52 protein-coding genes, 1 tRNA gene, 3 rRNA genes and 1 pseudogene (2 of these 57 cut by a window edge) are annotated in these 57671 nt (G+C 57.2%); 33 read left to right on the forward strand and 24 right to left on the reverse strand.

Translation table 11 applies throughout. The features are described from left to right. Positions 1–1233: the 5' end (the start) of a DNA polymerase I gene (gene polA / locus J0F90_RS24135; RefSeq protein WP_033639118.1), read on the reverse strand. The gene continues 1566 nt to the left of window position 1, outside the view; 1233 of the gene's 2799 nt are visible here — the first part of the coding sequence; the start codon lies at positions 1231–1233; its stop codon lies beyond the left edge, outside the window. 497 nt (positions 1234–1730) lie between these two features. On the opposite strand from polA, the gene J0F90_RS24140 reads away from it, so the two are divergent. Next, positions 1731–2627 (forward strand): acyltransferase, encoded by an 897-nt coding sequence (locus J0F90_RS24140; protein WP_033639117.1) that lies wholly within the window; start codon positions 1731–1733, stop codon positions 2625–2627. Between the two features lie 41 nt (positions 2628–2668). On the opposite strand, the gene dsbA is transcribed toward J0F90_RS24140, so the two are convergent. The 3 genes from dsbA to J0F90_RS24155 form a co-directional block, all read right to left on the reverse strand. Beyond that, entirely contained in the window at positions 2669–3292 is a 624-nt protein-coding gene (gene dsbA, locus J0F90_RS24145) for a thiol:disulfide interchange protein DsbA (protein ID WP_004931264.1), read from the reverse strand. 29 nt (positions 3293–3321) lie between these two features. Then, positions 3322–4308, reverse strand: coding sequence for a serine/threonine protein kinase (locus J0F90_RS24150; protein ID WP_033639116.1), 987 nt, complete (start codon positions 4306–4308; stop codon positions 3322–3324). A gap of 98 nt (positions 4309–4406) precedes the next feature. Beyond that, complete coding sequence (locus J0F90_RS24155) at positions 4407–4676, reverse strand: YihD family protein (protein ID WP_004931268.1); 270 nt, start codon at positions 4674–4676, stop codon at positions 4407–4409. 148 nt (positions 4677–4824) lie between these two features. Here J0F90_RS24155 and mobA point away from each other — a divergent pair, with 148 nt between their 5' ends. Beyond that, positions 4825–5415, forward strand: coding sequence for a molybdenum cofactor guanylyltransferase MobA (mobA, locus tag J0F90_RS24160; RefSeq protein ID WP_033639115.1), 591 nt, complete (start codon positions 4825–4827; stop codon positions 5413–5415). Next, on the forward strand, positions 5412–5930 hold the full coding sequence (gene mobB, locus J0F90_RS24165; RefSeq protein WP_033639114.1) for a molybdopterin-guanine dinucleotide biosynthesis protein MobB: 519 nt from the start codon (positions 5412–5414) through the stop codon (positions 5928–5930). Before mobA ends, mobB begins: the two co-directional genes overlap by 4 nt. Before the next feature lie 72 nt (positions 5931–6002). On the opposite strand, the gene rrf is transcribed toward mobB, so the two are convergent. From rrf to J0F90_RS24185, 4 genes are all read right to left on the reverse strand, one after another. Beyond that, positions 6003–6118, reverse strand: a 5S ribosomal RNA gene (gene rrf / locus J0F90_RS24170). 99 nt (positions 6119–6217) lie between these two features. Further along, a 23S ribosomal RNA gene (locus J0F90_RS24175) occupies positions 6218–9124 on the reverse strand. 239 nt (positions 9125–9363) lie between these two features. Continuing rightward, a tRNA-Glu gene (locus tag J0F90_RS24180) sits at positions 9364–9439 on the reverse strand. Positions 9440–9527: 88 nt separating this feature from the next. Continuing rightward, positions 9528–11069: ribosomal RNA gene (locus J0F90_RS24185) — 16S ribosomal RNA — on the reverse strand. Together the 16S, 23S and 5S rRNA genes with 1 tRNA gene alongside form the textbook arrangement of a ribosomal RNA operon. Positions 11070–11544: 475 nt before the next feature. Here J0F90_RS24185 and J0F90_RS24190 point away from each other — a divergent pair. Together J0F90_RS24190 and mdtD are read left to right on the forward strand one after the other, a co-directional pair. Next, a complete protein-coding gene (locus J0F90_RS24190) occupies positions 11545–12234 on the forward strand; it encodes a FadR/GntR family transcriptional regulator (RefSeq protein ID WP_033639113.1) in 690 nt (229 codons plus the stop codon). Positions 12235–12301: 67 nt separating this feature from the next. Beyond that, entirely contained in the window at positions 12302–13717 is a 1416-nt protein-coding gene (mdtD, locus tag J0F90_RS24195; RefSeq protein WP_025160302.1) for a multidrug transporter subunit MdtD, read from the forward strand. Here the strand turns inward: mdtD and rbsR are convergent. The 7 genes from rbsR to kup all read right to left on the reverse strand — a co-directional run bounded on the left by rbsR (position 13714) and on the right by kup (position 21566). Further along, positions 13714–14715: a ribose operon transcriptional repressor RbsR gene (gene rbsR / locus J0F90_RS24200; RefSeq protein ID WP_025160301.1), complete on the reverse strand. Its 1002-nt coding sequence runs from the start codon at positions 14713–14715 to the stop codon at positions 13714–13716. The genes mdtD and rbsR overlap by 4 nt on opposite strands. Before the next feature lie 4 nt (positions 14716–14719). Continuing rightward, a complete protein-coding gene (rbsK, locus tag J0F90_RS24205; RefSeq protein ID WP_033639112.1) occupies positions 14720–15646 on the reverse strand; it encodes a ribokinase in 927 nt (308 codons plus the stop codon). Positions 15647–15707: 61 nt separating this feature from the next. Then, a complete protein-coding gene (gene rbsB / locus J0F90_RS24210) occupies positions 15708–16595 on the reverse strand; it encodes a ribose ABC transporter substrate-binding protein RbsB (RefSeq protein ID WP_025304729.1) in 888 nt (295 codons plus the stop codon). A gap of 24 nt (positions 16596–16619) precedes the next feature. Further along, positions 16620–17588, reverse strand: coding sequence for a ribose ABC transporter permease (gene rbsC, locus J0F90_RS24215; RefSeq protein ID WP_033639111.1), 969 nt, complete (start codon positions 17586–17588; stop codon positions 16620–16622). A gap of 6 nt (positions 17589–17594) precedes the next feature. Next, positions 17595–19100 carry a ribose ABC transporter ATP-binding protein RbsA gene (gene rbsA / locus J0F90_RS24220; protein ID WP_033639110.1) on the reverse strand — a complete coding sequence of 502 codons (1506 nt, stop codon included), beginning with the start codon at positions 19098–19100 and terminating at the stop codon, positions 17595–17597. A 7-nt stretch (positions 19101–19107) separates the two neighbouring features. Further along, the gene (gene rbsD, locus J0F90_RS24225) at positions 19108–19527 is read right to left on the reverse strand and encodes a D-ribose pyranase (RefSeq protein WP_016929625.1); all 420 of its coding nucleotides are present in this window, start codon (positions 19525–19527) and stop codon (positions 19108–19110) included. A gap of 170 nt (positions 19528–19697) precedes the next feature. Continuing rightward, positions 19698–21566: a low affinity potassium transporter Kup gene (gene kup, locus J0F90_RS24230; protein WP_015379467.1), complete on the reverse strand. Its 1869-nt coding sequence runs from the start codon at positions 21564–21566 to the stop codon at positions 19698–19700. Positions 21567–21849: 283 nt separating this feature from the next. On the opposite strand from kup, the gene ravA reads away from it, so the two are divergent. Further along, on the forward strand, positions 21850–23358 hold the full coding sequence (ravA, locus tag J0F90_RS24235) for an ATPase RavA (RefSeq protein ID WP_103086431.1): 1509 nt from the start codon (positions 21850–21852) through the stop codon (positions 23356–23358). Between the two features lie 2 nt (positions 23359–23360). After that, on the forward strand, positions 23361–24824 hold the full coding sequence (gene viaA, locus J0F90_RS24240; RefSeq protein WP_004933781.1) for an ATPase RavA stimulator ViaA: 1464 nt from the start codon (positions 23361–23363) through the stop codon (positions 24822–24824). Positions 24825–24828: 4 nt separating this feature from the next. Here the strand turns inward: viaA and asnA are convergent, their stop codons facing one another. Further along, a complete protein-coding gene (gene asnA, locus J0F90_RS24245) occupies positions 24829–25821 on the reverse strand; it encodes an aspartate--ammonia ligase (protein ID WP_016929623.1) in 993 nt (330 codons plus the stop codon). Positions 25822–25976: 155 nt separating this feature from the next. On the opposite strand from asnA, the gene asnC reads away from it, so the two are divergent. From asnC to J0F90_RS24360, 23 genes are all read left to right on the forward strand, one after another. After that, positions 25977–26438, forward strand: a complete 462-nt coding sequence (gene asnC / locus J0F90_RS24250) for a transcriptional regulator AsnC (protein ID WP_004933786.1) — start codon at positions 25977–25979, stop codon at positions 26436–26438. A gap of 100 nt (positions 26439–26538) precedes the next feature. Further along, positions 26539–26979: an FMN-binding protein MioC gene (gene mioC, locus J0F90_RS24255; protein WP_016929621.1), complete on the forward strand. Its 441-nt coding sequence runs from the start codon at positions 26539–26541 to the stop codon at positions 26977–26979. Between the two features lie 380 nt (positions 26980–27359). After that, entirely contained in the window at positions 27360–29249 is a 1890-nt protein-coding gene (gene mnmG, locus J0F90_RS24260; protein ID WP_033639108.1) for a tRNA uridine-5-carboxymethylaminomethyl(34) synthesis enzyme MnmG, read from the forward strand. Between the two features lie 138 nt (positions 29250–29387). Continuing rightward, a complete protein-coding gene (gene rsmG, locus J0F90_RS24265) occupies positions 29388–30008 on the forward strand; it encodes a 16S rRNA (guanine(527)-N(7))-methyltransferase RsmG (protein ID WP_015379471.1) in 621 nt (206 codons plus the stop codon). Positions 30009–30647: 639 nt separating this feature from the next. After that, a complete protein-coding gene (atpI, locus tag J0F90_RS24270) occupies positions 30648–31031 on the forward strand; it encodes a F0F1 ATP synthase subunit I (protein WP_004933796.1) in 384 nt (127 codons plus the stop codon). A gap of 22 nt (positions 31032–31053) precedes the next feature. Continuing rightward, entirely contained in the window at positions 31054–31833 is a 780-nt protein-coding gene (atpB, locus tag J0F90_RS24275; protein WP_015376132.1) for a F0F1 ATP synthase subunit A, read from the forward strand. Between the two features lie 49 nt (positions 31834–31882). Further along, positions 31883–32122: a F0F1 ATP synthase subunit C gene (atpE, locus tag J0F90_RS24280; RefSeq protein ID WP_004093904.1), complete on the forward strand. Its 240-nt coding sequence runs from the start codon at positions 31883–31885 to the stop codon at positions 32120–32122. Between the two features lie 57 nt (positions 32123–32179). Then, on the forward strand, positions 32180–32650 hold the full coding sequence (gene atpF, locus J0F90_RS24285; protein ID WP_004933804.1) for a F0F1 ATP synthase subunit B: 471 nt from the start codon (positions 32180–32182) through the stop codon (positions 32648–32650). 14 nt (positions 32651–32664) lie between these two features. Continuing rightward, positions 32665–33198 (forward strand): F0F1 ATP synthase subunit delta, encoded by a 534-nt coding sequence (gene atpH, locus J0F90_RS24290; protein ID WP_015376133.1) that lies wholly within the window; start codon positions 32665–32667, stop codon positions 33196–33198. 12 nt (positions 33199–33210) lie between these two features. Then, entirely contained in the window at positions 33211–34752 is a 1542-nt protein-coding gene (gene atpA, locus J0F90_RS24295) for a F0F1 ATP synthase subunit alpha (protein WP_016929618.1), read from the forward strand. 59 nt (positions 34753–34811) lie between these two features. Continuing rightward, complete coding sequence (gene atpG / locus J0F90_RS24300; RefSeq protein WP_004933811.1) at positions 34812–35675, forward strand: F0F1 ATP synthase subunit gamma; 864 nt, start codon at positions 34812–34814, stop codon at positions 35673–35675. 32 nt (positions 35676–35707) lie between these two features. Continuing rightward, positions 35708–37090: a F0F1 ATP synthase subunit beta gene (gene atpD / locus J0F90_RS24305; protein WP_004933813.1), complete on the forward strand. Its 1383-nt coding sequence runs from the start codon at positions 35708–35710 to the stop codon at positions 37088–37090. A 20-nt stretch (positions 37091–37110) separates the two neighbouring features. Continuing rightward, the gene (locus J0F90_RS24310; RefSeq protein WP_004933814.1) at positions 37111–37530 is read left to right on the forward strand and encodes a F0F1 ATP synthase subunit epsilon; all 420 of its coding nucleotides are present in this window, start codon (positions 37111–37113) and stop codon (positions 37528–37530) included. A gap of 290 nt (positions 37531–37820) precedes the next feature. After that, positions 37821–39194 (forward strand): bifunctional UDP-N-acetylglucosamine diphosphorylase/glucosamine-1-phosphate N-acetyltransferase GlmU, encoded by a 1374-nt coding sequence (glmU, locus tag J0F90_RS24315; RefSeq protein ID WP_033639107.1) that lies wholly within the window; start codon positions 37821–37823, stop codon positions 39192–39194. Between the two features lie 149 nt (positions 39195–39343). Beyond that, entirely contained in the window at positions 39344–41173 is a 1830-nt protein-coding gene (gene glmS, locus J0F90_RS24320; protein ID WP_028128067.1) for a glutamine--fructose-6-phosphate transaminase (isomerizing), read from the forward strand. Positions 41174–41508: 335 nt separating this feature from the next. Beyond that, positions 41509–42549 (forward strand): phosphate ABC transporter substrate-binding protein PstS, encoded by a 1041-nt coding sequence (gene pstS, locus J0F90_RS24325; RefSeq protein ID WP_004933819.1) that lies wholly within the window; start codon positions 41509–41511, stop codon positions 42547–42549. Positions 42550–42640: 91 nt separating this feature from the next. Further along, on the forward strand, positions 42641–43597 hold the full coding sequence (gene pstC, locus J0F90_RS24330; protein ID WP_016929615.1) for a phosphate ABC transporter permease PstC: 957 nt from the start codon (positions 42641–42643) through the stop codon (positions 43595–43597). 1 nt (position 43598) lies between these two features. Next, the gene (pstA, locus tag J0F90_RS24335; protein WP_004933824.1) at positions 43599–44489 is read left to right on the forward strand and encodes a phosphate ABC transporter permease PstA; all 891 of its coding nucleotides are present in this window, start codon (positions 43599–43601) and stop codon (positions 44487–44489) included. A gap of 54 nt (positions 44490–44543) precedes the next feature. Beyond that, complete coding sequence (pstB, locus tag J0F90_RS24340) at positions 44544–45314, forward strand: phosphate ABC transporter ATP-binding protein PstB (protein WP_016929614.1); 771 nt, start codon at positions 44544–44546, stop codon at positions 45312–45314. An 11-nt stretch (positions 45315–45325) separates the two neighbouring features. After that, complete coding sequence (gene phoU / locus J0F90_RS24345) at positions 45326–46060, forward strand: phosphate signaling complex protein PhoU (RefSeq protein WP_016929613.1); 735 nt, start codon at positions 45326–45328, stop codon at positions 46058–46060. Between the two features lie 168 nt (positions 46061–46228). Further along, the gene (locus J0F90_RS24350) at positions 46229–47068 is read left to right on the forward strand and encodes an ABC transporter substrate-binding protein (RefSeq protein ID WP_016929612.1); all 840 of its coding nucleotides are present in this window, start codon (positions 46229–46231) and stop codon (positions 47066–47068) included. A gap of 81 nt (positions 47069–47149) precedes the next feature. Further along, positions 47150–47863 carry an amino acid ABC transporter permease gene (locus tag J0F90_RS24355; RefSeq protein WP_016929611.1) on the forward strand — a complete coding sequence of 238 codons (714 nt, stop codon included), beginning with the start codon at positions 47150–47152 and terminating at the stop codon, positions 47861–47863. A 1-nt stretch (position 47864) separates the two neighbouring features. Continuing rightward, complete coding sequence (locus J0F90_RS24360) at positions 47865–48605, forward strand: amino acid ABC transporter permease (protein ID WP_033639106.1); 741 nt, start codon at positions 47865–47867, stop codon at positions 48603–48605. On the opposite strand, the gene yieH is transcribed toward J0F90_RS24360, so the two are convergent. Beyond that, positions 48602–49270 (reverse strand): 6-phosphogluconate phosphatase, encoded by a 669-nt coding sequence (yieH, locus tag J0F90_RS24365; RefSeq protein ID WP_016929610.1) that lies wholly within the window; start codon positions 49268–49270, stop codon positions 48602–48604. The genes J0F90_RS24360 and yieH overlap by 4 nt on opposite strands. A 46-nt stretch (positions 49271–49316) precedes the next feature. Then, positions 49317–49721: an NUDIX hydrolase gene (locus J0F90_RS24370; RefSeq protein WP_033639105.1), complete on the reverse strand. Its 405-nt coding sequence runs from the start codon at positions 49719–49721 to the stop codon at positions 49317–49319. A 234-nt stretch (positions 49722–49955) separates the two neighbouring features. On the opposite strand from J0F90_RS24370, the gene J0F90_RS24375 reads away from it, so the two are divergent. Beyond that, entirely contained in the window at positions 49956–51293 is a 1338-nt protein-coding gene (locus J0F90_RS24375) for an NCS2 family permease (protein ID WP_004933851.1), read from the forward strand. Between the two features lie 35 nt (positions 51294–51328). On the opposite strand, the gene J0F90_RS24380 is transcribed toward J0F90_RS24375, so the two are convergent. The 4 genes and pseudogenes from J0F90_RS24380 to J0F90_RS24395 form a co-directional block, all read right to left on the reverse strand. Further along, positions 51329–52381, reverse strand: a complete 1053-nt coding sequence (locus tag J0F90_RS24380; RefSeq protein ID WP_033639104.1) for an alpha/beta hydrolase — start codon at positions 52379–52381, stop codon at positions 51329–51331. Positions 52382–52457: 76 nt separating this feature from the next. Further along, complete coding sequence (locus J0F90_RS24385; RefSeq protein WP_004933859.1) at positions 52458–53024, reverse strand: NADPH-dependent FMN reductase; 567 nt, start codon at positions 53022–53024, stop codon at positions 52458–52460. A 161-nt stretch (positions 53025–53185) separates the two neighbouring features. Next, a complete protein-coding gene (locus J0F90_RS24390; protein WP_033639103.1) occupies positions 53186–53911 on the reverse strand; it encodes a 4'-phosphopantetheinyl transferase family protein in 726 nt (241 codons plus the stop codon). A gap of 275 nt (positions 53912–54186) precedes the next feature. Beyond that, positions 54187–54288 (reverse strand): annotated as a pseudogene (locus tag J0F90_RS24395). Between the two features lie 193 nt (positions 54289–54481). On the opposite strand from J0F90_RS24395, the gene J0F90_RS24400 reads away from it, so the two are divergent. Both J0F90_RS24400 and J0F90_RS24405 read left to right on the forward strand, forming a co-directional pair. Next, positions 54482–55375, forward strand: a complete 894-nt coding sequence (locus J0F90_RS24400; protein ID WP_033639102.1) for a hypothetical protein — start codon at positions 54482–54484, stop codon at positions 55373–55375. Positions 55376–55432: 57 nt separating this feature from the next. Next, positions 55433–56554, forward strand: a complete 1122-nt coding sequence (locus tag J0F90_RS24405; protein WP_033639101.1) for an amino acid permease — start codon at positions 55433–55435, stop codon at positions 56552–56554. 10 nt (positions 56555–56564) lie between these two features. Here the strand turns inward: J0F90_RS24405 and J0F90_RS24410 are convergent, their stop codons facing one another. Further along, complete coding sequence (locus J0F90_RS24410) at positions 56565–57365, reverse strand: MBL fold metallo-hydrolase (RefSeq protein WP_033639100.1); 801 nt, start codon at positions 57363–57365, stop codon at positions 56565–56567. Positions 57366–57512: 147 nt separating this feature from the next. Beyond that, a protein-coding gene (mnmE, locus tag J0F90_RS24415) for a tRNA uridine-5-carboxymethylaminomethyl(34) synthesis GTPase MnmE (RefSeq protein WP_033639099.1) crosses the window boundary here: on the reverse strand, positions 57513–57671 show its 3' end. It continues 1206 nt past the right edge of the window; 159 of the gene's 1365 nt are visible here — the last part of the coding sequence; the start codon falls outside the window, past its right edge; the stop codon is at positions 57513–57515.

A 57671-nucleotide genomic window follows, 5' to 3' on the forward strand; every position in this document is an offset into this window, starting at 1 on the left:
CAGCGGCTTGAGCGCCTCCAGCACATAAGCGCGATCCAGCTGCGCCGGCGCATCCAGATAATCGTGCGCCACCGGCAAATAAGCCGCTTCGCCCGGCGCGATCGCGAAGGACAGGCCGATCAGGTTGGCGGTCAGGGTATCCAGACCGTCGGTTTCGGTATCGAAGGCAAACACGTCGGCCTTTTTCAGCCGCGCCAGCCAGTCGGTAAAGGTCGCTTCGTCCAGGATAGTGACATACCCGTCCTGGGACAGCTTGGCTTCCGCCAAGGCTTTCGGCGCTTCCACGGCGGCAGCCGGTTTGGCGGCGCCGGCAGCTTTCGCGCCCGCGCCTTTCTTGTGTTCCAGCCAGACGCCGGCTTCCACGTCCGCCAGCCAGCGTTTGAACTCGTACTGTTTGAACAGCTGTTGCAACGTGTCGACATCCGGCGCGGAGACCGTCAGGTCCGCGCAGGTCAGATCCAGCTCGACGTCGGTTTTGATCGTCGCCAGCTTATAGGAGAGGTACGCGACCTCTTTATTCTGTTCCAGCTTGGCCGCCATGGTTTTGGCGCCGCGGAAGCTCAGCGTAGCGATGTTCTCCAGATTACCGTACAGCGCATCCAGCCCGCCGATACCCTGCAGCAACGCCTGGGCGGTTTTCTCGCCCACGCCCGGTACGCCGGGAATGTTGTCCGATGAATCGCCCATCAGCGCCAGGAAGTCGATGATCAACTCCGGCGGAATGCCGTACTTGTCGCACACTTCCTGCGGACCGAGGATCGTGTTGTTCATGGTGTTGATCAGGGTGACGTTCGGCGTCACCAGCTGCGCCATGTCTTTGTCGCCGGTGCTGATCAGCACCGCATGGCCGGCCTTTTCGGCCTCCAGCGCCAGCGTACCGATAACGTCGTCCGCCTCAACGCCGGGCGTCACCAGCAGCGGCAGGCCCATCGCCTTGACCATGCTGTGCAGCGGCTCGATCTGCGCGCGCAGATCGTCCGGCATCGGCGGCCGATGTGACTTGTATTCAGCGAAGAGATCATCGCGGAAGGTCTTCCCTTTGGCATCAAACACCACGGCAACGTGGCTCGGTTGATACTGCAGCAGCAGGCTGCGCAGCATATTCAGCACGCCGTACATCGCGCCGGTCGGCTCGCCCGCCGAGTTGGTCAGCGGCGGGAAGGCGTGATAAGCGCGGTAGAGGTAGGAGGAACCGTCAACCAGGATTAGTGGGTTTTCTGCAATCTGGGCCATAGCGTTTCTTTATCGTGATCGGACATAGGGGTAAGCATGCCATAGCTGGCCGTCGGAGACGAACCTTAGCGTGCATTGCGGACGAAAATGATGTGATTGTGTGCGAGGATCCGCAAGATCTTACCTGTGGATAACTTTGTGCATAGAAAAGAGACCGAATTATAACGCTGCGATTATCGTTATAACGGCGAATAAAATTCCTATTTAAATCACCGCGTTAAAAGAACGAATTCCGGCGACGCTTTATTATTGGCTTTTATTGGATTTGTGGATATAACTTTCGCCGGATTTTAATCGCACTATTCATCAAATTCGGCGCCTCAATTACCATAGCACAAGCTGGACAAGTTGCACGAAAACTCAGCAAATGGTTATCCGATGAGACGAAAAACAGTGATTTTTAGCGGCGCTTTACCCCGGCGATTTCTGTTAAAATGCGTTTTTGTTCATGCGTTTTGGCATGCAACGATGTTCCCAACAACCGTCAGCCCATAATCATGCCAAGATTGTTAACGCCTGTTATCTTTATCATTTCCGTCATACTTACCATTCTGGTGACGGTGTTGTGCTCCATCCCCATCACGCTGGCCGGCATCGTGAAACTCCTGGTGCCCATTCCCGCCGTCTGGCGATATATCTCGGCTTTCGCCGATTTCATGATGTGGTGTTGGTGCCAAGGGCTGGCGCTGTTATTGCGCATTAACGGGCAATTGCGTTGGGATATTGAAGGGCTGGAAGGGCTGGACCGCAAAAACTGGTATCTGCTGATCAGCAACCACGAAAGTTGGTCGGACATTGTCGTACTGTGCGTGCTGTTCAGAAATCATATTCCAATGAATAAGTATTTTCTCAAGCAACAGCTCGCCTGGGTGCCTTTTGTCGGCCTGGCCTGCTGGGCGCTGGATATGCCATTCATGAAGCGTTACTCCCGCGCCTATTTGCTCAAGCATCCGGAAAAGCGCGGCAAGGATATCGAAACGACGCGCCGTTCCTGCGAAAAATTCCGCCAGCGTCCAACCACCATCGTCAATTTCGTCGAGGGTTCACGCTTCACCGAAGCCAAGAAAATTAAAAGCAATTCGCCGTATCGCAATTTGCTGGCGCCTAAAGCCGCCGGCATCGCGTTTACACTCAGCGCGTTGGGCAATCAGTTCGACAAAATATTGAACGTTACTCTGCTCTATCCGGAAAATAACCAACGGCCTTTTAGGGATATGCTGTGCGGGCGGCTGACGCGTATCGTGGTGAGAATAGAGACGCTGCCGATCGATGAAACCCTGCACGGGGACTACTTCAACGACAAGCAGTTCAAGCGGCGCTTCCAGCTGTGGCTGAATACGCTATGGCAGGAAAAAGATCGGTTGCTGGATAAATTGAAACGGCAATATGGATAAAAAAACGCCGGCGATGCCGGCGTTTTCGCATGGGGTCTGGCTTATTTCTGCTGGCTGAGGAATTTAACCACATCGGCGAACTGCTTCACGTAAGCGTCCATCGAGCTGGTGTCCAGGCCATCGTTCTTAACCATGTATTTGCCGTTGACGAATACCGCCGGCACGCCGCGCAGCTGCAGATCTTCTGCGGCTTTCTCCTGTTGAACCACCAGAGATTTCACCACGAAGCTGTTCCAGGCCGCATCATAATCTGCTGCGGTCACACCCGCTTTCACGAAGACATTGCGGATATCATCCGGCGTTTGCACGGTCTGGGTTTTCTGCACCGCTTCAAACATCAGCGGGCTCACCTTGTCTTCCACGCCCAGCGCCATCGCTACCGCCCATGCCTGAGTCAGCTGTTTGCCCAACGGCCCCAGGAATTCAACGTGGTACTTGGTCATTTTGGTGCCGGCAGGCAGCGCTTTCTTTACGTTCTCAGACACATGATAGACCTGCTCGAACTGGTAGCAGTGCGGGCAGTAGAAGGAGAAGAACTCCAACACCTGCGGCTCGCCGGTCACCGGTTTGTCCAGGGTCACATACTGAGCGCCATCGCTAAACTGTGCTGCCGAGGCACTGAATGCCATCACCATGCCAACGAGCGCCAACCATATTTTTTTCATAAGACTAAACTCTCCATTGTGTTAAAGCTTCAATACATTGGCGTCAGCTGCAGAGGGGGCTCCTGCAACAGCTTAACCTGTTCGGTGAAGGCCGCAGTCTGAGACAACCAGAAATCAGACTCCGCCATCCACGGAAAACTCTTGGGGAAGGCCGGATCCTGCCAACGGCGAGCGACCCAGGCCAGGTAATACACCATGCGCATCGCCCGCAGTGGTTCAATCAACGCCAGCTCGCGCTGATCAAACTCGGCAAATTCGCTATACGCCTCCAGCAAGACATCCAGCTGCATCAGTTGATCGCGACGTTCGCCGTGCAGCAACATCCACAGATCCTGCACTGCCGGGCCGTTGCGCGCGTCATCAAGATCGACGAACAGCGGGCCATCGCGCCACAGAATATTGCCCGGATGGCAATCACCGTGCAAACGGCGCGGCTGCCAGTTCAGATGCCAGTGCGACTTGATCGCCGCAATCAGATTATCCGTCGCCTGCAGGAACGCGTCACGCTGCGTTGCCGGTAGCAGCTCGCAATCGGCCAGCACCTGGCGCGGGGCGGTGAGGTACTCTTCAATCCCCATCGTTGGCCGCTCGGCGAACAAACGCTCACCGCCGACCTGGTGGATACGCCCCAGAAAACGGCCCACCCATTCCAACTGATCCAGATTGTCTATCTCGTATTGCCGGCTCCCCACGCTGGGGAACAGGGCAAAGAAAAAGCCGCCGTGCGTATGCAGCGTAGCGCCTTGCAGCGCCAACGGCGCCACCGCCGGGATCTCCGCGCCGGCCAGATCCAGAGCGAACTGATGTTCCTCACCGATCTGTGCGGCGCTCCAGCGCTCCGGGCGGTAAAACTTCACCACGTAGCGCCGGCGATCTTCGTCCATAAACTGATAGACACGGTTCTCGTAGCTGTTCAGCGCCGTCAGGCCGGAATCGACGCGCAGGCCAACTCCTTCTAGCGCGTCCATAATCAAATCGGGCGACAGGGTGTCGAAATTAAAAGCAGAGTTATTCATAACGTTCGTTTGATCGCTGACAGCACGGTGCCGGGAATGAGAAATAGTAGCATTAATGGCGCATTTCACGCGCTATGCTTTCTCGCACCGCACGAGGATCAGTCCTTGATAACGCCGCGAGCGCGCAGCAGCGCCGTTTTAAAATCTTCTTCGTAATCTTTCTTCAGACCCGGGATCTGATCCGTGCCGGCGCTACCGCGCATTTTCAGGTGATAAATGAGAATATCGTCGCTCAGTTCGGACAACTCGCCCTGGAAGCCCGCTTCCTTCGCCAGCTTTTGCAAAAACTGCATCAAATTGAGATCGGGATCTTCCTGCCAGGCCGGGTGCAACAGCTCGATCAACTCGTTTACGCGATGCGTTTTCATCTCAATATCGTCCAATAGCATGAATAAACTCACAAAGTAACAGGCTTACCCACGCAGTGAAAGAACCGGCTTGTCAATAAAGGTAAATCCTGATGTCACGTCTGCTTTAGCGCTACAATCAGCCCATCGACAAGGCGGGATAAACGAGATGCATAAAGAAATCAGCGGCGTCATTTTGGCCGGCGGACGGGCCACGCGCATGGGCGGTGAAGACAAAGGCCTGGTGTCGATTGGCGGGATCGCACTCTATCAACACGTATTGGCTCGGTTACGGCCACAGGTGACTTCCATCGTCATCAGCGCCAATCGCAATCAGGCATGTTATCAGGCGAGCGGTTTGCCGGTGATTGGCGATCTGACGCCCGATTTCGCCGGGCCGCTGGCCGGCATGCTGGCCGGGCTCAAGCAATCTTCCAGCGAATGGGTGGCCTTCGTCCCTTGTGATGTCCCCGACTTTCCCGCCGACTTAGTCGCTCAGCTATGGCAGCAAAAAGGCGCGGCGCAGGCGGCCTTTGCCAGCGATGGTGAACGAGATCACCCCACCCTGGCGTTACTGCATAGCCAAATAGCGCCGCAGCTGGCCGACTATCTGGCGCGCGGTGAACGCAAGCTGATGCTGTTCTTGCATCAAATTGGCGCACAACGCGTAGTGTTCAGCGGGCAACAAGCGGCATTTCATAACCTGAATACGCCAGCTGACTGCCTGAATTGGCAACAAACGCGAGAGCTCAAAAAATGAATCGTTCATTGCCTCCCTTGCTGGCCATCGGCGCCTACAGCGGAACGGGGAAAACAACCCTGCTCAAACAGCTGATCCCGTTGCTGAAACAACGCCAGGTAAGGATTGGACTGATCAAACATACGCATCACGACATGGATGTGGATACGCCGGGTAAAGACAGCTATGAGCTGCGTAAAGCAGGCGCCGAACAAACGCTGGTCGCCAGCGATCGCCGCTGGGCATTGATGACCGAAACGCCGGAGCAACAATCTTTGGATCTACGCTACCTGGCAGAGCGTTTTGACGCCGATAAAGTCGACTTGATTCTGGTGGAAGGGTTCAAACATGAGCCGGTCAGCAAAATCCTGCTTTATCGGGCCGAGATCGGCAGACCGTTGGAAGACATGCTGGATCGGTTTGTGGTGGCGGTAGCCAGCGACCGACCGCTATCCATTTCGGCTAAACAGCTGGATCTCAACCGACCGGAAAGCATCGCCGACTTTATTGTCGAGTGGTTGAAAGGCGCAGCGTAGCTGCGCTTTTTTACGTTTTACGCATAGCAAAAAGCCCTGAACGTCAGTTCAGGGCTTTCGGCTTTGTTTGATGCCTGGCAGTGTCCTACTCTCGCATGGGGAGACCCCACACTACCATCGGCGCTACGGCGTTTCACTTCTGAGTTCGGCATGGGGTCAGGTGGGACCACCGCGCTATTGCCGCCAGGCAAATTCGTTTCATTCCAACCGCTTCACTTCCGTCAAGCCATCAGAACCAATCTCGGAACTTCGCTGAAAATCTCTCTAAAAAACACCTTCGGTGTTGTAAGGTTAAGCCTCACGGATCATTAGTACTGGTTAGCTCAATGCATCGCTGCACTTACACACCCAGCCTATCAACGTCTTAGTCTTAAACGTTCCTTCAGGGGCCTTAAAGGCCCAGGGAAGACTCATCTTGAGGCAAGTTTCGCGCTTAGATGCTTTCAGCGCTTATCTTTTCCGCACTTAGCTACCGGGCAATGCCATTGGCATGACAACCCGAACACCAGTGGTGCGTTCACTCCGGTCCTCTCGTACTAGGAGCAACCCCTCTCAATCTTCCAACGCCCACGGCAGATAGGGACCGAACTGTCTCACGACGTTCTAAACCCAGCTCGCGTACCACTTTAAATGGCGAACAGCCATACCCTTGGGACCTACTTCAGCCCCAGGATGTGATGAGCCGACATCGAGGTGCCAAACACCGCCGTCGATATGAACTCTTGGGCGGTATCAGCCTGTTATCCCCGGAGTACCTTTTATCCGTTGAGCGATGGCCCTTCCATTCAGAACCACCGGATCACTAAGACCTACTTTCGTACCTGCTCGAGCCGTCACTCTCGCAGTCAAGCTAGCTTATGCCTTTGCACTAACCTCACGATGTCCGACCGTGATTAGCTAACCTTCGTGCTCCTCCGTTACTCTTTGGGAGGAGACCGCCCCAGTCAAACTACCCACCAGACACTGTCCTCACCCCAGATTATGGGGCCGAGTTAGAACATCAAACATTAAAGGGTGGTATTTCAAGGATGGCTCCACGCAGACTGGCGTCCACGCTTCAAAGCCTCCCACCTATCCTACACATCAAGGCTCAATGTTCAGTGTCAAGCTATAGTAAAGGTTCACGGGGTCTTTCCGTCTTGCCGCGGGTACACTGCATCTTCACAGCGAGTTCAATTTCACTGAGTCTCGGGTGGAGACAGCCTGGCCATCATTACGCCATTCGTGCAGGTCGGAACTTACCCGACAAGGAATTTCGCTACCTTAGGACCGTTATAGTTACGGCCGCCGTTTACTGGGGCTTCGATCAAGAGCTTCGCCTTGCGGCTGACCCCATCAATTAACCTTCCAGCACCGGGCAGGCGTCACACCGTATACGTCCACTTTCGTGTTTGCACAGTGCTGTGTTTTTATTAAACAGTTGCAGCCAGCTGGTATCTTCGACTGGCTTCAGCTCCATCCGCGAGGGACTTCACCTACATGCCAGCGTGCCTTCTCCCGAAGTTACGGCACCATTTTGCCTAGTTCCTTCACCCGAGTTCTCTCAAGCGCCTTGGTATTCTCTACCTGACCACCTGTGTCGGTTTGGGGTACGATTTAATGTTACCTGGAGCTTAGAGGATTTTCCTGGAAGCAGGGCATCAACTACTTCTGCACCGTAGTGCATCGTCATCACGCCTCAGGGTTGATATGCAACCGGATTTACCAGGTCACACCCCCTACACGCTTAAACCGGGACAACCGTCGCCCGGCTAGCCTAGCCTTCTCCGTCCCCCCTTCGCAGTAACACCAAGTACAGGAATATTAACCTGTTTCCCATCGACTACGCTTTTCAGCCTCGCCTTAGGGGTCGACTCACCCTGCCCCGATTAACGTTGGACAGGAACCCTTGGTCTTCCGGCGAGCGGGCTTTTCACCCGCTTTATCGTTACTTATGTCAGCATTCGCACTTCTGATACCTCCAGCAACCCTCACAGGCCACCTTCAACGGCTTACAGAACGCTCCCCTACCCAACAACGCTAAGCGTCGCTGCCGCAGCTTCGGTGCATGGTTTAGCCCCGTTACATCTTCCGCGCAGGCCGACTCGACCAGTGAGCTATTACGCTTTCTTTAAATGATGGCTGCTTCTAAGCCAACATCCTGGCTGTCTATGCCTTCCCACATCGTTTCCCACTTAACCATGACTTTGGGACCTTAGCTGGCGGTCTGGGTTGTTTCCCTCTTCACGACGGACGTTAGCACCCGCCGTGTGTCTCCCGTGATAACATTCTTCGGTATTCGGAGTTTGCATCGGTTTGGTAAGCCGGGATGGCCCCCTAGCCGAAACAGTGCTCTACCCCCGAAGATGAGTTCACGAGGCGCTACCTAAATAGCTTTCGGGGAGAACCAGCTATCTCCCGGTTTGATTGGCCTTTCACCCCCAGCCACAAGTCATCCGCTAATTTTTCAACATTAGTCGGTTCGGTCCTCCAGTTAGTGTTACCCAACCTTCAACCTGCCCATGGCTAGATCACCGGGTTTCGGGTCTATACCTTGCAACTAATCGCCCAGTTAAGACTCGGTTTCCCTACGGCTCCCCTATACGGTTAACCTTGCTACAAAATATAAGTCGCTGACCCATTATACAAAAGGTACGCAGTCACACCACGAAGGTGCTCCCACTGCTTGTACGTACACGGTTTCAGGTTCTATTTCACTCCCCTCGCCGGGGTTCTTTTCGCCTTTCCCTCACGGTACTGGTTCACTATCGGTCAGTCAGGAGTATTTAGCCTTGGAGGATGGTCCCCCCATATTCAGACAGGATGTCACGTGTCCCGCCCTACTCATCGAACTCACGACCTGTGCATTTTAGTGTACGGGGCTATCACCCTTTGCTGCGCGACTTTCCAGACGCTTCCACTAACACACAAGCCGATTCAGGTTCTGGGCTCCTCCCCGTTCGCTCGCCGCTACTGGGGGAATCTCGGTTGATTTCTTTTCCTCGGGGTACTTAGATGTTTCAGTTCCCCCGGTTCGCCTCATGCCACTATGTATTCATGACATGATAGTGTGTCGAAACACACTGGGTTTCCCCATTCGGGTATCGCCGGTTATAACGGTTCATATCACCTTACCGACGCTTTTCGCAGATTAGCACGCCCTTCATCGCCTCTGACTGCCTAGGCATCCACCGTGTACGCTTAGTCACTTAACCTCACAACCCGAAGATGTTTCCATCGTTCGCGCTGCAAACATTTGAGAGACTCTATGACAGGTTACTCTTCATCCCAATACGTCTACGGAGGGATAAATTTCAACCGTCATGTTTCAATTTTCAGCTTGTTCCAGATTGTTAAAGAGCAATATCTTAAACATGACTCGGAAGTCATCTTTAAGATATGGTGTATCGTCAGATACTTGAGACCGCCGCTTTCACCGGGTGGGTCGGAAGCTTGGCGTCCCCTAGGGGATTCGAACCCCTGTTACCGCCGTGAAAGGGCGGTGTCCTAGGCCTCTAGACGAAGGGGACACGACACCGTACTTTTATGACGCTTTTGCTCGTTACTTTTTCATCAGACAATCTGTGTGAGCACGCCACTCGAACTAATATCTTTAGGTAAGGAGGTGATCCAACCGCAGGTTCCCCTACGGTTACCTTGTTACGACTTCACCCCAGTCATGAATCACAAAGTGGTAAGCGCCCTCCCGAAGGTTAAGCTACCTACTTCTTTTGCAACCCACTCCCATGGTGTGACGGGCGGTGTGTACAAGGCCCGGGAACGTATTCACCGTAGCATTCTGATCTACGATTACTAGCGATTCCGACTTCATGGAGTCGAGTTGCAGACTCCAATCCGGACTACGACATACTTTATGAGGTCCGCTTGCTCTCGCGAGGTCGCTTCTCTTTGTATATGCCATTGTAGCACGTGTGTAGCCCTACTCGTAAGGGCCATGATGACTTGACGTCATCCCCACCTTCCTCCAGTTTATCACTGGCAGTCTCCTTTGAGTTCCCGGCCGAACCGCTGGCAACAAAGGATAAGGGTTGCGCTCGTTGCGGGACTTAACCCAACATTTCACAACACGAGCTGACGACAGCCATGCAGCACCTGTCTCAGAGTTCCCGAAGGCACCAATCCATCTCTGGAAAGTTCTCTGGATGTCAAGAGTAGGTAAGGTTCTTCGCGTTGCATCGAATTAAACCACATGCTCCACCGCTTGTGCGGGCCCCCGTCAATTCATTTGAGTTTTAACCTTGCGGCCGTACTCCCCAGGCGGTCGATTTAACGCGTTAGCTCCGGAAGCCACGCCTCAAGGGCACAACCTCCAAATCGACATCGTTTACAGCGTGGACTACCAGGGTATCTAATCCTGTTTGCTCCCCACGCTTTCGCACCTGAGCGTCAGTCTTCGTCCAGGGGGCCGCCTTCGCCACCGGTATTCCTCCAGATCTCTACGCATTTCACCGCTACACCTGGAATTCTACCCCCCTCTACGAGACTCTAGCTTGCCAGTTTCAAATGCAGTTCCCAGGTTGAGCCCGGGGATTTCACATCTGACTTAACAAACCGCCTGCGTGCGCTTTACGCCCAGTAATTCCGATTAACGCTTGCACCCTCCGTATTACCGCGGCTGCTGGCACGGAGTTAGCCGGTGCTTCTTCTGCGAGTAACGTCAATTGATGAGCGTATTAAGCTCACCACCTTCCTCCTCGCTGAAAGTGCTTTACAACCCGAAGGCCTTCTTCACACACGCGGCATGGCTGCATCAGGCTTGCGCCCATTGTGCAATATTCCCCACTGCTGCCTCCCGTAGGAGTCTGGACCGTGTCTCAGTTCCAGTGTGGCTGGTCATCCTCTCAGACCAGCTAGGGATCGTCGCCTAGGTGAGCCATTACCCCACCTACTAGCTAATCCCATCTGGGCACATCTGATGGCAAGAGGCCCGAAGGTCCCCCTCTTTGGTCTTGCGACGTTATGCGGTATTAGCTACCGTTTCCAGTAGTTATCCCCCTCCATCAGGCAGTTTCCCAGACATTACTCACCCGTCCGCCGCTCGTCACCCAGGGAGCAAGCTCCCCTGTGCTACCGCTCGACTTGCATGTGTTAAGCCTGCCGCCAGCGTTCAATCTGAGCCATGATCAAACTCTTCAATTAAAAGCTTGATTTGCTTCCACTCGAGAAGCGATGCTCAAAGATTTACTGCATGAATTTTACTTCAGTTAGTCACTCTTCAAGACTTGATATTTTTTTGCATCCGAAGATGCTGGATATCGTCTTGTGGAGTGCCCACACAGATTGTCTGATAAATTGTTAAAGAGCAGTGCCGAGAAACTCATCGGCGCGGGCTGCGTATACTACGCTTTTCGCCCGGAGAGTCAAGCGTTTATTTCGCTTTCTTCTCGCTGACCCGGCGGCTTGTCAGTCGTTGTTCCCGGTCAGTGGAGGCGCATTATAGGGAGTTCTCGGCGGGCCGCAACCCCTAATTGCAAAAAACTTTTCAAGCGCGTTTTTTTTCAACAAAAGGGCGAAAAAGCGGCGAATTTATGTCACTTTTTCAGGCAAACAGCCATAAAAGCTGGCGATCACTGGAGTAAAATAGAAATAACGATGTCAGTAAGGATCCGCAGCCATGCCGTTAAATGCACAACAACAGGCCGCCCAACGCAATCTTTCTTATCTGCTTGCAGAAAAACTCGGCCAACAAATTCTGGCAGGCGATTATCAGGCCGGCAGCATCCTGCCTGGTGAAATGGAACTGGGCGAGCAATTCGGCGTCAGCCGTACCGCGGTGCGCGAAGCGGTGAAGATGTTAGCCGCCAAAGGCATGTTATTGCCGCGCCCGCGCATTGGCACCCGCGTGATGCCGCAAAGCCAATGGAATTTCCTCGATCAAGATTTACTGACCTGGTGGATGACGCGGGAAAACTTCGATCAGGTGATGCAACACTTCCTTATCTTGCGCACCTCGCTGGAGCCGCAGGCCTGCGCGTTGGCGGCAAACCACGCCAGCCCGCAGCAAAACAAGTTGCTGGCGGGGCTAATGGCGGAAATGCGCGCGCTGCATACCCAGTTTGATCGCGAGCGTTGGATCCAGGTCGATACCCAATTCCACCAGCTCATCTACGAGGCCAGCGGCAACCCGTTCCTGACCTCGTTCGCCAACCTGTTCAGTTCGGTGTACCAAAGCTACTTCCGCGCCATCACCGGCAATGAAGTGATCAAGCTGCGCCATCATCAGGCTATCGTCGATGCGATACTCGCCGGAGACAGCGCAGGCGCCCTCGTCGCCTGCCAGGTACTGCTGAAAGAGAAAGACTAGACACGCTCCCCGCTTATATATAGAAGAAAGAGACGAGGGACAGACGACCATTTAACCAGGACCGACCATGACCCAATCCGCGCGCAGTATGGCAGGACTACCGTGGATCGCCGCAATGGCGTTCTTTATGCAGGCGCTGGACGCCACTATCCTCAACACCGCGCTGCCGGCGATCGCCCAAAGCCTGGGGCGTTCGCCGCTGGCGATGCAATCGGCCGTCATCAGCTACACGCTGACGGTGGCAATGCTGATCCCGGTCAGCGGCTGGCTGGCGGATCGCTTCGGCACTCGACGGGTATTCATCTTCGCCGTCACGTTATTCACCCTCGGTTCGCTGCTGTGCGCCTTGTCTCCTACGTTGAGCGCGCTGGTCGCCTCTCGCGTGCTGCAGGGCATCGGCGGCGCGATGATGATGCCGGTCGCGCGCTTGGCGCTGCTGCGCGCCTACCCGCGCAGCGAACTGCTGCCGGTGCTGAACTTCGTCACCATGCCCGGCCTGGTCGGGCCGATTCTGGGGCCGCTGCTGGGCGGCTGGCTGGTAACCTACGCCACCTGGCACTGGATTTTCCTGATCAATATCCCTATCGGTCTGCTCGGCATCTTCTATGCACGCAAATACATGCCGGACTTCACCACGCCCAAACGCCGCTTCGATTTCCTTGGCTTTATGCTGTTCGGCCTGAGCCTGGTGCTGATCTCCACCGGGCTGGAGCTGTTTGGCGAGCGGGTGCTGGCCAGCTACGTTTCGCTGGGCATTCTGCTCAGCGGCTTCGTAATGCTGTTCGGCTACATCGCGCACGCACGCCGCCACCCTCAGCCACTGATCGGTCTCGACCTGTTCAAAACCCGCACCTTCTCGGTCGGCATCGCCGGCAACGTCGCCTCCAGACTGGGCACCGGCTGCGTGCCGTTTTTAATGCCGCTCATGCTGCAGGTGGGATTCGGCTACACGGCGATCGTCGCCGGTTGCATGATGGCGCCAACCGCCATCGGCTCGCTGATGGCGAAATCCACCGTCACTCAGGTACTGCGCTGGTTCGGCTACCGTAAAACGCTGGTCGGCATCACCGTTATCATCGGGGTGCTGATCGCCCAGTTCGCCCTGCAAAGCCCGGGCATGCCGCTGTGGCTGATGATCCTGCCGCTGTTCGTGCTGGGCATGGCGATGTCCACCCAGTTCACCGCCATGAACACCATCAGCCTGGCGGATTTGAACGACGCCAACGCCAGCGCCGGCAACAGCGTCCTGGCGGTCACCCAACAGCTGTCCATCAGCTTCGGCGTGGCGATCAGCGCGGCGGTGCTGCGTTTTTACGAATCCCTGTCGTTAGGCACCATGATCGACCACTTCCATTACACCTTTATCACCATGGGGATCGTCACCGTGGCGTCGGCGCTGGTGTTTATGTTGCTGAGAAGGAAAGATGGCCGCAATTTGATCAGCGGCCAGGAAAGCAAAAAAGAAGCGAAGGCGGCCAGTTAACGGCGCCCCACCGAGGCGCGTTCCACCAGCTCGGGCGTCAACACCAGCACCTGGGGGGCGCGCTCCGGGTTCTGCAGGCGGTTGATCAGCGCATCGATCGCCAATTCGCCCAGCGAATCCTTCGGTTGGTGAATGGTGCTCAGCGGTGGCGCCAGATAACGCGCCAGCTCAATGTCATCGTAACCCATCACCGCCATATCCTGCGGCACGGAAAGCCCGGCCTGATACAGCGCCTGATAAACGCCTACCGCCACCGCGTCGTTGCCGGCGAACACCGCATGCGGCGGCTCGTCCAGCGCCAGCAGTTGGCGCATGGCGTTTACCCCGCCCTCAAACTCAAAGTCGCAATGCACTTCATACCCTGGCGGAACCGGCAATCCGGCGCGACGCATCGCGTTGCGATAGCCTTCCAGTCGGTGACGGGCGGTGGTTTTATCCTGCGGGCCGGCGATGCAGGCGATCTTGCGGTAGCCGCGGGCGATCAGATGGTCGGTCGCCATCTCGCCGCCCAGCAGCGAGTTATCCTGAATAATGTCGTTGGCGCCCTCGAACGGCGCCCAGTCCATCATCACGATCGGCAATGACGGGTAGCGGCTCAGGGCATCTTGCGATGGCCGGTGGTTTTCGGTGCACATCAACAGCAAACCGTCGACGCGCTTTTGCAGCAGCGTCTCCATGCTGCGGTTCATGCGCGCGGCGTCTTCTTCGGTATTGCACAGAATTAAACTGTAGCCGCGTTCATAGCAGCTGCGCTCCACGCCGCGCACCACTTCGGCATAAAACGGGTTGTTGCTGGCGGTCACCAGCATGCCGATGGTGCGCGTCTGATTGAGCTTCAGGCTGCGCGCCAGCGCGGAAGGCGCATAGTTCAGCTGTTCCACGGCCGCCATGACCTTGTCGCGCACGCTGTCGCTGACAAAGCGATTGTTGTTGACCACATGCGAAACGGTAGAAGTTGAAACGCCCGCCAGGCGGGCGACATCTTTCATGGTGGCCAAAGGATCACCCCTGCTGCTGCAAGAAGGCGTCGATCTCTTCACGCCACGGCACCGAAGGCTGCGCGCCAGGGCGGGTCACGGCGATCGCCGCCGCCGCATGGGCGAAACGCACCGCGTCGGCCATGACCTTGCCTTCCAACAGGGCGGTCACCAGCGCACCGTTAAAGGTATCGCCGGCGGCGATGGTATCCACCGCTTGCACCTTAAAGCCGGGCACCCGTTTGCCGTTGCCGTTTTCGCTCAGCCACACGCCGCGGCTACCGAGGGTGATGATCACCGTCGCGATGCCCTTGTCGTGCAGCGCCTGCGCCGCACGCGCCGCATCGTCATCGCTGTCCACGGCGATGCCGGTCAGGCGCTGGGCTTCGGTTTCATTCGGAGTGATGATATCGATCATGGCCAGCAGCTCGTCCGGCAGCTCGCGCGCCGGGGCCGGGTTGAGGATCACCTGCGTTTGATGTTGCTTCGCCAGGCGGGCGGCGGCGATCACCGTCTCCAGCGGCGACTCCAGCTGCATCAGCAGGGCATCGGCGTCGATCACTTTTTGTTGGTAGCGCGCCAGGTAATCCGGCGTCACCGCGGCGTTGGCGCCGGCATCAATGCCGATCACGTTCTCGCCTTCGGCGTTGACGAAAATCAGCGCCACGCCGGTGGTGCTGTCGGCGATGGCTTCAATCGGTTGAGTATCAATGCGATCGCTCGCCAGCTGCCGGCGGATACGCTCACCGATATCATCGGCGCCTACGCAGGCGATAAAGGCGATCTCCGCCCCGCTGCGCCCGGCCGCCACCGCCTGATTCGCGCCCTTGCCGCCAAACGCCACCTTATACTGTTTCCCGATCACCGTTTCGCCCGGGTGGGGGAACTGTTCAATATTGAGGATATGGTCGGCATTGATGCTGCCAAGAACCACCAGCTTACCTGTTTCCATCGCATTGATTCCTGAATTGCGCGCCATCGTAAACGCCCCGTTCCGATGGCGCTGGTATGACTTACTGAGTGACCAGCTTCAAATCCACCGGGATGGTCGCCGGCACTTTTTCGCCTTTCAGCACCTTATCGGCGGTTTCCACACCGATCACGCCGATCTGATCGGGGCGCTGCGCCACCGTCGCCGCCAGCTTGCCGCCTTCGACCGCTTTCACGCCGTCAGCGGTGCCGTCGAAGCCTACCACGATCACGTCGGTTTTACCGGCGGTTTGCAGCGCACGCAGCGCGCCCAACGCCATTTCATCGTTCTGGGCAAATACCGCCTGCACATCCGGGTGAGCGGTCAGCAGGTTCTGCATCACGTTCAGACCCTTGGTGCGATCGAAATCGGCCGGCTGGCTGGCCAACAGTTTGAATTTATTCTGATCCAGCGACTGTTTGAAGCCTTCGCCGCGTTCACGCGCGGCGGAGGTGCCGGCAATGCCTTCCAGCTGAATCACCTTGGCATCGGCGCCCGCTTTCTTGGCGATGAAGTCGCCGGCCATTTTGCCGCCCACGCGGTTATCCGAAGCGATGTGGCTCACCACGTCGCCCTTGCTCGCCACGCGGTCCAGCGTGATGACCGGGATCTTAGCCTGGTTGGCCATCTTGATGGCGTTGCCCACCGCGTCGGAGTCGGTCGGGTTGATCAACAGCAGCTTGGGCGCCCGCACCATCAGATCCTGCACGTTGGCCAGCTCTTTCGCCGGGTTGTTCTGGGAATCCAACACCACCAGGTTGTAGCCCAACTTGTTGGCCTCTTGCTGCGCACCATCCTTCATCGAAACGAAAAACGGGTTGTTGAGGGTGGACACCACCAGCGCGATGGTGTCTTTGGCCATGGCATTGGCGCTCAGGGTGGCGCTCAGCGCGATGGCGGAGGCTAAGGTTGCCAGTTTTTTCATTTTCATCATCGTGATTCCTGTAGGGGGAGGTTACTTGTTGCTTTTGTTATCTACCAGAACCGCCAGCAGTATCACCACTGCCTTCACGATCATTTGGTAGTAGGAAGAAACACCCAATAAATTCAGGCCGTTGTTCAGGAAGCCGAGGATCAGCGCCCCGATCAGCGTGCCGACGATGCGCCCCTTGCCGCCGGCCAGGCTGGTGCCGCCCAGCACCACGGCGGCGATGGCGTCCAGCTCATAGCCGGTGCCGGCGGTTGGCTGCGCCGACGACAGGCGCGCCACTTCGATTACCCCAGCCAACGCCGCCAGCAGGCCGCACAGCGAGTAGACGATAATCTTCACTTTATCGACGCTGATGCCGGACAGACGGGTCGCCGCTTCGTTGCCGCCCAGGGCATAAATATAGCGGCCCAGGCGCGTATGGTGCAGCATATACCAGGCGGCGATGAACACGATCGCCATGATCCAGATCGGCGTAGGCACGCCCAGCGGACGGCCGATGCCGAACCAGCCGAAGGTGTCGGCCACATCGGTGAAACCGGTGTTGATCGGGCTGCCGTTGGTGTACACCATGGTGACGCCGCGCAGCAACAGCATCATCACCAGCGTGGCGATAAAGGCCTGCACTTTGCCTTTGGCGACGAGCACTCCGGTGCAGGCGCCAACCGCGGCGCCCAGCGCCAGTGCCGCCGCCACCGCCACCAGCGCGTTGACCTCAAAGCCGACGATCGACGCCGCCACCGCGCCGGTCAGGGCCAACAGCGATCCTACCGACAGATCGATGCCGGACGTGAGGATCACCAGCGTCATCCCCACCGCCATGATGGCGTTCACCGAAGTCTGCTGCAGAATATTGAACAGGTTGTTCAGGGTGAAGAAGTTCGGGCTCATGGAAGAGACCACGGCGATCAGCACCAGCAGCGCAATCAACGACTTCTGCTCTAACAGCCACTCTTTACTGAACCAGCGCTTAGCTGCGATAGTCTGGGAACTCATATCTGATTACTCCTGCTTTACGCCGTATTGCTTGCCGACGGCTGCCGCCATCAACGCTTCCTGGGTGGCCTGTTCAATCGGGAACTCGCCGCTGAGATGCCCTTCGTGCATCACCAGAATGCGATCGCTCATGCCCATCACCTCCGGCATTTCCGAAGACACCAGAATGATGCTCAGCCCTTCCTGTTTGAACTGGTTGATTAACTGATAGATCTCTTTTTTGGCGCCGACGTCGACGCCGCGCGTCGGCTCATCGAGGATCAGCACCTTCGGCCGGGTCATCAGGCCGCGGGCGATCGCCACTTTCTGCTGATTGCCGCCGGAAAGCAGACCGATCGGCTGCTCCATCGACGGCGTTTTGATATTGAACAGGCGGATGAAGTCCCCCACCGCCTGCCGCTCGTCGGCCTGCTTCAGGCTGCCGTCGGCGCGGCTGAAGTAGCGCAGCGCGGTCAGCGACATGTTTTCCTTCACCGACATGCCCAGCACCAGGCCGTCGCGCTTGCGGTCTTCCGAGATATAGACAATGCCGTTCGCCAACCCATCCTGCGGCGAATGGGTGACCACCTCGCGGCCGTCCAGGCTGACGGTACCGGCCTTGCGCGGCGCGGCACCATACAGGATCTTCATCAATTCGGTGCGCCCGGCGCCCATCAGCCCGGCCACGCCGAGGATCTCGCCGCGATACAGCGTAAAGCTGACGTCTTCAACGCCGGGGCCGGAAAGGTGGCTGACGTCCAGCCGCTTTTCCCCGCGCGGCAAATCAAGGCGCGGGTATTGTTCTTCCAGCTTGCGGCCGACCATCATCTCAATCAGCGAATCTTCCTGCAGCTCGCTCACCGGCCGCTCGGCGATAAACTGCCCGTCGCGAAATACCGTCACGTCGTCGCAGATTTCAAAAATCTCTTTCAGGCGGTGCGAGATATACACGATGCCGCGCCCTTCGGCCTTCAGCTCGTTGATCACCTTGAACAGCGAGGCGGTTTCGGTATCGGTCAGCGCATCGGTCGGTTCGTCCATGATGATCACTTTCGATTCGAAGCTCAGCACCTTGGCGATCTCCACCATCTGCTGATCGCCGATCGACAGCTCGCCCACCAGCCGATGGCTGCTGTAGCGCAGGTTGAGGCGCGCCAGCAAGCGATCGGCCTCGGCGTACATGCGCTTCCAGTCAAGGCGGCCGAAACGGTTGACGAACTCGCGGCCGAGGAAGATGTTTTCCGCAATCGTCAGTTGCGGGATCAGGTTCAGCTCCTGATGGATAATGCCGATGCCCGCTTCCTGCGAATCCTTGGGCCCGTTGAATACCACCTCTTTACCGAGAAAATACTGACTGCCGGCGTCTTTCTGGTAGATGCCGGTCAGCACTTTCATCATGGTGGACTTCCCGGCGCCGTTTTCCCCCACCAGCGCCATCACCTTGCCGGGATAGACGCTGAGGGCGGCGCCAGAAAGCGCCTTCACGCCGGGAAAGGCTTTATCAATCCCTTTCAGTTGCAGTAAAGGTTGCATACGCGCCTCAGAAAGTTACGCCGGCGCACAGGATCACGTTCGCGTAAGGCGAACACTCCCCGCTGCGAATCACCGCCCGGCTGTGCTCGGTTTGCGCTTTAAACGCCTGATGACTGATATAGCGCACGCTGATGGTGTTACCCTGGCGTTGGCCCAGTGCAGTCAGTTCCGCCAGCAGCGCCTCGTGGAGCGACGGATTCTGTTTCACGATCTCTTCCGCCAGAATGGCGCTTTCTACCTGCATCTCTTGCGTGACCGCCGCGAACACCTGCATGAAGGTCGGCACGCCCTGCGTCAGCGCCAGATCGATGCGCTGCGTTTCCGCCGGTATCGGCAGGCCCGCGTCGCACAGAGTGAGCTGGTCGGTATGCCCCAGCCGGGCAATCACGGCAGACACGTCGGAATTCAGTAATACGCCTTTTTTCATCTTCTCACTCCGCTAGCGAAACGTTTCGCTCTTTGAGGGAGTTTAAAAAAACGGCAGGGGAAGGCAACCGGGACAATGCAGAAGTGTGATCGTTATCGAAACGTTTCGTTCGCACACGGACAAAGCGCAAACAAAAGGGGCTCAGCCATGCTGAGCCCCTGTCAGGCGGATTAGATCTCGACCTGCGTGCCGAGTTCGATGACCCGGTTCGGCGGAATTTCGAACTGATCCGGCGCGCGCAGCGCATTGCGGCTCAGAGCGACGAACAGTTTGCCGCGCAGGTAGAGGTACCATGGCCGCTTGGTGAGGATCAGCGATTCATGGGACATGAAGAACGACGTCTCCGACATGCGGCACGGCAACCCTTCCAGCCCGCAGCGGTGGAACACTTCCTCGACGTTCGGCGTTTCACGCCAGCCGTAGCTGGCCACCACCCGCCAGAAGGTCGGCGACAGCTGCTCGATGGTTACCCGGCGCACGTTGTGCACGTAAGGCGCATCCTCGGTGCGCAGCGTCAGCAGCACCACACGCTCGTGCAGCACCTTGTTGTGCTTCAGGTTGTGCAGCAGCGCAAAAGGAATGACGTTGGTGGCGCGCGACAAGAACACCGCGGTACCCGGCACCCGCACCGGCGGCGATTTCTCCAGCGAGGCGATCATCGCCTCCAGCGAGTTGCCGTGCTCATGCAGGCGGCGCAGCAGGCGGAAGCGCTCGCTCTTCCAGGTGGTCATAATGATGAACATCACCAGCGCCAAGGTCAGCGGCAGCCAGCCGCCGGAGAACAGCTTCAGGGCGTTGGCGGAAAACATCGGCACGTCGATGATCAGCAAGATGGTCACGATGCCGATCGCCAGGAAGCGATTCCAGTGCCAGTTATTGATCGCCACCGAGGTGACCAGAATGCTGGTCAACACCATGGTGCCGGTGACGGCGATGCCGTACGCCGCCGCCAGGTTGCTGGAGTGCTCAAAGCCGATGATCACCAGCACCACCGAGATGTACAGCGTCCAGTTGATCACCGGAATGTAGATCTGGCCGGATTCCATTTCCGAAGTGTGAATGATGCGCATCGGCGACAGATAGCCCAGGCGCACCGCCTGGCGAGTCAGCGAGAAGACGCCGGAAATCACCGCCTGCGAAGCGATCACCGTCGCCAGGGTCGCCAGAATCAGCAGCGGGATCAGCGCCCAATCGGGCGCCAGCAGGAAGAACGGGTTTTTGATCGCCTCAGGATTTTTCAGCAGCAGCGCCCCCTGGCCGAAGTAGTTGAGCACCAGCGAAGGCAGCACCACGGTGAACCAGGCCAGACGGATCGGGAACTTGCCGAAGTGCCCCATATCGGCATACAGCGCCTCGACGCCGGTGATCGACAACACCACCGCCCCCAGAGCGAAGAACGACACCTTCTTATATTCCATGAAGAAATTGAGCGCCCATTTGGGATTCAGCGCCTGCAGCACTTCCGGGTTCGAAATGATGCTGCGCGCGCCCAGCACCGCCAACACGATGAACCACAGCAGCATTACCGGGGCGAACAGCTTGCCGACGCTGCCGGTGCCGTGCTTTTGGATAACGAACAGCAGCGTCAGCACCAGAATGGAGAGCGGCACGATATAGGCGTCAAGCGCAGGCGCGGCGATTTCCAACCCCTCTATCGCCGACATCACCGAGATCGCCGGGGTGATCACCACCTCGCCATAGAAGAAGCTGCCGCCGATCAGGCCCAGTATCACCAACACCGCAGTGGTGCGCGCCGAGGTATTGCGCCCGGCCAGCGACATCAGCGTCAGAATGCCGCCCTCGCCGGCGTTGTCCGCGCGCATCACGTAGGTGAGATATTTGAGGGAAACGATCACGATCAACATCCAGAAAATCAGCGACAGGAAGCCGAAAACCACGTCTGGACGAACATCGAAGCCGTAATGGCCGGAGAAACACTCTCTCAACGTATAGAGAGGGCTGGTGCCGATATCACCGTAGACCACGCCGATGGCAGCCAAGGTTACCGCCGATAAGGACTGCTTATGCTCTGCGCTCATAATTCGTTTCTTTATCAGAACATCCGTTAGCGATGCATCCGCATCAGGCAAAATACGGGCTCAAAGATCCGTCACGCCCACCAGAAAGCCGCACAGTATGCACCATTTATACCGCTTGCCTACCCTTATATCAGAGCCGAAAAATAAACAAAATGTGAACCGAATATCCGGCTTAACTTAGAAAAATATTACTAATCAACAGGCTATACCACTAAAAATAATGGTGGTTTATCATCGGATTATCGACCAAGATTGGCTAACTCTCGGACAATGCGACAATTATATGACGCCATCATCCCTTCTGGCAGAACGAATTTCCCGCCTCAGCAACGCGCTGGAGAGCGGTCTTTATGAGCGGCAAGAGGCAATCCGTCTGTGCCTGCTGGCGGCGCTGAGCGGCGAAAGCGTATTCCTGCTCGGCCCGCCCGGCATCGCCAAGAGCCTGATCGCGCGCCGGCTGAAGTTTGCCTTCCGCAACGCCCGCTCCTTTGAATACCTGATGACGCGTTTTTCCACGCCGGAAGAGGTCTTCGGCCCGCTATCTATTCAGGCGCTGAAAGATGAGGGGCGCTATCAGCGTCTGACCGCCGGCTATCTGCCGGAAGCGGAGATCGTGTTTCTGGACGAGATCTGGAAGGCCGGCCCGGCGATCCTCAACACCCTGCTGACGGCGATCAACGAACGCCGTTTTCGCAACGGCAACAGCGAAGAACCGATCCCGCTGCGCCTGCTGGTCACCGCCTCCAACGAACTGCCCGAAGCGGACAACAGCCTCGAAGCTTTATATGACCGCATGCTGATCCGTCTGTGGCTGGACAAGGTGCAGGATAAACAGAATTTCCGCTCGCTGCTGGTCAACCGCCAGAGCGAAAGCCAAAACCCGGTGCCGGCGGCGCTGAGCATCAGCGACGAAGAGTTTCTGCAGTGGCAATCGCAGATCGACAAAGTCGCGCTGCCGGAAGCCTGTTTTGAGCTGATCTTCCAGCTGCGCCAGCGGCTGGATGCGCTGGAGCAGGCGCCTTACGTCTCCGATCGGCGCTGGAAAAAAGCCCTGCGTCTGCTGCAGGCCTGCGCCTTCTTCAGCGGGCGCGATGCCATCGCCCCGCTCGACCTGATGCTATTGAAAGACTGCCTGTGGCACGATCTCACCTCGCTGAAGCTGCTGCAACAGCAGATCGATCAGTTGCTGACCGAGTCGGCCTATCAGCAGCAGTCGATGCTGATCCAGTTGCAACAGATCCACACCCGCTGGCTGCAGGACCAGCAGCAGCAAAGCGATCGGCAGGCCATCAGCCTGGTGAAAAAAGGCGGCATGTTCAGCCGCAAACCGCAATACGCGCCGGCCACGCCGTTCGCCGTCGGCACCCTTACCCTGCTGTTGCAAAAGCCGCTGCAGCTGCATGACATTCAGGTCAACCATCTGAGCATCGAAAGCAGCGCGCTGGACAACTGGCTGCAAAAAGGCGGCGACGTGCGCGCCAAGCTAAATGGCATCGGCTTCGCGCAGCCGATCGATTTGGACGTGGACGATCAACTGCACCTCACGGTGTTGGACGTCAGCCGCCAGCCGTCATTGCTGGCGCTGCCGGGCAAACAGGCCACCGCCACGCCGCAAGCGCTGCTGGATGAAATGGACGGATTGGCCCAGCGCCTGGCGGAGCAACGCCGCGCCTTCAGCCAACATCAGCCCTGTCTGTTCACGCCCGCCGCCGGCCTGGCCAAGATCGAAGCCAGTTTGCTGCAGGTCGCGGAACAGGTTAAACAGCAACAGCAGCAAATGCGCGGCCAGTAACCATGCTCAGTCTGGAGACGCTCGATCTGCTGCTGGCGATCACCGAAGGCGAGATGATCGAGGAGATGATCGTCGGCATGCTGGCCGCGCCGCAGCTGTCGGTATTCTTTAAAAAGTTTCCGGCCCTTCGCCGGGCGCTGGATCGCGATCTGCCGCGTTGGAAGCTGCAGCTTAAGGAACGTCTGCAGGAGGCGATGGTGCCGCCGGCGCTGGCGCAGGAATTTTACCGCTACCAACAGTGCCAGTTGGAGAACAACACCCAGTTTTATCACAACCTCAACGACACGATGGAACTGCTGCGCCAGCTGGTCTCGCCGTTTTATGAACAGGCGCGCGCGCTGGTGGACGCCGCCGATCTGCCCAATCACCCGCTTGACGACAGCTTTCAAACCCTGTTTCTGCAGCGCTGGCGCATCAGCCTGACGCTGCAAGCCACCATGCTGCACCACCAGTTGCTGGAACAAGAGCGCGAGCAGCTGATGGCGGAGCTGCAGGAGCGCCTGGCGCTGAGCGGCGCGCTGGAGCCGCTGCTGTCGGAAAATGACACCGCCGCCGGCAGGCTGTGGGATATGAGCAAAGGCCAGCTGCAGCGTGGCGATTACCAGCGGCTGGTGGAGTACGGCAACTTTTTGCAGCAGCAGCCGGAGCTGAAAAAGCTGGCGCAACAGCTGGGCCGCAGCTATCAGGCCAAGGCGGTGCAGCAACAGGACGCGCAGCCGGAGCCGTTCAGGGTCATGGTGCAGGTGCCGGCCACGCTGCCGGAAGAAGTGAGCGGCATTCATCAGAGCGACGACATCCTGCGCCTGCTGCCGCCGGAGCTGGCGACACTGGGGATTGAAGAGCTGGAATTCGAGTTCTACCGCCGCCTGTTGGAAAAGCGGCTGCTGAGCTACCGTCTGCAGGGCGACGTCTGGCAGGAACAGATCCTGATCCGCCAGGTCACTCACCAGCAGCAGGATCAACAGCCGCGCGGGCCGTTTATCGTCTGCGTGGACACCTCCGGATCGATGGGCGGTTTCAACGAACAGTGCGCCAAGGCCTTCTGTCTGGCGCTGCTGCGCATTGCGCTGGCGGACAACCGCCGCTGCTACATCATGCTGTTCGCCAACCAGATCGTACATTACGAACTCACCGCCGCCAGCGGCATTGAGCAGGCGGTGCGTTTTCTCGGCCAGCAGTTTCGCGGCGGCACCGATCTGGCGGCCTGCCTGAACGCCACCGTCACCAAAATGGCGGAGAGCGGCTGGTTCGATGCCGATGCGGTGATCATTTCTGATTTTATCGCCCAGCGGTTGCCGGAGGAGGTAATAAAGAAGGTGAAACAGCAGCAACAAAGCCACCAGCAACGTTTTCACGCGGTGGCGATGTCCGCCTATGGCAAACCCGGCATCATGCGCATCTTCGATCATATCTGGCGCTTTGATACCGGGTTGAAAAGCCGTTTGATGCGCCGCTGGCGGCGCTAGGCGGTTAGAGCAGGCCTTCGACCGCGCCGCGCACTTCCGGCGACCACACGCCGCACTGCACCTGGCCGATATGCGACAGCTGCAACAGCAGCATCACCAGACGCGACTGACCGATGCCGCCGCCGATGGTCTGCGGCATATCGCCGCGCAGCAGCGACTGGTGCCATTCCAGCTTCATGCGCTCTTCATCGCCGGTCAGCGCCAGCTGATGTTTCAGCGCCGCGGCGTCGACGCGGATGCCCATGGAAGACAGCTCGAAAGCGTCCTGCAGCACCGGGTTCCACACCACGATATCGCCGTTCAGGCCCGCCAGGCCATCCGCCGTCGGCGTAGTCCAGTCATCATAATCCGGCGCACGCACATCGTGCGATTTGCCATGCGACAGCTTGCCGCCGATGCCGATCAGGAACACCGCGCCCAATTCTTTGGCAATCGCCCGCTCACGCCCTTTGGCGTCCAGATCCGGATAGCGCTGCAGCAGGGTTTCGCTGTGCACGAAGTGGATCTGTTCCGGCAGGAATGGGGTCAGGCCATGCTCACGGCTGACTTCCGCCTCCGTCGCCTTGATCGCAGCGTAAATGCTGCGCACGGTGTTTTTCAGGTAGTCCAGGCTGCGCTCACCGTCGCCCATCACCCGCTCCCAGTCCCACTGATCGACGTACACCGAGTGGATTGGCGTCAGACGGTCTTCATCCGGGCGCAGCGCCTTCATATGGGTATACAGGCCTTCGCCGGCACCGAAATCGTAGCTGCCCAGGGTTTTGCGTTTCCATTTCGCCAACGAATGCACCACTTCGAAGGTGGCGTCCGGCAAGGTTTTGACTTTGACCTGCACCGCTTTCTCGCTGCCGGAAAGGTTATCCTGCGTGCCGTCGCCCAGGCGGCTAAGGATCGGAGCCTGCACTTCGATCAGACCGAGCTGTTGCTCCAGCTGGCGGGAGAAGAAGGATTTGACCTGGCTGATTTGTTGTTGTTTTTGGATAAACTGTTTTTTCATTGCCGTATCTCTTGTAAACCTGTCTCTGTTGCCATCGATTAAGCAACAAAATGACACGACTATTCAATATCCATTAATCAATATTGCCTTTTCACTTTTAATCGTTCATTTTTACCCGGACAGAATTCAACAATCGTTAATTAATGGGGGATTAAATGGCGGAAATTTATCAGATCGATAATCTCGATCGCGGCATCCTCAACGCCCTGATGGACAATGCGCGCACACCGTACGCCGAACTGGCGAAAAACTTCGCCGTCAGCCCCGGCACTATTCATGTGCGGGTGGAGAAGATGAAGCAGGCCGGGATCATCACCGGCGCGCGCATCGACGTCAGCCCCAAACAGCTGGGCTACGACGTGTGCTGCTTTATCGGCATCATCTTAAAGAGCGCCAAGGATTACCCTTCGGCGCTGAAGAAGCTGGAAAGCCTGGAAGAAGTGGTGGAAGCCTATTACACCACCGGCCACTACAGCGTCTTTATTAAGGTAATGTGCCGATCGATCGACGCGTTGCAACAGGTACTTATCAACAAGATCCAGACCATCGACGAGATCCAGTCTACCGAAACGCTGATCTCGCTGCAGAACCCCATTATGCGCACCATCGTGCCGTAACCCGCCAAATTGCATACCCACATTATCCACAGGTAGATCCCAGCCGATTCACAGCGTACAATGCAGCCACTTTGAGTGAGAAGGTTGGGATCGTTGGTTCATGGCAGACATTACTCTGATCAGTGGCAGTACGCTTGGCAGCGCCGAATACGTGGCTGAACATTTGGCTGAAAAGCTGGAAGACGCGGGTTTCTCTACCGAGATGCTGCACGGCCCTGAACTGGATGAACTGCCGTTGACCGGCCGCTGGCTGGTGGTCTCTTCCACGCACGGCGCCGGCGAACTGCCGGATAACCTTCAACCGCTGCTGGAACAGATCGCTGAGCAGCAGCCGGATCTTTCCGAGGTGCAGTTCGGCGCCGTCGGTTTGGGCAGTTCGGAATACGACACCTTCTGCGGCGCGATCAAACAGATCGACGATCTGTTGATCGCCAGAGGCGCTAAAAGGATCGGCGATCGTCTTGAGATCGACGTGACCGAGCATGAAATTCCCGAGGATCCGGCCGAGGAATGGGTAAAAAACTGGATTAATTTACTCTAATTCGTCTAAAGATCGCGCGAACGATTGTGGATAACTAAGCTTAAAAGCAGGGTAAAAGCCGTAGTTATCCCAATAACAACCGTAGAGCGCTTTTTGTCCTGTGCATAACAAGCCTTTTAGATCCCAGCTTATCTGCGTCGGGATCACCGATCATTCACAGCAAACGATCCTCCTTAATCTGCTGATCTTCATCGTGAATAGTCACTTATCCACAGAGGATCGCGATCCTAATAAGAGATCTAATAAAGAGATCTTTAAATAAAAAAGATCTTCTTTTAATTACCGACGATCCGGACCACTTGGTCGATCGTCTAAACTTGAGTAGAATCCCCGACCCCAGGGCAAATACGATCGTTCGCAATACGGCGAGGTGCAGTTCCATGTTTTATCCAGATCAATTTGACGTCATCATCATCGGTGGTGGCCATGCAGGTACCGAGGCCGCCATGGCCGCGGCGCGCATGGGACGTCAGACTTTATTATTGACACACAATATCGATACGCTGGGACAGATGTCTTGTAACCCGGCGATTGGCGGTATTGGTAAAGGGCATCTGGTTAAGGAAATTGATGCGCTCGGCGGCTTGATGGCGACAGCGATCGACCATGCCGGCATCCAGTTTAGGATACTAAACGCCAGTAAAGGCCCTGCCGTTCGCGCCACTCGCGCTCAGGCGGATCGCGTCTTGTATCGCCAGGCGATCCGTACCGCGTTGGAGAACCAGCCCAACCTGATGATCTTCCAACAGCCGGTTGAGGATCTGATCGTCGAAAACGATCGCGTAGTCGGCGCCGTCACCCAAATGGGCCTGAAATTCCGCGCCAAGGCGGTGGTATTGACCGTAGGCACCTTCCTGGACGGCAAGATCCATATCGGCCTGGAGAATTACAGCGGCGGCCGCGCCGGGGATCCTCCTTCGATCTCGCTGTCGCAGCGTTTGCGTGAACTGCCGCTGCGCGTTAACCGCTTGAAAACCGGTACGCCGCCGCGCATCGACGCCCGCACTATCGATTTCAGCGTACTGGCGCCGCAACACGGCGACACGCCGGTGCCGGTATTCTCGTTCCTGGGCGATGCCAGCCAGCACCCGGAACAAATGGCGTGCTACATCACCCACACCAATGAAAAAACCCATGACGTGATCCGCAATAACCTCGATCGCAGCCCGATGTATGCCGGGATCATCGAAGGGATCGGTCCACGTTACTGCCCGTCGATCGAAGACAAGGTCATGCGTTTTGCCGATCGCAACGCGCACCAGATCTTCCTTGAGCCGGAAGGCCTGACCAGCAACGAGATTTACCCTAACGGGATTTCCACCAGCTTGCCTTTCGATGTGCAGATGCAGATCGTCCGTTCGATGGAAGGAATGCAGAACGCGCGTATTATTCGCCCTGGTTATGCCATCGAGTACGATTTCTTCGATCCGCGCGATCTGAAGCCGACGCTGGAAAGCAAATTCATTCAGGGCCTGTTCTTCGCCGGCCAGATCAACGGCACCACCGGGTATGAAGAAGCCGCCGCGCAGGGCTTGCTGGCCGGCCTGAATGCCGGGCGTTTCGCCGATGAACAAGAGGGCTGGGCGCCACGTCGCGATCAGGCCTACCTCGGCGTGCTGGTGGACGATCTCAGCACCCTTGGTACCAAAGAGCCGTACCGCATGTTTACCTCTCGCGCCGAGTATCGTCTGATGCTGCGCGAAGACAACGCCGATCTCCGCCTGACGGAAAAAGGCCGCGAGCTGGGCCTGGTGGACGACGTGCGTTGGGCGCGTTACAGCGAGAAGCTGGAGCGAATCGAACGCGAACGTCAGCGCCTGCGCGACATCTGGATGCATCCGCACGCCGAGAACGTCGAACAGGTCAATGTGCTGCTGAAAGCGCCGCTGTCGCGTGAAGCGAACGGCGAAGAACTGCTGCGTCGCCCGGAGATGGATTACGCGCAGTTGACCGGCACCGACGCCTTCGCGCCGCCGCTGGACGACGTCCAAGCCGCCGAGCAGGTCGAGATCCAGGTCAAATACGAAGGCTATATCGCTCGCCAACAGGAAGAGATCGAAAAACAGCAGCGCAACGAGAATACCGTGCTGCCGCTGGATCTTGACTACCGTCAGGTTTCGGGACTGTCGAACGAAGTGATCGCCAAGCTGAACGATCACAAACCGAACTCCATCGGCCAGGCTTCGCGCATCTCCGGCATTACGCCAGCGGCGATCTCGATTTTGCTGATCTGGCTGAAAAAGCAGGGACTGCTGCGCCGCAGCGCATAAATCCCGCATCCAGGCGGCCGTTTGCTCAACCCGTAGCCAAACGGCCGCTGACATCACTTGCGCCCTGAATTATCATAGTCGCCTCATTGCGCCAGCTAACCATCCGCTGGTCGTTCAGCGCCTGCCAGAGGATCCGTTGTGCAAAAAAAATTAGACTCGCTGCTCGCGGCAGCAGGCATTGAGCTGCCCGATCAGCAGAAACAGCAGCTGCTGGGCTATGTCGGCATGCTGGATAAGTGGAACAAGGCTTATAACCTCACGTCGGTGCGCGATCCGCAACAAATGCTGGTGCGCCACATCCTCGACAGCATTGTGGTCAATCCGCATCTGCAGGGCTCGCGTTTTATCGATGTCGGCACCGGCCCCGGTTTACCGGGCATTCCGCTGGCGATCGTGCGCCCGGACGCGCATTTCACGCTGCTCGACAGCCTGGGCAAGCGCGTGCGTTTTCTGCGTCAGGTGCAGCATGAGCTGGGCCTGAACAATATCGAGCCGGTGCAGAGCCGCGTCGAAGCGTTTCCGGCCGAGCCGCCGTTCGATGGCGTGATCAGCCGGGCATTCGCTTCGCTGCAGGATATGCTGTCCTGGTGCCATCACCTGCCGGCGAAAGGGCAGGGGCGTTTTTACGCGTTGAAAGGCGTGCGTCCGGATGAAGAACTGACGCAGCTGCCGGCTGGCGTTAGCCTGGAGTCCATCGTGCGGCTGCAGGTGCCTGAACTGGAAGGCGAACGTCATCTGGTGATTCTTAAGGCAAACTGAGTTTGCTTTTGATCAAACAAGCGTGAATTAAAGGTCGTACCCAGCAGAAAGGTAAGCAGGCTAATTAGTTGGTCGCTTTTTTTAGTTAATTTACTTTCTATTAACACAAAAAACGCGGCTAATTAGCGACAATAGAGTAATTGCATTTGGAAATAGTCACGTTAGCAATCATGTGCGAAAGATTGGCGTTTGCTGCTAATGTTAATTGGCTGTTGGAATATTGCCCCGCTGCTTGTCAATAAAAGGTTTTCATCGGGTATACGGATTGTTTTTGAACAGTTAACTGATAATGTTTTGATTTATATAATCTTTTGATCGCTCAAATTGCTAAAGACGGTTTGGTTGACCATCGGCTATAAATCAGGAAGGGACATTACTGTGATCGGCCTCGCGTTTCTAAACGCAACGCTGGAATAATCAGACAATTAAATGCGCCCTATTATTCCGACCGTTTTCTTGTGAAAATAGGCTGGAATAGGGAAATTTAAATAATTGTTCACCTTTTCGCTACTTATCGATTGAATTCGTTGGTATGCCCCGTATAATTTGCTCGTTTTTTGCTGCTTGACTCAGGACAGCAAAAACAGTTGTATACGTCACTCAGCATACCCCCTCTGGGGTACGGAGAGAACAAACGTCATGTCTGTGTCCCTTTACAGCGGGAAAGTCGCACGCAAACTGCTGTTTTTGCAGTTAATGACTTTTGTTCTGATCAGCGTTGCTTTCTGGCTGAAAAGCCCGGAATGGAGCGCTTCGGCGCTGGCAGGCGGTCTCGCCGCCTGGTTGCCGAGTGCAATGTTTATGCTGTTTGCCTTGCGCCATCAGGCGCAAACGCCGGCGCCCGGTAGGGTCGCCTGGTCGTTCGCCATCGGCGAGGGGCTAAAGGTCGTGATCACCATCGTTTTGCTGATCGTGGCGCTGGGGGTGTTCAAGGCGGAGTTTATACCGCTTGGCCTGACCTATTTAGCGGTGTTAGTGGTGCAGATAGTGGCACCGGCCGTGATTAACAGTTACCGAACTTAACTAAATAAGGGTAAGAGGCATCATGTCTGCAGGAGAAGTCTTGACTCCACAGGAGTATATCGGTCACCACCTGACGCAGCTTCAGGTCGGGACTGGGTTCTGGTCGATCAACATCGACTCGATGTTTTTCTCCGTCGTCCTCGGGGCGCTTTTCCTGGTGATCTTCCGCAAAGTGGCCAAAAACGCCACCAGCGGCGTGCCGGGTAAACTGCAAACCGCCGTGGAGCTGGTGGTCGGTTTCGTCGACAGCAGCGTGCGCGACATGTACCACGGCAAGAGCAAGGTGATTGCGCCGCTGGCGCTGACCGTGTTCGTCTGGGTGTTCCTGATGAACTTGATGGACCTGCTGCCCATCGACTTCCTGCCTTACGTTGGCGAACACATCCTCGGCCTGCCTGCGCTGCGCGTCGTGCCTACCGCCGATGTGAACGTCACGCTGTCGATGGCGCTGGGCGTGTTTATCCTGATTCTGTTCTATAGCATCAAAATGAAAGGCGTTGGCGGGTTTGTTAAAGAGTTGACCATGCAGCCGTTCAACCACCCTGTATTCATTCCTATCAACCTGATTCTTGAAGGTGTCAGCCTGCTGTCCAAACCTGTTTCACTGGGTCTGCGACTGTTCGGCAACATGTATGCGGGTGAGTTGATCTTCATCCTGATTGCCGGCCTGTTGCCGTGGTGGTCACAGTGGGTCCTGAGCTTGCCTTGGGCTATCTTCCACATCCTGATCATTACGCTTCAAGCCTTTATTTTCATGGTTCTGACGATCGTCTATCTGTCGATGGCGTCTGAAGAGCACTGATTTTCTTAAAACACTTGCACTTTTAAACTGAAACAAACTGGAGACTGTCATGGAAAACCTGAGTATGGATCTGCTGTACATGGCTGCCGCTGTGATGATGGGTTTAGCGGCAATCGGTGCTGCGATCGGTATCGGCATCCTGGGTGGTAAATTCTTGGAAGGCGCTGCTCGTCAGCCTGACCTGATTCCTCTGCTGCGTACACAGTTCTTTATCGTTATGGGTCTGGTCGACGCCATCCCGATGATCGCTGTAGGTCTGGGTCTGTACGTGATGTTCGCCGTCGCGTAAGTAGAGCAACCCTCTACGACGTAACCAAACTATTAACTTTTAAAGAGGCATTGTGCTGTGAATCTTAACGCAACAATCCTCGGCCAGGCCATCGCGTTCGTTCTGTTTGTCTGGTTCTGCATGAAGTACGTATGGCCGCCGATCATGGCTGCCATCGAGAAGCGTCAGAAAGAAATCGCTGACGGCCTCGCTTCTGCAGAGCGTGCCAAAAAAGATCTGGACTTAGCGCAAGCCAATGCGACCGACCAGCTGAAAACTGCCAAAGCAGAAGCTCAGGTGATCATCGAGCAAGCGAACAAACGCAAAGCTCAGATCATGGATGAAGCGAAAGCCGAAGCCGAGCAGGAACGTAACAAAATCGTGGCGCAGGCTCAGGCTGAGATCGAAGCCGAACGTAAGCGCGCTCGTGAAGAGTTGCGTAAGCAAGTCGCGATGCTGGCAATTGCCGGCGCCGAGAAGATCATCGAACGTTCCGTGGATGAAGCTGCTAACAGCGACATCGTTGATAAACTGGTCGCTGAACTGTAAGGAGGGAGGGGCTGATGTCTGAATTTGTAACTGTAGCTCGCCCCTACGCCAAAGCAGCTTTTGACTTTGCCGTTGAGCACCAAAGCGTAGAGCGCTGGCAGGACATGCTGGCGTTTGCGGCTGAAGTCACTCGCAATGAACAGATTTCTGAACTGCTGTCTGGCGCGGTTGCGCCAGAAACGCTGTCCAAGACGTTCATCGCGGTTTGTGGCGATCGGCTCGACGAACATGGCCAGAACTTTATCCGTGTAATGGCCGAAAATGGACGTTTACTGGTTCTTCCTGCCGTGCTGCAGCAGTTCATCGAACTGCGCGCCTCGCTGGAATCCACCGTCGAAGTCGAAGTGCTCTCTGCGAGCGCGCTGAACGACGAACAGCAGGCGAAAATCGCCGCTGCGATGGAAAAACGTCTGTCACGCAAAGTTAAGCTGAATTGCAAAATTGACAAGTCTGTACTGGCCGGCATCGTTGTTCGCGCCGGCGATATGGTGATTGATGGCAGCGTTCGCGGTCGTCTTGAACGCCTGACAGACGTCTTGCAGTCTTAAGGGGACTGGAGCATGCAACTGAATTCCACCGAAATCAGCGAACTGATCAAGCAGCGCATTGCTCAGTTCAATGTAGTGAGCGAAGCTCACAATGAAGGTACTATCGTTTCCGTCAGCGACGGGATCATCCGCGTACACGGCCTGGCCGAAGTTATGCAGGGCGAAATGATCGCGCTGCCTGGCAACCGTTACGCAATCGCATTGAACCTGGAGCGCGACTCCGTCGGTGCCGTGGTCATGGGTCCGTACGCGGATCTGGCCGAAGGCATGAAGGTTAAATGCACCGGCCGTATCCTGGAAGTTCCAGTCGGTCGTGGTCTGCTGGGCCGCGTAGTTAACACCCTGGGCGCGCCAATCGACGGCAAAGGCCCGATTGAGAACGACGGTTTCTCTCCGGTAGAAGCTATCGCGCCAGGCGTTATCGAGCGTCAGTCCGTTGATCAGCCGGTTCAAACTGGCTACAAATCCGTTGACGCCATGATTCCAATCGGCCGTGGCCAGCGTGAGCTGGTGATCGGTGACCGTCAGACCGGTAAAACCGCGTTGGCGATCGATGCGATCATCAACCAACGCGACTCCGGCATCAAATGCGTTTACGTGGCTATCGGCCAGAAAGCGTCCACCATCGCTAACGTGGTGCGCAAACTGGAAGAGCACGGCGCATTGGCCAACACCATCGTGGTGGTGGCGACCGCTTCCGAATCCGCCGCACTGCAATACCTGGCGCCATACGCCGGTTGCGCAATGGGCGAATACTTCCGTGACCGCGGTGAAGACGCGCTGATCGTGTACGATGACCTGTCCAAACAGGCCGTTGCTTACCGCCAGATTTCCCTGCTGCTTCGTCGTCCGCCAGGTCGTGAAGCTTACCCAGGCGACGTATTCTACCTGCACTCCCGCTTGCTGGAGCGCGCAGCGCGCGTCAACGCCGAATACGTTGAAGCCTTCACCAAAGGTGAAGTTAAAGGCCAAACCGGTTCACTGACCGCTCTGCCGATCATTGAAACCCAGGCGGGTGACGTTTCCGCGTTCGTTCCGACCAACGTAATCTCGATTACCGATGGTCAGATCTTCCTGGAATCCAACCTGTTCAACTCCGGTATTCGTCCGGCAGTTAACCCGGGTATCTCCGTATCCCGTGTTGGTGGCGCCGCGCAGACCAAGATCATGAAGAAACTGTCCGGCGGTATCCGTACCGCGCTGGCGCAGTATCGTGAATTGGCTGCGTTCTCCCAGTTCGCCTCCGATCTGGACGACGCGACCCGCAAACAGCTGAGCCACGGTCAGAAAGTGACCGAGCTGCTGAAACAGAAACAGTATGCGCCGATGTCGGTTGCACAACAGTCTCTGGTGCTGTTTGCCGCAGAACGCGGTTACCTGAACGACGTCGAAGTCGCCAAAGTGGTGAGCTTCGAAGCCGCGCTGGTAGCCTATGCGGACCGCGAGCACGCCGAACTGCTGAACCACATCAACCAAACTGGCAACTTCAACGATGAGATCGAGGGCAAGTTGAAAGACGTCCTCGAGACCTTCAAGAAAACCCAGTCCTGGTAACGCCGAACGGTCCTGCTGTTGAAAGACAGCAGGCCGTCTGGCACTGAGGAGAAGCAGAGATGGCCGGCGCAAAAGAGATACGTAGTAAGATCGCTAGCGTGCAAAACACGCAAAAGATCACTAAAGCGATGGAAATGGTCGCCGCCTCCAAAATGCGTAAATCGCAGGATCGCATGGCGGCCAGCCGTCCTTATGCAGAGACCATGCGCAAAGTGATTGGTCACCTTGCGTTAGGGAATCTGGAGTACAAGCACCCGTACCTGGATGAGCGTGACGTTAAGCGCGTCGGGTATCTGGTGGTGTCTACTGACCGTGGTCTCTGCGGCGGCTTGAACATCAACCTGTTCAAAAAGCTGCTGGCGGAGATGAAAGCCTGGTCCGAAAAAGGCGTCGAAACCGACTTGGCGCTGATTGGCTCTAAAGCGGCCTCTTTCTTTGGTTCCGTGGGCGGCAACGTGGTTGCCCAGGTGACCGGCATGGGGGACAAACCTTCCCTGTCGGATCTGATCGGGCCGGTGAAAGTGATGCTGCAGGCCTACGACGAAGGTCGTTTGGACAAGCTGTACATTGTCAGCAACAAATTTGTTAATACGATGTCCCAAGAGCCGCAAGTGCTTCAGCTGCTGCCGTTACCGCCAGCCGATGACGAAGAGCTGAAGAAAACGCCTTGGGATTACCTGTATGAACCCGATCCAAAAGTGCTGCTTGATACCTTGCTGCGCCGCTATGTGGAGTCGCAGGTTTATCAGGGCGTCGTGGAAAACCTGGCCAGCGAGCAGGCCGCACGAATGGTCGCGATGAAAGCCGCAACCGATAACGGCGGTAGCCTGATCAAAGAGCTGCAGTTGGTATACAACAAGGCGCGTCAGGCCAGCATCACTCAGGAACTCACCGAGATCGTTTCGGGAGCCTCCGCGGTTTAAGCTAGGTTTACGAATTACGTAGAGGATTCAAGATGGCTACTGGAAAGATTATCCAGGTAATCGGCGCCGTGGTGGACGTCGAGTTCCCTCAGGATGCCGTACCGAAAGTGTACGACGCCCTTGAGGTAGAAAACGGCACCGAAAAACTGGTGTTGGAAGTTCAGCAACAGCTGGGCGGTGGCGTGGTTCGCTGTATCGCAATGGGGACCTCCGACGGTCTGCGTCGCGGTCTGAAAGTGAACAACCTGGACCACCCGATTGAAGTGCCGGTGGGTAAAGCTACCCTGGGTCGTATCATGAACGTATTGGGTCAACCGATCGACATGAAAGGCGACATCGGCGAAGAAGAGCGTTGGGCGATTCACCGCGCGGCGCCAAGCTACGAAGAGCTGTCAAGCTCTCAGGAACTGCTGGAAACCGGTATCAAGGTAATGGACCTGATTTGTCCGTTCGCCAAGGGCGGTAAAGTCGGTCTGTTCGGCGGTGCGGGCGTAGGTAAAACCGTAAACATGATGGAGCTGATCCGTAACATCGCGATCGAGCACTCCGGTTATTCCGTGTTTGCGGGCGTGGGCGAGCGTACTCGTGAGGGTAACGACTTCTACCACGAAATGACCGACTCCAACGTTCTGGACAAAGTATCCCTGGTTTACGGCCAGATGAACGAGCCACCAGGTAACCGTCTGCGCGTTGCGCTGACCGGTCTGACCATGGCGGAGAAATTCCGTGACGAAGGCCGTGACGTTCTGCTGTTCGTTGACAACATCTACCGTTACACCCTGGCCGGTACCGAAGTGTCCGCACTTCTGGGCCGTATGCCATCCGCGGTAGGTTATCAGCCAACGCTGGCGGAAGAGATGGGCGTTCTGCAAGAACGTATCACCTCGACCAAGACCGGTTCCATCACTTCCGTACAGGCCGTTTACGTTCCTGCGGATGACTTGACTGACCCGTCTCCAGCCACCACCTTTGCGCACTTGGACGCAACCGTGGTACTGAGCCGTAACATCGCTTCTCTGGGTATCTACCCGGCCGTTGACCCGCTGGATTCCACCAGCCGTCAGCTGGATCCGCTGGTCGTTGGCCAGGAGCACTACGACGTAGCGCGTGGCGTGCAGTCCATTCTGCAACGCTACCAGGAACTGAAAGATATCATCGCGATCCTGGGTATGGACGAGCTGTCTGAAGAAGACAAGCTGGTCGTATCCCGTGCGCGTAAGATCCAACGCTTCCTGTCTCAGCCGTTCTTCGTGGCAGAAGTCTTCACCGGTTCTCCGGGCAAGTTCGTATCGCTGAAAGACACCATCCGTGGTTTCAAAGGCATTATGGACGGCGACTATGACCACCTGCCGGAGCAGGCGTTCTACATGGTTGGCACCATTGAAGAAGCAGTGGAAAAAGCCAAGAAACTGTAACGCCTTGAGAGGAGGGTGATATGGCTATGACTTACCATCTGGATGTAGTCAGCGCGGAAAAACAGATGTTTTCCGGCCTGGTGCAGAAGATCCAGGTGACAGGCAGCGAAGGTGAACTGGGGATCTTCCCTGGCCATGCGCCGCTGCTGACTGCCATCAAGCCTGGCATGGTGCGTATTGTTAAGCAGCACGGTGAAGAAGAGTTCATCTACCTGTCCGGCGGCATCCTCGAGGTGCAGCCGAGCGTGGTTACCGTGCTGGCGGACACTGCTATCCGTGGTACTGACCTCGACGAAGCGAGAGCGTTGGAAGCTAAGCGTAAAGCTGAAGAACACATTCGCAGCTCTCATGGCGATGTCGACTATGCTCAGGCATCCGCTGAACTGGCGAAAGCGATCGCAAAACTGCGCGTTATCGAGCTCACCAGAAAAGCGATGTAATGTTTGGGTGCCCTGCACCCAACTTTAAGAAAGCGGCCTATAGGGTCGCTTTTTTTTTACTTTAAAATAAGCATTTCAGCCCGGCGTACAGAGTGGTGTATAACCCCTGATATCGGGAAAGAAACGTCGCCGATCGCCGACAGTTTTTTCGTCCCGGCGTCGAATTGGCCGCGATAGCGGCAGGCCAAGGCCCGCGCGGCCTGCGCCGGGTTCGTGCAGAGAAATATGTAGTAATATCGCCGCTAAACGGTTTTACTTTCGTCTATCAAAATGGAGTTATCAGGTTGCTTATGTCGAACAGCGCAATGAGCGTGGTTATCCTCGCCGCGGGCAAGGGAACACGCATGTATTCCGATCTTCCCAAGGTCTTACATCCGTTGGCCGGCAAGCCGATGGTGCAACACGTCATTGATGCCGCGATGAAACTGGGCGCGCAACATGTACACCTGGTATACGGCCACGGCGGCGATCTGCTGAAAAGCACGCTGACCGAGGGCGCGCTGAACTGGGTGCTGCAGGCCGAGCAACTGGGCACTGGCCATGCGATGCAGCAGGCGGCGCCGCATTTTGCCGACGATGAAGACGTATTGATGCTGTATGGCGACGTGCCGTTGATCTCCGTGGATACGCTGCAGCGCCTGTTGGCGGCCAAGCCGCAGGGCGGCATTGGCCTGCTGACGGTCAAGCTGGACGACCCGAGCGGCTATGGCCGCATCGTGCGCGAGCAGGGTGACGTGGTGGGCATCGTCGAACACAAGGACGCCAGCGAAGCGCAGCGTCAGATCAATGAGATCAATACCGGCATCCTGGTGGCGAATGGGCGCGATCTGAAGCGCTGGCTGGGGATGTTGAATAACGATAACGCACAGGGTGAGTTTTACATCACCGATATCATTGCGTTGGCGCATGCCGACGGCAAGAAAATCGAAGCCGTGCACCCATCGCGTTTGAGCGAAGTGGAAGGCGTGAACAACCGTCTGCAGCTGGCGACCCTGGAGCGCGTGTTCCAGTCGGAACAGTCTGAAAAGCTGCTGCTGGCCGGCGTAATGCTGTTGGATCCGGCGCGTTTCGACCTGCGTGGTGAACTTGTTCACGGCCGCGACATCACTATTGATGTGAATGTGATTATCGAAGGTCACGTCAAGCTGGGCGACCGGGTGAAAATCGGCGCCGGCTGCGTGCTAAAAAACTGCGTGATCGGTGATGACTGCGAGATCAGCCCTTACAGCGTACTGGAAGACAGCGTGCTGGAAGCAGACTGCACGGTGGGGCCGTTCGCCCGCTTGCGCCCAGGCGCGGAGCTGGCGGCAGGGGCTCACGTCGGCAACTTCGTGGAAATGAAAAAGGCGCGCCTGGGCAAAGGCTCCAAGGCCGGTCACCTCAGCTACCTGGGCGATGCTGAAATCGGCGATGACGTGAATATCGGCGCCGGCACCATCACCTGCAACTACGATGGCGCCAACAAGCACAAGACGCTGATCGGCGATGGCGTGTTCGTCGGTTCCGATACTCAGCTGGTGGCGCCGGTGTCGGTCGGTAAAGGCTCCACCATTGCCGCCGGCACCACGGTGACGCGAGATATCGCCGAAAACGAACTGGTCCTGAGCCGCGTCAAGCAGGTGCACATTCAGGGCTGGCAGCGCCCGGTGAAGAAGAAGCCATAGTGTGTTTTGCGTTGGGCTCTATTCACGAGCCCAATACAAAACATAATAACCCCACCATCTACAGGCTCGGGGACGCACGGTAAAACCGGCAAAAATCAGGTCAAGGCATCGAAAACGTCCACGAAGGACGTTCATTAGGAATACAACTGATGTGTGGAATTGTAGGCGCAGTAGCGCAACGTGATATCGCAGAAATTCTGTTGGAAGGTTTACGCCGTCTCGAGTACCGCGGTTATGACTCCGCCGGTCTGGCGGTGGTCGATGAAAAAGGTAACGTCAGTCGCCTGCGTCGCGTTGGCAAGGTACAAAAGCTGGCCGAAGCGGCGGAACAAACCGATCTGCACGGCGGTACCGGCATCGCTCACACCCGTTGGGCTACGCACGGTGAACCGACCGAAGCGAACGCGCACCCGCATGTTTCCGACTACATTACCGTGGTGCATAACGGCATCATCGAAAACCACGAGCCGCTGCGCGAACTGCTGATTGAACGCGGTTACCGTTTCAGCTCTGAAACCGATACCGAAGTGATTGCGCACCTGGTGCACTGGGAACAACTGCAAGGCGGTACGCTGCTGGAAGTGGTTCAGCGCGTGATCCCGCAGCTGCGCGGCGCTTATGGCACCGTGGTGATGGACAGCCGCGATCCGAGCGTGCTGGTCGCGGCGCGTTCCGGCAGCCCGCTGGTTATCGGCCGCGGCGTTGGGGAAAACTTCATCGCTTCCGATCAGCTGGCGCTGCTGCCGGTCACCCGCCGCTTCATCTTCCTGGAAGAGGGTGACGTGGTGGAAGTGACTCGCCGCACCGTCAACATTTTCGACAAACAGGGCAACGCCATCGAGCGCCCTGAGATCGAATCCCAGGTGCAGTATGACGCCGGCGACAAGGGCGCTTACCGCCACTACATGCAAAAAGAGATTTACGAACAGCCGCTGGCGCTGAAAAACACTCTGGAAGGGCGTTTCAGTCATGGCCAAATCAACCTGAGTGAGCTGGGGCCGCACGCCGACGAGCTGCTCGCCAAGGTGCAGCACGTGCAGATTATCGCCTGTGGCACTTCTTACCACTCCGGTATGGTGGCGCGTTACTGGTTCGAAGCGCTGGCCGGTGTGCCGTGCGATGTCGAGATCGCGTCCGAATTCCGTTACCGCAAATCGGCGGTGCGTCCGGGCAGCCTGATCATCACTCTGTCGCAGTCCGGCGAAACCGCCGACACTCTGGCGGCGCTGCGCCTGTCCAAGGAGCTGGGTTATCTCGGTTCGCTGGCCGTTTGTAACGTTGCCGGCTCTTCGCTGGTGCGTGAATCCGATCTGGCGTTGATGACCAAAGCGGGCACGGAAATCGGCGTAGCCTCGACCAAAGCCTTCACCACGCAGCTCACCGTGCTGTTGATGCTGGTGGCGCGCCTGGGCCGTCTGAAAGGCATGGCGGAAAGCGTGGAGCACGAGATCGTGCATGGTCTGCAGGCGTTGCCGGCGCGTATCGAGCAGATGCTGTCGATGGATAAAGAGATCGAAGCGCTGGCGGAAGGCTTCTCCGACAAGCACCATGCGCTGTTCCTCGGCCGTGGCGATCAGTATCCGATCGCCATGGAAGGGGCGCTGAAGCTGAAAGAGATCTCCTATATTCACGCCGAAGCTTATGCGGCGGGCGAGTTGAAACACGGCCCGCTGGCGCTGATCGACGCCGATATGCCGGTGATTGTGGTGGCGCCGAACAACGAACTGCTGGAAAAGCTGAAGTCCAACATTGAAGAAGTGCGCGCGCGCGGCGGCCAGCTGTACGTGTTCGCCGATCAGGACGCCGGCTTCGTCAGCAGCGAAGGCATGACCATCATTCCTCTGCCGCACGTCGAGGAAATCGTCGCGCCGATCTTCTACACCGTGCCGTTGCAGCTGCTGTCTTACCATGTGGCGCTAATCAAAGGCACCGACGTTGACCAGCCGCGCAACCTGGCGAAGTCTGTCACCGTAGAGTAATTTGCCGCAGGTAAACTGCAAAAGCCGGCCTTAGCGCCGGCTTTTTTCATGAGTGACCTTAAAGATGACAGCGCTGCCGTTTCGGTGATAAACGTTGTCATATTCAAGCGGATAGGCCGCGCCAAGCCGGTTTTTTATTGCTTGGGAAATGTGCTGTTTCACGGCTAACCTTATGATTTAAATACAAACAAACACTCATTAAATGCACTGTAATATAACTGTCATATTGCGTACATTTTTCTGTCACCAAACTGTCCTATTTTCCCTCCTGCAGCAATACTTACTCTGATTAAAACGACTCGAAGTCGATTTTAAGTATCCCATTAGGAGGGATTATGAAACTGATGCGTACCACCGTCGCCAGTATTGTGGCAGCGACCTTCTCCCTGACCGCCGTGTCCGCGTTCGCTGCTGCCAGCCTGACCGGTGCAGGTGCGACATTCCCCGCTCCGGTTTACGCCAAGTGGGCAGATTCTTATCAGAAAGAAACCGGCAACAAAGTTAACTATCAGGGCATCGGCTCCTCTGGCGGCGTAAAGCAAATCGTGGCCAACACCGTTGACTTTGGCGCTTCCGACGCCCCGCTGTCTGACGACAAGCTGGCGGCCGACGGCCTGTTCCAGTTCCCGACCGTGATCGGCGGCGTGGTGCTGGCGGTGAATATTCCGGGCATCAAATCCGGCGAACTGACGCTGGACGGCAAAACCCTGGGCGATATCTACCTGGGCAACGTCAAAAAGTGGAACGATCCGGCTATCACCAAGCTGAACCCAGGCGTGAAACTGCCTGACCAAAACATCGCCGTAGTGCGCCGCGCCGACGGTTCCGGCACTTCGTTCGTGTTCACCAGCTACCTGTCCAAAGCCAATGCGCAGTGGAAAGAAAAGATTGGCGCCGGTTCTACCGTTAACTGGCCGACCGGTCTGGGCGGTAAAGGCAACGACGGCATCGCCGCCTTCGTTCAGCGTCTGCCAGGCTCTATCGGCTACGTAGAATACGCTTACGCCAAGCAGAACAACCTGGCTTACACCAAGCTGGTGTCCGCCGACGGCAAACCGGTCAGCCCGACCGAAGAGAGCTTCAGCAACGCCGCCAAGGGTGCGGATTGGAGCAAAACCTTTGCTCAGGATCTGACTGACCAGAAAGGCGACAACGTGTGGCCAATCACCTCCACCACCTTCATCCTGGTGCACAAAGAGCAGAAAAACCCTGCTCAGGGCGCCGAAGTGCTGAAGTTCTTCGACTGGGCCTACAAAACCGGTGCAAAACAAGCTAACGAGCTGGATTACGCCACCCTGCCGGCAGAAGTGGTTGAGCAGGTGCGTGCGGCCTGGAAAACCAACGTAAAAGACAGTTCAGGTAAAGCGCTGTACTAACAACGCAGGGGCGCGGGTTCGCCGCGCCCCACACAGTTCTTCAGGCTCCGATCCCGGTTGGGGCTGCCAGGGTTCAAACAGAGAGTAATCTATGGCTGAGTACAAGCCGACCATCAAAGCACCGGGCAAAAACGGTGACATCATTTTCAGCGCGCTGGTGAGACTGGCTGCGCTGATTACCCTATTGTTGCTGGGCGGCATCATCGTTTCGCTGATCTTCGCCTCCTGGCCAAGCATGCAGAAATTCGGCTTTGCGTTCCTGTGGACCAAAGAGTGGGACGCGCCGGCGGAGCAGTTCGGCGCGCTGGTGCCGATCTACGGCACCGTGGTCACCTCGCTTATCGCGTTGATCATCGCCGTGCCGGTGAGCTTCGGCATCGCGCTGTTCCTGACCGAACTGGCGCCGAACTGGCTGAAGCGGCCGCTGGGCATCGCCATTGAGCTGCTGGCGGCCATTCCGAGCATCGTCTACGGCATGTGGGGACTGTTCGTGTTCGCCCCGCTGTTCGCCGAATACTTCCAGACGCCGGTGGGCGACGTGCTGTCGGGCATTCCAATCGTTGGCGAGCTGTTCTCCGGCCCAGCCTTCGGCATCGGCATCCTGGCCGCCGGGGTGATCCTGGCGATCATGATCATTCCTTACATCGCCGCAGTGATGCGCGACGTGTTCGAACAGACCCCGGTGATGATGAAAGAGTCGGCCTACGGCATCGGCTGCACCACCTGGGAAGTCATCTGGCGCATCGTGCTGCCGTTCACCAAAAACGGCGTCATCGGCGGGGTGATGCTGGGCCTGGGCCGTGCGCTGGGGGAGACCATGGCGGTGACCTTTATCATCGGCAACACTTACCAGCTCGACAGCGCTTCGCTATACATGCCGGGCAACAGCATCACCTCGGCGCTGGCCAACGAATTCGCTGAAGCCGAGTCCGGCGTGCACACTGCCGCGTTGATGGAGCTGGGCCTGATTCTGTTTGTTATCACCTTTATCGTGCTGGCGCTGTCGAAACTGATGATCATGCGTCTGGCCAAGAATGAGGGGCGTTAACATGGCGACGATGGATATGCAAAACGCAGTCGTTCTGGCGGAAAGCCGCCGCAAAATGCAGGCCTGGCGCCGGCAGAAAAATCGCCTCGCGCTGTTCCTGTCGATGGCGACCATGGCGTTCGGGCTGTTCTGGCTGATCTGGATCCTGATCGCCACCGTCACCAAAGGCTTCGACGGCATGTCGCTGGCGCTGTTCACCGAGATGACCCCGCCGCCGAACACCGCGGGCGGCGGCTTGGCCAACGCCATCGCTGGCAGCGGCCTGTTGATCCTGTGGGCGACCCTCTTCGGTACGCCGCTGGGCATCATGGCCGGCATCTACCTGGCGGAATACGGCCGTAAATCCTGGCTGGCGGAAGTGATCCGCTTTATCAACGACATCCTGCTGTCCGCACCGTCGATCGTGGTGGGCCTGTTCGTTTACACCATCGTGGTGGCGAAGATGGAACACTTTTCCGGTTGGGCCGGCATCGTGGCGCTGGCGTTGCTGCAGGTGCCGATCGTCATTCGCACCACCGAGAACATGCTGAAGCTGGTGCCGGATACGCTGCGCGAGGCCGCCTATGCCCTGGGCACGCCGAAATGGCGCATGATTTCCGCCATCACGCTGAAGGCGTCGGTGTCCGGCATCATCACCGGCGTGCTGCTGGCGATTGCGCGCATCGCGGGGGAAACCGCGCCGCTGCTGTTCACCTCGCTGTCGAACCAGTTCTGGAGCACCGACCTGATGCAGCCGATCGCCAACCTGCCGGTGACCATCTTCAAATTCGCCATGAGCCCGTTCGCCGAATGGCAACAGTTGGCCTGGGCCGGGGTGCTGTTGATCACCCTGTGCGTACTGTTACTGAATATCCTGGCGCGCGTAATTTTCGCCAAGAAAAAGCATTCGTAAAATTTTGAGCACCGCTTTGGCGGCGCTGATGAAAAGAGAGAAGTCTTGATGAGTATGGTTACTGACGCTTCCAGCAGCAAAATTCAGGTACGCGATCTGAACTTCTACTACGGCAAATTCCATGCGCTGAAGAACATCACGCTGGATATCGCCAAGAACAAGGTCACCGCGTTTATCGGCCCATCCGGCTGCGGCAAATCCACCCTGCTGCGCACCTTTAACAAGATGTACCAGCTGTACCCGGAACAGCGTGCGGAAGGCGGCATTCTGCTGGACGGCCAGAACATCCTGACCGACAACTCGGATATCGCGTTGCTGCGCGCCAAGGTCGGCATGGTGTTCCAGAAGCCGACGCCGTTCCCGATGTCGATTTACGACAACATCGCTTTCGGCGTTCGCCTGTTTGAAAAGCTGTCGCGCGCCGATATGGACGAGCGCGTACAGTGGGCGCTGACCAAGGCCGCGTTGTGGAACGAAACCAAGGACAAGCTGCACCAGAGCGGCTACAGCCTCTCCGGCGGCCAGCAGCAGCGTCTGTGCATCGCCCGCGGCATCGCCATTCGTCCGGAAGTGCTGTTGCTGGATGAGCCTTGCTCGGCGCTGGATCCGATCTCCACCGGCAAGATTGAAGAGCTGATCAGCGAGCTGAAGGCCGATTACACCGTGGTGATAGTGACGCACAACATGCAGCAGGCGGCGCGCTGCTCCGACTCTACCGCATTTATGTATCTGGGCGAGCTGATCGAGTTCAGTGATACTGATAACCTGTTCACTGCGCCGCAGAAAAAGCAGACTGAAGACTACATCACTGGCCGTTATGGTTGATAGGAAGCATCATGGATAACCTGAATTTAAACAAACACATTTCCGGCCAGTTCAACGCAGAGCTCGAGCATATCCGCACCCAGGTGCTGACCATGGGCGGGCTGGTGGAGCAACAGCTGACCGATGCCATCACCGCGATGCACAATCAGGATGGCGAGTTGGCCAAGCGCGTAATTGAAGGCGACGCCAAGGTCAACATGATGGAAGTGGCGATCGACGAAGCGTGCGTGCGCATCATCGCCAAGCGCCAGCCGACCGCCAGCGATCTGCGCCTGGTGATGGCGATCATCAAAACCATTTCCGAGCTGGAGCGCATCGGCGACGTGGCGGACAAGATCTGCCGCACCGCGCTGGAAAAGTTCTCGCACCAGCATCAGCCGCTGCTGGTCAGTCTGGAGTCGCTAGGGCGCCACACCGTGCAGATGCTGCACGACGTGCTGGACGCGTTCGCGCGCATGGATCTGGACGAAGCGATCCGTATTTACCGCGAAGATAAAAAGGTCGACCAGGAATACGAAGGCATCGTGCGTCAGCTGATGACCTACATGATGGAAGACTCGCGCACCATTCCGAGCGTGCTGACCGCGCTGTTCTGCGCCCGCTCTATCGAGCGTATCGGCGACCGCTGTCAGAACATCTGCGAATTTATCTTCTATTTCGTCAAGGGGCAGGATTTCCGTCATTTGGGCGGCGATGCCCTGGAAAAGCTGCTCTCTCCGGGCGGTAAAGACGAAAAGGCCGACTAACTCTTTCCGGGTAATATCCTTCAAAGGCGCGGTTTCCCGCGCCTTTATTCCATCTTAAACGCGTAAAGATAAAAAGGTTATAAATATAGCTTTTTATATTATTTCCTGACCTATGTGGCGCTTGCTAGCTTATTCGCCAGCAGGACATCAACCACTTAGGAGCTTTCTATGAAACATCGCGCTTTGGCCTTAACGTTGTTAGCCAGTCTGACCGGCCTCGCCGCCGGCGCCGCGCACGCGGACAAACTTGACGATATCAAGCAAGCCGGCGTGGTGCGTATCGCGGTGTTCGACAGCAACCCGCCGTTCGGCTACATCGATCCGCAGAGCAAAAAGCTGGTGGGCTACGATGTGGACGTAGCCGACGCGATCGGCAAAGCGCTGGGGGTGAAAGTGGAGCTGCGCGCCACCAATCCGGCCAACCGCATTCCGCTGCTGGTGTCGAAGAAGGTAGACCTGATTGCCGCCAACTTCACCATTACCGACGAGCGCGCCAAGGAAGTGAACTTCAGCGTGCCGTATTTCGCCACCGGCCAGAAATTCATCGCCCGCAAAGGCGTATTGAAAACCCCGGAAGACATCAAGAAGCTGCGCATCGGCGCGGACAAGGGCACGGTGCAGGAAATCACCCTGCGCGAGCGTTTCCCGACGGCGAAAGTGATCTCCTACGATGATACCCCGCTGGCGTTCGTGGCGTTGCGCAACGGCAACGTGCAGGCGATCACTCAGGACGACGCCAAGCTGGTCGGCCTGCTCGGCAACCTGCCGGCGGCGCAGAAGGCGGAATTTGAAATTTCGCCGTTCAGCCTGACCAAAGAGTATCAGGGCGTGGGCATTCCCAAGGGCGAGGATCGCCTGACCGCCGCGGTGAATGAGACGCTGATCAAGCTGGAAAACGACGGCGAAGCGGTTAAGATTTACGATCGCTGGTTCGGGCCGGAGACCAAATCCGCCCAGCCGCGCGGCGATTTCAAAATCGCGCCTTTGGATCAGCAACCGAAAGCCTGATTTAACCGCTCGCGGTGAGATCGGTACGGAGGGGCGCAGCTTGCTGCGCCCCTGATGCATTCTGCAAGACAAGGATTGAACATGAATCTGGACTGGCTGCTGGCGCCGCAATACCTGAACTGGCTGTGGCACGGCTTTCTGCTGACGCTGTGGCTTTCCGCCTGCGCGGGCTTGGCGGCCACGCTGTTGGGCTTCGTGCTGGCGGCGATGCGCGACAGCAGCCTGCGGCCGCTGCGTTGGCTGGCGATGGGGTACAGCTCGCTGTTTCGCAATACGCCGCTGCTGGTGCAGCTGTTCTTCTGGTACTTCGCCGCCGGGCAAATCCTGCCGTCCGCCGCCATGCAGTGGCTGAACAGCGCACATCAGGTCGGCCCGCTTGAGTGGCCGTCGTTCGAGTTTCTCGCCGGTTTCTTCGGCCTGACGCTGTACTCCACCGCCTTTATCGCCGAAGAGATCCGCTCCGGCATTCGCGGCGTCGCCGGCGGGCAGAAATATGCCGCTCAGGCGCTGGGGCTGACCGGCTGGCAGGCGATGCGCTACGTGGTGCTGCCGCAGGCGCTGAAAATCGCGCTGCCGCCGCTGCTGGGGCAATACATGAACGTGATCAAGAACTCGTCGCTGACCATGGCGATCGGCGTTGCCGAACTCTCTTACGCCTCGCGTCAGGTCGAAACCGAAACCCTGCGCACCTTCCAGGCGTTCGGCGTGGCGACGGTACTGTATATCGCCATCATCGCGCTGCTGGAAGGTTGGGGCATGTGGCGACAACAGCGTAAACCGCTGGGAGGACATTGAGATGGATTTCAGCGTGATTCATGACAACCTGGGTTACCTGCTGTGGGGCACCTGGCCGGATGGGCCGCTGGGCGGCGCGGCGCTGACGTTGGCGATCAGCCTGATGGCCGGCGTGGTCTCGGCGGTGCTCGGCACCTTACTCGGCGTGGCGCTGGCGATGTCGCGCGGCGTCGCCGCCGGGCTGCTGGCGGCGGTGTTGGGCTTTTTCCGCGCTATTCCGGTCATCATGCTGATCTTCTGGACCTATTTCCTGCTGCCGATGGTGTTTGGCGTCGAGATCCCGGAAATTACCACCGTGGTGTGTGCGCTGGCGTTGATCGCTTCGGCCTATCTGGCTCATGCGGTGAAGGCCGGCATCGCCGCGATCGGTCCCGGCCAGTGGCAGGCCGGGCTTTCTCTGGGGCTGACGCGCTGGCAGACGCTGCGCATGATCGTGCTGCCGCAGGCGCTGCGCATGATGGTGCCGTCGTTCATCAACCAGTGGATTTCTCTGATCAAAGACACCTCGTTGGCTTATATCGTCGGCGTTGGCGAATTGACCTTCCTGGCGACCCAGGTCAACAACCGCAGCATGGTCTATCCGATGGAAGTGTTCCTGTTTGTGGCGCTGGTCTATTTCGTATTCTGCCTGGCGCTCGATCTGCTGGCCAACGCGGTCAACCGCCGCTTCGGCGCGCAAACCCGCGCGCTGAAGCGGTCCTGGCGCTGGTGGCGCAACAAGCCGCCGTTGCCGGCCAGTTAATCGGCCGTCAGCCGCCAGCCGCGTTCGCGCCACAGCGCGGGCAATTGAGCCAGGTCGTCAAACGTGGTCACCAGCGGGTGATCGATCGGCGGATTATGCGGATCGGCGCAGAAGTAAAAGACCGGAATGCCGGCATTGATGCCGGCCTGCGCGCCGGCGGGCGAATCGTCCACCAGGATGCAGCGCGTCACCGGCACCCGCATCTGTTCGGCGGCGTGAAACACGATCGCCGGATCCGGCTTCCAGCGCTGAATGTCATAGCCGCTGAACAACCGGTCATCAAAATAAGGCAGCATGCCGGTCAGGCCGAGCGAGTGCTGCATCTTGCTGACCGGCCCGTTGGAGACGGTGCAGACAGGCACCGTCACCTGTGCCAGCAGCTCGCGGGCGCCGGCAATCTGTTGCAGCTCGCTGTCGAACAACCGCGCCACTTCCTGCCGATACAGCGGCTCCAGCGTCTCTTTTTCCAGGTCAGTGCCCTGCTCGGCATTGACCCGATCGATGATCTCGTACAGCTTCACCCCTTTGTATTTCTTGAATACCTCTTCCAGCGACAGATGAATGCCGTAGTGGGCGAACATATGGACATAGGCTTTGCTGCACAGCACTTCGCTGTCCACCAGCGTGCCATCGCAGTCGAACAAAATGCAGTCAATCTGATTCATGCGGGACAGGTTCCTTCGGGTTAACGCCGCCAAGGCGACTCAGCGATCACTTGATCAGGTTACGCGCCTTGAGATCGTGCAAAATCAGCGCGGCGACGTGTGAGCACTGCGGCAGATCGCGGCTGTCGCACCACTTCAGCTCGGCGATTTCGGCGGCCGGCTGCAGTTGCCCGGTAAAGTCGGCCTGGTAGCAGCGAATGCGCACCTGGGTGCCGTCCTGCTTGCCGTCCGCCGGGCCGGTGAACTCGCCGTAAAACGCGATGGATTGCGGCTGCAGCGCAACGGTCAGCTCTTCGTCGATTTCGCGGCACAGCGCCTGTTCGTCGGTTTCGCCCGCTTCGCGCTTTCCGCCCGGCATATAAAACAGCGTCTTATTGTGCGAGCGCACCAGCGCCACTTTGTCATCTTTCAGCGCGATCAACGCCAGCTTATCGATAAAGGTCGAAGACATGCGGATTCCTGTTTTTAACGGATAGGGACAGAGGGGGCGATAGACCATTTTATCGGCCGTGCCGGCAAACGGCAACGCAGCGGGCGGCAACGGGGTATGAATGCCTGTAAATACAAGCCGTTGACGCGTTTAGCCGTAAAGACGGCGAAAAAAACCTGTGACCGGCGTCAAAAGCCCCACTTTTTGTTATAGGATAGCCGGCGACTGTCCATTCCCATTTTCGGAATTCTGATAATGACCAAACCAGTATCTGGCCTTGACGCTGAGCAAGGCTTGCTTGGGCGCGTGTTTAAACTCAAGCAACATGGCACGACGGCGCGTACGGAAACGATTGCCGGTATCACCACCTTCCTCACCATGGTGTATATCGTGTTCGTTAACCCGCAAATTTTGGGCGCAGCGGGCATGGATACCCAGGCAGTATTTGTCACCACTTGTTTGATCGCCGCCTTCGGCAGCATCTTTATGGGCCTGCTGGCGAACCTGCCGGTGGCGCTGGCGCCGGCGATGGGCCTGAACGCCTTCTTCGCCTTCGTGGTGGTCGGGGCGATGGGCATTTCCTGGCAGGTGGGCATGGGCGCCATCTTCTGGGGCGCGGTCGGCCTGCTGCTGCTGACCATTTTCCGCATCCGTTACTGGATGATCGCCAACATTCCGGTCAGCCTGCGCGTCGGCATCACCAGCGGCATCGGCCTGTTCATCGGCATGATGGGGCTGAAAAACGCCGGCATCGTGGTGGCCAACCCGGACACGCTGGTGACCATCGGCAGCCTGACCTCGCACAACGTGCTGCTGGGGGCGCTCGGCTTCTTCATCATCGCCGTGCTCTCTTCGCGCAACTTCCACGCGGCGGTGCTGGTATCTATCGTGGTCACCACCCTGATCGGCTGGATGCTGGGCGACGTGAAATACGGCGGCCTGTTCTCCCTGCCGCCGAGCATCACCTCGGTGGTGGGCCAGGTCGACGTGGCCGGCGCGCTGAACATCGGGCTGGCCGGGGTCATCTTCTCGTTTATGCTGGTGAACCTGTTCGACTCTTCCGGCACCCTGATCGGCGTCACCGATAAAGCCGGCCTGACCGACAACCAGGGCAAGTTCCCGCGCATGAAGCAGGCGTTGTACGTTGACAGCATCAGCTCAGTGGCCGGTTCGCTGGCGGGGACCTCTTCCGTGACCGCTTACATCGAAAGCTCGTCCGGCGTCGCCGTCGGCGGCCGCACCGGTCTGACGGCGGTGGTCACCGGCCTGCTGTTCCTGCTGGTGATCTTCCTGTCGCCGTTGGCGGGCATGGTGCCGGCTTACGCCGCCGCCGGCGCGCTGATCTATGTCGGCGTGCTGATGACCTCCAGCCTGGCGCGGGTGAAGTGGGACGATCTGACCGAAGCGGTACCGGCGTTTGTCACCGCGGTGATGATGCCGTTCAGTTTCTCGATCACCGAAGGCATCGCGCTCGGCTTTATCTCCTACTGCGTGATGAAGCTCGGCACCGGCCGCTGGCGTGAAATCAGCCCGTGCGTGGTGGTCGTGGCGCTGCTGTTCGTGCTGAAGATCGTCTTCGTCGACGGCCATTGACAGCCAAAGGGCCGACGCCCGTCGGCCCTGAAATCTTAGACGCCCGGCGTCGCATCCGGCGCCCGATCCAGCACCCACTGCAACGGCCGCCTGAAGCGCGCCTGCCAACTGCCGGCGGCATCCTCCCCCTGGGCGAAGTGCAGCGTCTGCACCTGATTATCCTCCCCGAACAGATTGGCGAAGTGCAATGCCAGCGCCTGTTCGCTGAAATTCTGCCGATCGTAATACGCCATCACGATTTTCTTTTGCGCCGCCAGCGACTGCTGGGCCGGCTTGATCTCGCCGTTGGGGGCGATCAAGAGCGCGCCGGCATAAAACTGCGGGTACTTGGCGATCAGGTTGGCGGCGTGCAACGCGCCCTGGCCGCGGGCGCTGAGGTAAATCCGCCGGGGATCCAGCTTTAGCTGCGGAGCCAGCTGTTGCAGCGTACGCTGAATGGCGGTTTGGGTGCTCTCGTCGCTGTAATTCGACCAGCGGAAGCTGTTTTCCGACAGCATCTGCGTGCCGTTGAGCTCGATGTAGGCCACGCCCATTTCGCCGAACAGCAGCCGCTCCTCGGGACTGATGGCGGCGGCTTTGCCGTAGGTATGCAGGAAGATCACCGTTGGCCACCCTTCGGGCGGCGTTTCGCCGTCCGGTATCGCGTAGCTGGCCTTGCCTTCATAGCGGCGAGCGTGCTGCAGATAGCGCGCTTTGGTGGCGGCCAGGATAGATTGGTAGGTGGCGGAGTGCTGGATGCTGTTGAAGGCGTCGTCCTCCAGCAGGTTGTAGTAGTACCACAGGCCGCGGTCGGCGCTCAGCTGCAGGTAGCGCTCCGCCAGCTCGGTTTGCCCTTTCTCCGCCGACGACACCGCCAGCTGGTAGGGCGCCCAGACATTGCGGCCGTCTTCGCGCATCAGCGTCAGGTACAGCGACATGGCGCCCAGCTTTTTATCTTCCTGGTTTTGCGCAGATCGCGACAGCTGGGCGTTGAGCGCGCTGTGCGCAGGCAGCTCCAGCGGTTCTTCACCGGCGGGATAACGCATGTCTGCGGCGAAAGCGGGACTGGTGATGGAAACGAAAAATAACGCTAAAATGAAAAAATACATGATGCTATGGCTTTAATTTCAATAAATTGACGGACGTCATGTCCTGTTGCGGCGCCCCGCGGGCGCCGCGAGACCTTCACTCCACGCGGCGAATAAAATCGCTGAACGCGGACAGCTGGCCGGTCAGGAAATCCAGCGTTCCCTGATCGCTCAGTTCACCGGCCTGTTCATCGACCTTGCTTTGGATCACGCCGCCCATAAACTCAGGCTTGTTCATTACCATCGCATCGAGGAACACCAGGATCTGACGCAGATGGTATTGGCAGCGCGCGCCGCCGATCGGCCCCATTGAGCTGGTTTGAATGGCCACCGGCTTGCCGGCCAGCGGCTGATTCGGTACGCGAGACAGCCAATCGATGGCGTTTTTCAACCCGCCGGGCACGGAATAGTTGTATTCGGGGGTGACGATGATCACGCCGTCGGCCTGGCGGATCTGCTCTGCTATCGCTTCGACTGCGGCAGGGAAGCCTTCACCCTGTTGCATGTCGGCGTCGTACAGCGGGATATCGCGGATGGAGGGCAGCGCTTCAATGGTGACGCCCTGCGGAGCCAGGCCAGGCAGGGCGCGGGCCACCATGGCGTTGTAGGAGCCTTTGCGCAGGCTGCCGAGTAGAGTGACGATTTTTAAGGCTTGGTCTGACATGGTGATTCTCCCTTTCGAATGAGCAGATTCAGCGTACAACATGGGCGAATAGTAGGCTAAAGCGCGGGTCGAGAATAGGCGATTGCTCAACATTTAGCTGTCTTTACAATTTAATCCAGTAACTCGTGCGGTAAAGACCGCGTTATCCGCTTTGCGCCGCGTCAACCTGGAGTCTTCAGGCCCGTCAGTTTAACGAAGCGTGAGGATGCCGCCGGGCTGCGCGGCGATATTTCCCCGTCTTTGTGCAGGCCGCCGCGCTCTTCGTAGCGCCAGCACAGCAGACGATCCAGCTCGGGGCTGCCGGCGCAGGCCCAGCTCAGATATTCGTCGGCGTCGCTCATCACCTGAACGTCCGGCGTGGCGCTGGAGCGCAGGTGACCGGAGAAGGGATGCAGACGCAGCGTGGACTGGCCGCTGTTGCCGAGGCCGGAAATTTTCAGCACGCTTTGCCGAATGCTCCACAGCTGAGTCTCCGCCTCCAGCCGATCGTCCTGCGCGCCGATCCAGGCACTTTCCGCCGGCGTCTGATGCGCGTTCTGCAGCGCGCTTTGCCGGCTGCCGCGCGCCCGCATCACTTCGATATCCAGTCCGACTTTGCCCTCGTCGCTAAGCAGCACGCCCACGGTGTTGCTGGCGTAGGCGAGGCTAAAATCGGGCAACTGATGATCGGCGAAGCAGGGGCGGCCGGTCGGCGTGGTGGCGATGGGGGGCAGCGTCGGCAGGCCGTACAGGTAGAACATCATTTCGGCGAGCAGAATGCGCCCTTGCAGGTAGCGCGTGCGGCGCTTAACGGAAAAGGTGCGGGTGGCGGCTATCACTTCGTCGGAGAGTCTCTGGGTATCCAGGACAGCGGAGGCCGGGGTCCATCGGGCAAAATGACACGCCATTGTTCACTCCATGACAGAGGGTCGCTAAGAACGCAGGGGTGTTAGATTAAGACTAAGTTGAGGATTTATCATCAAAAAACACTATGCGGATTATCCGATTTGTTGGCTTTTGCGCTGTGCAGGAGGGAATGGGGGCATGCAAGGCGAAGGTTATTCAGACCTCAAATCGCGTTGCGTAATGGGGTCGTACATAAAATTAATCAGTTCCGAAGCCAGCCGCTTTCGAATCGACGGCGTCCAATGAACCCATAAAATACCGCCTGATAAGAAAAAGTTGGCGGAGAGAGCAGGATTCGAACCTACGACACGATGACTCGTGTGGATTTAAGAAACGGTTAGTTTCTTAAATCTGGCTTAAACCACTCGCCCACCTCTCCGCATTCGTTTGTTGGAAATATAAAACCACACAATAAAAATGGTTAAAATAACCTGAACTTGAAAATGTGACCAAACCCACAAAAACCCTATTTATTGTAGGTGTTTATTAATTATCAGAGTCAGGTCACTAAATTTACATTAGCTATTGTTATAAAAAGTTGGCGTCATTGGCTACGAATAGGGAAGAAGGGTATGCCAGATCTCGAATTAATGCCGCTGCAAAGCGCCGATTTTTATAAGACAGCTGAACGTGTTGTTTTTAAAGAATATAAATGTAACTGCAAAAAAGGTTGGAAGGGTGAAGATCGCTTTATCGTCTACAAAGCCGATCAGAATGGGATCGCTGAGGTTATCAACAATGAGGTTTCAAATAACAACGTTGAAGAACTCATCGCGCTGGCATCATCTTTTTTGACGGATAAGGTGGTGATTTCCGGCGGGCATACCGTGGTTAATTTGGACGATCGTTTTTCTATCAGCAGTGAAGTGGAAAAGTCCGCGCGCTTCTGCATTGACTACATTGCCGAATCCATCAGACGGCTCGGTGTTCAGCCTGACTTCTTGATGGAAATAAATGATTTCTATATGGAAAAAAACGATGGCAGCGAGATAGACGGCGCTAACGAATTCAGGAAGATGGCGACATCGCCGTACATTATTCCGGAAAAAATAAACGACTACATTCTGGCGTCTAATCAACGCCATGACATTGATATCAATGCATTTTATGTCAGTGAGAAAAACATGGCGGATCGCTTTAAACGCCACATTAAAAACCGTATGGATAAAGAGGCGTATTTTCAGCGCCAAGACGGAAATGTGAAGATGACGGTGGGTGAACACGCGTTCGATATCATCAAGGAAAATAAACCGACCTGCGCGGCGGGAAATGCCGCGACGTTCAGGGCCATTCGGTATCGTATTTCCTCCAATAAAATCTTTGATAATTATACGTCGCATATTGGCGTTTTTCCGCTGTGTTCACGCGTCAACGTGCTTAACGGCTATCGTGCGGCCGCGACTTTTTACGATAATTTCGCCTTGCCTTCTTTGCTGGTCTTCTTCGGCAAATCCTGTTTCGAATGACATTTTTTGTGCCAACTGGCTATGTGTCGCGCATAGCCATGATGGTCGAGCATCATCATGAAAATCTCACACTTGTATTGGCCAGTCACTTTCTTCTCCACGGCATTCGGCGCCGGGATTTTCTTTTTGCCGCAGGCGGTGGGGCCGGGCGTGCTGGGGATGAAGGTGTTCATGCTGTTTATCGTTATCGCCATGTCGGTATCGATGATGGCGCACTATCTTTTTTTCAAATTCATCATTTCGCACCCGGAGAAAGATTTCCTGGCGGCATCATCGACGTTTATCGGCGAGCGGGCAGCGGCAATCGTCTGTGTGCTGTTTATTTTGTCGATGATTATTATCGTGCTGATAAATTTCATCACTTTGGTCAACGTCGTCGCGTCTTTTTTCCACAACGGATTCTGGGTTAGGGGCGGCATTTCGCTGTTGCTGAGTGCCGCGCTGTCGGCGGCATGGTTGGCGTTTAGTCAGCGAGTCGAGCACCTGATTTCCAGAATGGCACTGGTTTCTATCGTACTGGTGGCGATCCTGGCGGTGTTTTTCCTGTTACAACCTGCAGGGGGGCGGCAGGCGGTGCAGGCGTCGCCTGGCATTTCATTGCAGACGTGGCTGCTGCTGCCAATTTTTCTTTTTACATTTAACTTTACCCCGTGCATCCAGCGCTTTGCGAAAAGCGCCGTGCGACCGCAGGCACGCAGTATTCTGTTTGGCAAGGTACTGATCATGGCGTTTATCGTCATGATCGTTATCGCCATCAGCCGTTTGCTGACGCTGGATGACATCTCAATCATTAACAGCCGCAATGTGGATGCGCTGTTTTATACCGCCGGTTTGACCGGCAGCGCCACGGCGTGGTTAGGCGCTGCCCTGTTGCTATGTTTACTGACCGGCGGCGCCTATATCGGCACGTTGACCGGCGTGATCGATGGCATTACGTCCTTCGGCGTGGCGGGCAAAAAGAGAATCATCGCAGGGAATATCGTTGTCTGTACGTTTATTGGTACGATCAACCCGAGCATTATCAAGATCATCTCGGGCTGGTCGATACCCGTTATCGTGATGACCGTCTTTTTCATCCCATCACTGTATTTTTTGCTACGGGGCGACGGCAGGCAAAAGGGGATCGGCGTCGTCGTGCTGGGCTCCGGCATCGCGGTAATCGCGACGTTGTTGGTGTAAAACGGCACGCTTAATCCAGAACCAGCGTATCGCCGGTGGCCGGCGCGAGCCCTGCCGGCAGCCATAGCCGGCCCCAGGCGCCGGTACAGTGGCAGCCCATGATCTTTTCCGGCTGATGCTGCCGTAAAAAACGGCGGACGCGCCAGAGCGTGCGCGGGGAAGCGCAGCGCAGATGAAAACCGCCGATCAAGGCGTGGATCCTGTCGATTCCGGTGATTTGCTGGCAATGGCGCACGATATTCACGATCCCTCGGTGCCCGCAGCCGGTCACGATCACCAGACCGCGATCCGATTTGTAAATCAGCACCCCTTCGTCAATAACGTAATCTACCGCTGCGTTCTCCCCGGCGATCACCCCGTAGGCGCGGGGTGCGGGCACCGCGATTTCGCCTGACCACATAAAGCGATCGCCGATCGCCAGCGGTTCGCGGCTGTATTGCATGCGGTGGCGCGAGTAGTCGATATCCAAAGAGAGCTTTTTGATTTTCCGAGTGTGGCCCAGCACCTTCAGCGCCGCATAGCGCTCATCGCCGACCTGCGGGTGGCAGATGATACGGCTGTTGTCCGGCAGCCAGGCGACGCCGCCGCAGTGGTCATAGTGGCCGTGGGAGAGCACCGTCGCGGTGATACGGGAGAGATCGACACCCATCAGCGCCGCATTGCGCAGAAAGCTGTCGTCGGGGCCGGTATCGAACAGTATGGACGTCGTATCATCCTCAATCAGCAGGCTTAACCCGGCCTTGGCCTGCAATAGCGGGTTGGCGCCGGCGGCGCGGCGGTTTTCCAGCAATACCTTGAGGGTCAATGCCATGTTGACTCGTTCCTGAGAGAGATTCCTGACTGGCCAGTATAGCGCGGGACGCTGCGGCGGCTTTGTGAGCAGGCGCGCAGAGCGAGAGCGGAAAAGAAAAACGGCCGGAACAAGGGCTTGTCCCGGCCGTGAAGGCGTCTGGCGGTGTTACTTGCCGATACAGAAGCTGGAGAAAATGCGGCCCAGCAGGTCGTCGGAGGTGAATTCGCCGGTGATTTCGCTCAGGGCCAGCTGCGCCTGGCGCAGTTCCTCGGCCAGCAGCTCCCCCGCGTAAGCGCTCACTAACTGTTCTTTGCCCTGTACCAG

Source organism: Serratia marcescens subsp. marcescens ATCC 13880 (assembly GCF_017299535.1).
Classification (GTDB): domain Bacteria; phylum Pseudomonadota; class Gammaproteobacteria; order Enterobacterales; family Enterobacteriaceae; genus Serratia; species Serratia marcescens.

Bases quoted from the DNA above. Each gene is read 5' to 3' on its own strand.
- J0F90_RS24140 (WP_033639117.1), top strand. From the start codon at position 1,731: ATGCCAAGATTGTTAACGCCTGTTATCTTTATCATTTCCGTCATACTT.
- dsbA (WP_004931264.1), bottom strand. From the start codon at position 3,292: ATGAAAAAAATATGGTTGGCGCTCGTTGGCATGGTGATGGCATTCAGT.
- J0F90_RS24150 (WP_033639116.1), bottom strand. From the start codon at position 4,308: ATGAATAACTCTGCTTTTAATTTCGACACCCTGTCGCCCGATTTGATT.
- J0F90_RS24155 (WP_004931268.1), bottom strand. From the start codon at position 4,676: ATGAAAACGCATCGCGTAAACGAGTTGATCGAGCTGTTGCACCCGGCC.
- mobA (WP_033639115.1), top strand. From the start codon at position 4,825: ATGCATAAAGAAATCAGCGGCGTCATTTTGGCCGGCGGACGGGCCACG.
- mobB (WP_033639114.1), top strand. From the start codon at position 5,412: ATGAATCGTTCATTGCCTCCCTTGCTGGCCATCGGCGCCTACAGCGGA.
- J0F90_RS24190 (WP_033639113.1), top strand. From the start codon at position 11,545: ATGCCGTTAAATGCACAACAACAGGCCGCCCAACGCAATCTTTCTTAT.
- mdtD (WP_025160302.1), top strand. From the start codon at position 12,302: ATGACCCAATCCGCGCGCAGTATGGCAGGACTACCGTGGATCGCCGCA.
- rbsK (WP_033639112.1), bottom strand. From the start codon at position 15,646: ATGGAAACAGGTAAGCTGGTGGTTCTTGGCAGCATCAATGCCGACCAT.
- rbsB (WP_025304729.1), bottom strand. From the start codon at position 16,595: ATGAAAATGAAAAAACTGGCAACCTTAGCCTCCGCCATCGCGCTGAGC.
- rbsC (WP_033639111.1), bottom strand. From the start codon at position 17,588: ATGAGTTCCCAGACTATCGCAGCTAAGCGCTGGTTCAGTAAAGAGTGG.
- rbsA (WP_033639110.1), bottom strand. From the start codon at position 19,100: ATGCAACCTTTACTGCAACTGAAAGGGATTGATAAAGCCTTTCCCGGC.
- rbsD (WP_016929625.1), bottom strand. From the start codon at position 19,527: ATGAAAAAAGGCGTATTACTGAATTCCGACGTGTCTGCCGTGATTGCC.
- kup (WP_015379467.1), bottom strand. From the start codon at position 21,566: ATGAGCGCAGAGCATAAGCAGTCCTTATCGGCGGTAACCTTGGCTGCC.
- ravA (WP_103086431.1), top strand. From the start codon at position 21,850: ATGACGCCATCATCCCTTCTGGCAGAACGAATTTCCCGCCTCAGCAAC.
- viaA (WP_004933781.1), top strand. From the start codon at position 23,361: ATGCTCAGTCTGGAGACGCTCGATCTGCTGCTGGCGATCACCGAAGGC.
- asnA (WP_016929623.1), bottom strand. From the start codon at position 25,821: ATGAAAAAACAGTTTATCCAAAAACAACAACAAATCAGCCAGGTCAAA.
- asnC (WP_004933786.1), top strand. From the start codon at position 25,977: ATGGCGGAAATTTATCAGATCGATAATCTCGATCGCGGCATCCTCAAC.
- mioC (WP_016929621.1), top strand. From the start codon at position 26,539: ATGGCAGACATTACTCTGATCAGTGGCAGTACGCTTGGCAGCGCCGAA.
- mnmG (WP_033639108.1), top strand. From the start codon at position 27,360: ATGTTTTATCCAGATCAATTTGACGTCATCATCATCGGTGGTGGCCAT.
- atpI (WP_004933796.1), top strand. From the start codon at position 30,648: ATGTCTGTGTCCCTTTACAGCGGGAAAGTCGCACGCAAACTGCTGTTT.
- atpB (WP_015376132.1), top strand. From the start codon at position 31,054: ATGTCTGCAGGAGAAGTCTTGACTCCACAGGAGTATATCGGTCACCAC.
- atpE (WP_004093904.1), top strand. From the start codon at position 31,883: ATGGAAAACCTGAGTATGGATCTGCTGTACATGGCTGCCGCTGTGATG.
- atpH (WP_015376133.1), top strand. From the start codon at position 32,665: ATGTCTGAATTTGTAACTGTAGCTCGCCCCTACGCCAAAGCAGCTTTT.
- atpA (WP_016929618.1), top strand. From the start codon at position 33,211: ATGCAACTGAATTCCACCGAAATCAGCGAACTGATCAAGCAGCGCATT.
- atpG (WP_004933811.1), top strand. From the start codon at position 34,812: ATGGCCGGCGCAAAAGAGATACGTAGTAAGATCGCTAGCGTGCAAAAC.
- atpD (WP_004933813.1), top strand. From the start codon at position 35,708: ATGGCTACTGGAAAGATTATCCAGGTAATCGGCGCCGTGGTGGACGTC.
- J0F90_RS24310 (WP_004933814.1), top strand. From the start codon at position 37,111: ATGGCTATGACTTACCATCTGGATGTAGTCAGCGCGGAAAAACAGATG.
- glmU (WP_033639107.1), top strand. From the start codon at position 37,821: ATGTCGAACAGCGCAATGAGCGTGGTTATCCTCGCCGCGGGCAAGGGA.
- glmS (WP_028128067.1), top strand. From the start codon at position 39,344: ATGTGTGGAATTGTAGGCGCAGTAGCGCAACGTGATATCGCAGAAATT.
- pstS (WP_004933819.1), top strand. From the start codon at position 41,509: ATGAAACTGATGCGTACCACCGTCGCCAGTATTGTGGCAGCGACCTTC.
- pstC (WP_016929615.1), top strand. From the start codon at position 42,641: ATGGCTGAGTACAAGCCGACCATCAAAGCACCGGGCAAAAACGGTGAC.
- pstA (WP_004933824.1), top strand. From the start codon at position 43,599: ATGGCGACGATGGATATGCAAAACGCAGTCGTTCTGGCGGAAAGCCGC.
- pstB (WP_016929614.1), top strand. From the start codon at position 44,544: ATGGTTACTGACGCTTCCAGCAGCAAAATTCAGGTACGCGATCTGAAC.
- phoU (WP_016929613.1), top strand. From the start codon at position 45,326: ATGGATAACCTGAATTTAAACAAACACATTTCCGGCCAGTTCAACGCA.
- J0F90_RS24350 (WP_016929612.1), top strand. From the start codon at position 46,229: ATGAAACATCGCGCTTTGGCCTTAACGTTGTTAGCCAGTCTGACCGGC.
- J0F90_RS24355 (WP_016929611.1), top strand. From the start codon at position 47,150: ATGAATCTGGACTGGCTGCTGGCGCCGCAATACCTGAACTGGCTGTGG.
- J0F90_RS24360 (WP_033639106.1), top strand. From the start codon at position 47,865: ATGGATTTCAGCGTGATTCATGACAACCTGGGTTACCTGCTGTGGGGC.
- yieH (WP_016929610.1), bottom strand. From the start codon at position 49,270: ATGAATCAGATTGACTGCATTTTGTTCGACTGCGATGGCACGCTGGTG.
- J0F90_RS24370 (WP_033639105.1), bottom strand. From the start codon at position 49,721: ATGTCTTCGACCTTTATCGATAAGCTGGCGTTGATCGCGCTGAAAGAT.
- J0F90_RS24375 (WP_004933851.1), top strand. From the start codon at position 49,956: ATGACCAAACCAGTATCTGGCCTTGACGCTGAGCAAGGCTTGCTTGGG.
- J0F90_RS24380 (WP_033639104.1), bottom strand. From the start codon at position 52,381: ATGTATTTTTTCATTTTAGCGTTATTTTTCGTTTCCATCACCAGTCCC.
- J0F90_RS24385 (WP_004933859.1), bottom strand. From the start codon at position 53,024: ATGTCAGACCAAGCCTTAAAAATCGTCACTCTACTCGGCAGCCTGCGC.
- J0F90_RS24390 (WP_033639103.1), bottom strand. From the start codon at position 53,911: ATGGCGTGTCATTTTGCCCGATGGACCCCGGCCTCCGCTGTCCTGGAT.
- J0F90_RS24400 (WP_033639102.1), top strand. From the start codon at position 54,482: ATGCCAGATCTCGAATTAATGCCGCTGCAAAGCGCCGATTTTTATAAG.
- J0F90_RS24405 (WP_033639101.1), top strand. From the start codon at position 55,433: ATGAAAATCTCACACTTGTATTGGCCAGTCACTTTCTTCTCCACGGCA.
- J0F90_RS24410 (WP_033639100.1), bottom strand. From the start codon at position 57,365: ATGGCATTGACCCTCAAGGTATTGCTGGAAAACCGCCGCGCCGCCGGC.